The 53,461-nt window shown below is 32.0% G+C and carries 77 protein-coding genes, 1 tRNA gene and 1 other annotated feature (1 of these 79 cut by a window edge); of the genes, 69 read left to right on the top strand and 9 right to left on the bottom strand.

The features are described from left to right. From ACQRC6_RS06555 to ACQRC6_RS06530, 6 genes are all read left to right on the top strand, one after another. Positions 1-639: the 3' portion of a CPBP family intramembrane glutamic endopeptidase gene (locus ACQRC6_RS06555; RefSeq protein WP_427848250.1), read on the top strand. The gene continues 222 nt to the left of window position 1, outside the view; the window shows 639 of its 861 coding nt (coding positions 223-861); the start codon falls outside the window, past its left edge; it ends in the stop codon at positions 637-639. Continuing rightward, on the top strand, positions 632-1,624 hold the full coding sequence (gene trpS, locus ACQRC6_RS06550; RefSeq protein ID WP_427848249.1) for a tryptophan--tRNA ligase: 993 nt from the start codon (positions 632-634) through the stop codon (positions 1,622-1,624). Before ACQRC6_RS06555 ends, trpS begins: the two co-directional genes overlap by 8 nt. 118 nt (positions 1,625-1,742) lie before the next feature. Continuing rightward, positions 1,743-1,944, top strand: a binding site (T-box leader). Between the two features lie 59 nt (positions 1,945-2,003). Further along, complete coding sequence (locus ACQRC6_RS06545) at positions 2,004-4,655, top strand: valine--tRNA ligase (RefSeq protein WP_427848248.1); 2,652 nt, start codon at positions 2,004-2,006, stop codon at positions 4,653-4,655. Continuing rightward, a complete protein-coding gene (locus ACQRC6_RS06540) occupies positions 4,652-5,947 on the top strand; it encodes a bifunctional folylpolyglutamate synthase/dihydrofolate synthase (RefSeq protein ID WP_427848247.1) in 1,296 nt (431 codons plus the stop codon). The genes ACQRC6_RS06545 and ACQRC6_RS06540 overlap by 4 nt, the downstream gene beginning before the upstream one ends. Positions 5,948-6,642: 695 nt before the next feature. After that, positions 6,643-7,143, top strand: coding sequence for a hypothetical protein (locus tag ACQRC6_RS06535; RefSeq protein WP_427848246.1), 501 nt, complete (start codon positions 6,643-6,645; stop codon positions 7,141-7,143). Positions 7,144-7,577: 434 nt separating this feature from the next. Further along, entirely contained in the window at positions 7,578-8,411 is an 834-nt protein-coding gene (locus ACQRC6_RS06530; RefSeq protein ID WP_427848245.1) for a C39 family peptidase, read from the top strand. 221 nt (positions 8,412-8,632) lie between these two features. Here ACQRC6_RS06530 and ACQRC6_RS06525 read toward each other — a convergent pair whose 3' ends face one another. Together ACQRC6_RS06525 and ACQRC6_RS06520 are read right to left on the bottom strand one after the other, a co-directional pair. After that, positions 8,633-9,823, bottom strand: coding sequence for a hypothetical protein (locus ACQRC6_RS06525; protein WP_427848244.1), 1,191 nt, complete (start codon positions 9,821-9,823; stop codon positions 8,633-8,635). A gap of 254 nt (positions 9,824-10,077) precedes the next feature. Continuing rightward, a complete protein-coding gene (locus ACQRC6_RS06520; protein ID WP_427848243.1) occupies positions 10,078-10,971 on the bottom strand; it encodes a LysR family transcriptional regulator in 894 nt (297 codons plus the stop codon). Between the two features lie 173 nt (positions 10,972-11,144). On the opposite strand from ACQRC6_RS06520, the gene ACQRC6_RS06515 reads away from it, so the two are divergent. Next, positions 11,145-12,542 (top strand): YfcC family protein, encoded by a 1,398-nt coding sequence (locus tag ACQRC6_RS06515; RefSeq protein ID WP_427848242.1) that lies wholly within the window; start codon positions 11,145-11,147, stop codon positions 12,540-12,542. A gap of 9 nt (positions 12,543-12,551) precedes the next feature. After that, a complete protein-coding gene (locus tag ACQRC6_RS06510) occupies positions 12,552-13,715 on the top strand; it encodes a M20 family metallopeptidase (protein ID WP_427848241.1) in 1,164 nt (387 codons plus the stop codon). A gap of 32 nt (positions 13,716-13,747) precedes the next feature. On the opposite strand, the gene ACQRC6_RS06505 is transcribed toward ACQRC6_RS06510, so the two are convergent. Both ACQRC6_RS06505 and ACQRC6_RS06500 read right to left on the bottom strand, forming a co-directional pair. Beyond that, entirely contained in the window at positions 13,748-14,119 is a 372-nt protein-coding gene (locus ACQRC6_RS06505) for a hypothetical protein (protein ID WP_427848240.1), read from the bottom strand. A 48-nt stretch (positions 14,120-14,167) separates the two neighbouring features. Further along, positions 14,168-15,097 (bottom strand): L-lactate dehydrogenase, encoded by a 930-nt coding sequence (locus ACQRC6_RS06500; protein WP_427848239.1) that lies wholly within the window; start codon positions 15,095-15,097, stop codon positions 14,168-14,170. 237 nt (positions 15,098-15,334) lie between these two features. On the opposite strand from ACQRC6_RS06500, the gene ACQRC6_RS06495 reads away from it, so the two are divergent. Then, a tRNA-Leu gene (locus ACQRC6_RS06495) sits at positions 15,335-15,418 on the top strand. Here the strand turns inward: ACQRC6_RS06495 and ACQRC6_RS06490 are convergent. The 3 genes from ACQRC6_RS06490 to ACQRC6_RS06480 form a co-directional block, all read right to left on the bottom strand. Beyond that, positions 15,397-16,905, bottom strand: coding sequence for a recombinase family protein (locus ACQRC6_RS06490; protein ID WP_427848238.1), 1,509 nt, complete (start codon positions 16,903-16,905; stop codon positions 15,397-15,399). The two genes, ACQRC6_RS06495 and ACQRC6_RS06490, sit on opposite strands and share 22 nt — an antisense overlap. Positions 16,906-17,126: 221 nt before the next feature. Then, positions 17,127-17,324 (bottom strand): LexA family protein, encoded by a 198-nt coding sequence (locus ACQRC6_RS06485; protein ID WP_169969480.1) that lies wholly within the window; start codon positions 17,322-17,324, stop codon positions 17,127-17,129. After that, entirely contained in the window at positions 17,311-17,901 is a 591-nt protein-coding gene (locus tag ACQRC6_RS06480; protein ID WP_427848237.1) for a helix-turn-helix domain-containing protein, read from the bottom strand. Before ACQRC6_RS06480 ends, ACQRC6_RS06485 begins: the two co-directional genes overlap by 14 nt. Before the next feature lie 152 nt (positions 17,902-18,053). Between ACQRC6_RS06480 and ACQRC6_RS06475 the strand changes: the two genes are divergently transcribed. From ACQRC6_RS06475 to ACQRC6_RS06465, 3 genes are all read left to right on the top strand, one after another. Then, positions 18,054-18,263, top strand: coding sequence for a hypothetical protein (locus ACQRC6_RS06475; RefSeq protein ID WP_427848236.1), 210 nt, complete (start codon positions 18,054-18,056; stop codon positions 18,261-18,263). A gap of 211 nt (positions 18,264-18,474) precedes the next feature. Continuing rightward, the gene (locus tag ACQRC6_RS06470) at positions 18,475-18,660 is read left to right on the top strand and encodes a hypothetical protein (protein WP_169969485.1); all 186 of its coding nucleotides are present in this window, start codon (positions 18,475-18,477) and stop codon (positions 18,658-18,660) included. Between the two features lie 33 nt (positions 18,661-18,693). After that, a complete protein-coding gene (locus ACQRC6_RS06465; RefSeq protein ID WP_427848235.1) occupies positions 18,694-18,858 on the top strand; it encodes a hypothetical protein in 165 nt (54 codons plus the stop codon). Here ACQRC6_RS06465 and ACQRC6_RS06460 read toward each other — a convergent pair. Next, on the bottom strand, positions 18,833-19,486 hold the full coding sequence (locus ACQRC6_RS06460; protein WP_427848234.1) for a hypothetical protein: 654 nt from the start codon (positions 19,484-19,486) through the stop codon (positions 18,833-18,835). The two genes, ACQRC6_RS06465 and ACQRC6_RS06460, sit on opposite strands and share 26 nt — an antisense overlap. Before the next feature lie 78 nt (positions 19,487-19,564). Here ACQRC6_RS06460 and ACQRC6_RS06455 point away from each other — a divergent pair, with 78 nt between their 5' ends. Both ACQRC6_RS06455 and ACQRC6_RS06450 read left to right on the top strand, forming a co-directional pair. Continuing rightward, entirely contained in the window at positions 19,565-19,732 is a 168-nt protein-coding gene (locus ACQRC6_RS06455) for a helix-turn-helix domain-containing protein (RefSeq protein ID WP_427848233.1), read from the top strand. A gap of 16 nt (positions 19,733-19,748) precedes the next feature. Then, positions 19,749-19,988, top strand: coding sequence for a hypothetical protein (locus ACQRC6_RS06450; RefSeq protein ID WP_427848232.1), 240 nt, complete (start codon positions 19,749-19,751; stop codon positions 19,986-19,988). Here ACQRC6_RS06450 and ACQRC6_RS06445 read toward each other — a convergent pair. After that, positions 19,972-20,319: a hypothetical protein gene (locus tag ACQRC6_RS06445; RefSeq protein WP_427848231.1), complete on the bottom strand. Its 348-nt coding sequence runs from the start codon at positions 20,317-20,319 to the stop codon at positions 19,972-19,974. The genes ACQRC6_RS06450 and ACQRC6_RS06445 overlap by 17 nt on opposite strands. A 48-nt stretch (positions 20,320-20,367) precedes the next feature. Here ACQRC6_RS06445 and ACQRC6_RS06440 point away from each other — a divergent pair, with 48 nt between their 5' ends. The 55 genes from ACQRC6_RS06440 to ACQRC6_RS06170 all read left to right on the top strand — a co-directional run bounded on the left by ACQRC6_RS06440 (position 20,368) and on the right by ACQRC6_RS06170 (position 53,454). After that, a complete protein-coding gene (locus ACQRC6_RS06440) occupies positions 20,368-20,601 on the top strand; it encodes a hypothetical protein (protein ID WP_427848230.1) in 234 nt (77 codons plus the stop codon). 67 nt (positions 20,602-20,668) lie between these two features. Continuing rightward, positions 20,669-20,830, top strand: a complete 162-nt coding sequence (locus tag ACQRC6_RS06435) for a hypothetical protein (protein ID WP_427848229.1) — start codon at positions 20,669-20,671, stop codon at positions 20,828-20,830. Continuing rightward, a complete protein-coding gene (locus tag ACQRC6_RS06430) occupies positions 20,827-21,486 on the top strand; it encodes a GIY-YIG nuclease family protein (RefSeq protein ID WP_427848228.1) in 660 nt (219 codons plus the stop codon). The genes ACQRC6_RS06435 and ACQRC6_RS06430 overlap by 4 nt, the downstream gene beginning before the upstream one ends. Further along, a complete protein-coding gene (locus ACQRC6_RS06425; RefSeq protein WP_427848227.1) occupies positions 21,470-21,601 on the top strand; it encodes a hypothetical protein in 132 nt (43 codons plus the stop codon). The genes ACQRC6_RS06430 and ACQRC6_RS06425 overlap by 17 nt, the downstream gene beginning before the upstream one ends. Next, on the top strand, positions 21,588-21,764 hold the full coding sequence (locus ACQRC6_RS06420; protein WP_427848226.1) for a hypothetical protein: 177 nt from the start codon (positions 21,588-21,590) through the stop codon (positions 21,762-21,764). The genes ACQRC6_RS06425 and ACQRC6_RS06420 overlap by 14 nt, the downstream gene beginning before the upstream one ends. 47 nt (positions 21,765-21,811) lie before the next feature. Then, a complete protein-coding gene (locus ACQRC6_RS06415; protein ID WP_427848225.1) occupies positions 21,812-22,108 on the top strand; it encodes a hypothetical protein in 297 nt (98 codons plus the stop codon). Continuing rightward, entirely contained in the window at positions 22,105-23,064 is a 960-nt protein-coding gene (locus ACQRC6_RS06410) for an N-6 DNA methylase (RefSeq protein ID WP_427848224.1), read from the top strand. The genes ACQRC6_RS06415 and ACQRC6_RS06410 overlap by 4 nt, the downstream gene beginning before the upstream one ends. Before the next feature lie 58 nt (positions 23,065-23,122). After that, positions 23,123-23,416, top strand: a complete 294-nt coding sequence (locus ACQRC6_RS06405) for a hypothetical protein (RefSeq protein WP_427848223.1) — start codon at positions 23,123-23,125, stop codon at positions 23,414-23,416. Further along, entirely contained in the window at positions 23,407-25,209 is a 1,803-nt protein-coding gene (locus ACQRC6_RS06400; RefSeq protein WP_427848222.1) for a DUF2813 domain-containing protein, read from the top strand. The genes ACQRC6_RS06405 and ACQRC6_RS06400 overlap by 10 nt, the downstream gene beginning before the upstream one ends. Then, positions 25,202-25,384 (top strand): hypothetical protein, encoded by a 183-nt coding sequence (locus tag ACQRC6_RS06395; protein WP_427848221.1) that lies wholly within the window; start codon positions 25,202-25,204, stop codon positions 25,382-25,384. Before ACQRC6_RS06400 ends, ACQRC6_RS06395 begins: the two co-directional genes overlap by 8 nt. Next, on the top strand, positions 25,381-25,725 hold the full coding sequence (locus tag ACQRC6_RS06390) for a hypothetical protein (RefSeq protein ID WP_427848220.1): 345 nt from the start codon (positions 25,381-25,383) through the stop codon (positions 25,723-25,725). The genes ACQRC6_RS06395 and ACQRC6_RS06390 overlap by 4 nt, the downstream gene beginning before the upstream one ends. Further along, positions 25,722-25,868, top strand: coding sequence for a hypothetical protein (locus tag ACQRC6_RS06385; RefSeq protein ID WP_427848219.1), 147 nt, complete (start codon positions 25,722-25,724; stop codon positions 25,866-25,868). Before ACQRC6_RS06390 ends, ACQRC6_RS06385 begins: the two co-directional genes overlap by 4 nt. Next, positions 25,865-26,113, top strand: coding sequence for a hypothetical protein (locus tag ACQRC6_RS06380; RefSeq protein ID WP_427848218.1), 249 nt, complete (start codon positions 25,865-25,867; stop codon positions 26,111-26,113). The genes ACQRC6_RS06385 and ACQRC6_RS06380 overlap by 4 nt, the downstream gene beginning before the upstream one ends. Continuing rightward, on the top strand, positions 26,110-26,547 hold the full coding sequence (locus ACQRC6_RS06375; protein ID WP_427848217.1) for a single-stranded DNA-binding protein: 438 nt from the start codon (positions 26,110-26,112) through the stop codon (positions 26,545-26,547). The genes ACQRC6_RS06380 and ACQRC6_RS06375 overlap by 4 nt, the downstream gene beginning before the upstream one ends. Positions 26,548-26,647: 100 nt before the next feature. Then, a complete protein-coding gene (locus ACQRC6_RS06370; protein WP_427848216.1) occupies positions 26,648-27,466 on the top strand; it encodes a recombinase RecT in 819 nt (272 codons plus the stop codon). 2 nt (positions 27,467-27,468) lie between these two features. Beyond that, complete coding sequence (locus ACQRC6_RS06365) at positions 27,469-28,176, top strand: MBL fold metallo-hydrolase (protein ID WP_427848215.1); 708 nt, start codon at positions 27,469-27,471, stop codon at positions 28,174-28,176. A 12-nt stretch (positions 28,177-28,188) separates the two neighbouring features. Further along, positions 28,189-28,635, top strand: coding sequence for a hypothetical protein (locus ACQRC6_RS06360; protein WP_427848214.1), 447 nt, complete (start codon positions 28,189-28,191; stop codon positions 28,633-28,635). Beyond that, complete coding sequence (locus ACQRC6_RS06355) at positions 28,598-28,933, top strand: DnaD domain protein (protein ID WP_427848258.1); 336 nt, start codon at positions 28,598-28,600, stop codon at positions 28,931-28,933. Before ACQRC6_RS06360 ends, ACQRC6_RS06355 begins: the two co-directional genes overlap by 38 nt. Then, entirely contained in the window at positions 28,899-29,690 is a 792-nt protein-coding gene (locus ACQRC6_RS06350) for an ATP-binding protein (RefSeq protein WP_427848213.1), read from the top strand. The genes ACQRC6_RS06355 and ACQRC6_RS06350 overlap by 35 nt, the downstream gene beginning before the upstream one ends. A gap of 42 nt (positions 29,691-29,732) precedes the next feature. Beyond that, positions 29,733-30,086, top strand: coding sequence for a VRR-NUC domain-containing protein (locus tag ACQRC6_RS06345; RefSeq protein WP_169969527.1), 354 nt, complete (start codon positions 29,733-29,735; stop codon positions 30,084-30,086). Positions 30,087-30,096: 10 nt separating this feature from the next. Continuing rightward, the gene (locus ACQRC6_RS06340; RefSeq protein ID WP_427848212.1) at positions 30,097-30,516 is read left to right on the top strand and encodes a hypothetical protein; all 420 of its coding nucleotides are present in this window, start codon (positions 30,097-30,099) and stop codon (positions 30,514-30,516) included. Then, on the top strand, positions 30,513-30,698 hold the full coding sequence (locus ACQRC6_RS06335; protein WP_427848211.1) for a hypothetical protein: 186 nt from the start codon (positions 30,513-30,515) through the stop codon (positions 30,696-30,698). The genes ACQRC6_RS06340 and ACQRC6_RS06335 overlap by 4 nt, the downstream gene beginning before the upstream one ends. A 205-nt stretch (positions 30,699-30,903) precedes the next feature. Then, positions 30,904-31,314 (top strand): hypothetical protein, encoded by a 411-nt coding sequence (locus ACQRC6_RS06330; RefSeq protein WP_427848210.1) that lies wholly within the window; start codon positions 30,904-30,906, stop codon positions 31,312-31,314. 213 nt (positions 31,315-31,527) lie between these two features. Then, positions 31,528-32,304 carry a hypothetical protein gene (locus tag ACQRC6_RS06325; RefSeq protein ID WP_293559410.1) on the top strand — a complete coding sequence of 259 codons (777 nt, stop codon included), beginning with the start codon at positions 31,528-31,530 and terminating at the stop codon, positions 32,302-32,304. A gap of 37 nt (positions 32,305-32,341) precedes the next feature. Further along, a complete protein-coding gene (locus ACQRC6_RS06320) occupies positions 32,342-32,809 on the top strand; it encodes a phage terminase small subunit P27 family (protein WP_427848209.1) in 468 nt (155 codons plus the stop codon). Next, positions 32,802-34,550, top strand: a complete 1,749-nt coding sequence (locus ACQRC6_RS06315) for a terminase large subunit (protein ID WP_427848208.1) — start codon at positions 32,802-32,804, stop codon at positions 34,548-34,550. Before ACQRC6_RS06320 ends, ACQRC6_RS06315 begins: the two co-directional genes overlap by 8 nt. Further along, positions 34,537-35,760 carry a phage portal protein gene (locus tag ACQRC6_RS06310; RefSeq protein WP_427848207.1) on the top strand — a complete coding sequence of 408 codons (1,224 nt, stop codon included), beginning with the start codon at positions 34,537-34,539 and terminating at the stop codon, positions 35,758-35,760. The genes ACQRC6_RS06315 and ACQRC6_RS06310 overlap by 14 nt, the downstream gene beginning before the upstream one ends. Then, positions 35,760-36,434 (top strand): head maturation protease, ClpP-related, encoded by a 675-nt coding sequence (locus tag ACQRC6_RS06305; RefSeq protein WP_427848206.1) that lies wholly within the window; start codon positions 35,760-35,762, stop codon positions 36,432-36,434. The genes ACQRC6_RS06310 and ACQRC6_RS06305 overlap by 1 nt, the downstream gene beginning before the upstream one ends. Before the next feature lie 15 nt (positions 36,435-36,449). Next, positions 36,450-37,577 carry a phage major capsid protein gene (locus tag ACQRC6_RS06300; RefSeq protein WP_427848205.1) on the top strand — a complete coding sequence of 376 codons (1,128 nt, stop codon included), beginning with the start codon at positions 36,450-36,452 and terminating at the stop codon, positions 37,575-37,577. Positions 37,578-37,596: 19 nt separating this feature from the next. Continuing rightward, complete coding sequence (locus ACQRC6_RS06295) at positions 37,597-37,881, top strand: head-tail connector protein (RefSeq protein WP_427848204.1); 285 nt, start codon at positions 37,597-37,599, stop codon at positions 37,879-37,881. Beyond that, positions 37,868-38,212 (top strand): head-tail adaptor protein, encoded by a 345-nt coding sequence (locus ACQRC6_RS06290; RefSeq protein ID WP_427848203.1) that lies wholly within the window; start codon positions 37,868-37,870, stop codon positions 38,210-38,212. The genes ACQRC6_RS06295 and ACQRC6_RS06290 overlap by 14 nt, the downstream gene beginning before the upstream one ends. Next, the gene (locus ACQRC6_RS06285; RefSeq protein WP_427848202.1) at positions 38,200-38,661 is read left to right on the top strand and encodes an HK97 gp10 family phage protein; all 462 of its coding nucleotides are present in this window, start codon (positions 38,200-38,202) and stop codon (positions 38,659-38,661) included. Before ACQRC6_RS06290 ends, ACQRC6_RS06285 begins: the two co-directional genes overlap by 13 nt. After that, positions 38,662-39,093: a phage tail terminator family protein gene (locus ACQRC6_RS06280; protein WP_427848201.1), complete on the top strand. Its 432-nt coding sequence runs from the start codon at positions 38,662-38,664 to the stop codon at positions 39,091-39,093. After that, entirely contained in the window at positions 39,086-40,195 is a 1,110-nt protein-coding gene (locus ACQRC6_RS06275) for a phage tail sheath subtilisin-like domain-containing protein (RefSeq protein ID WP_427848200.1), read from the top strand. Before ACQRC6_RS06280 ends, ACQRC6_RS06275 begins: the two co-directional genes overlap by 8 nt. A gap of 11 nt (positions 40,196-40,206) precedes the next feature. Further along, a complete protein-coding gene (locus tag ACQRC6_RS06270; RefSeq protein ID WP_427848199.1) occupies positions 40,207-40,644 on the top strand; it encodes a phage tail tube protein in 438 nt (145 codons plus the stop codon). Between the two features lie 4 nt (positions 40,645-40,648). Beyond that, positions 40,649-41,056, top strand: coding sequence for a phage tail assembly chaperone (locus tag ACQRC6_RS06265; RefSeq protein WP_427848198.1), 408 nt, complete (start codon positions 40,649-40,651; stop codon positions 41,054-41,056). Between the two features lie 168 nt (positions 41,057-41,224). Next, on the top strand, positions 41,225-43,324 hold the full coding sequence (locus ACQRC6_RS06260) for a phage tail tape measure protein (protein ID WP_427848197.1): 2,100 nt from the start codon (positions 41,225-41,227) through the stop codon (positions 43,322-43,324). After that, positions 43,324-43,944: a hypothetical protein gene (locus tag ACQRC6_RS06255; RefSeq protein WP_427848196.1), complete on the top strand. Its 621-nt coding sequence runs from the start codon at positions 43,324-43,326 to the stop codon at positions 43,942-43,944. The genes ACQRC6_RS06260 and ACQRC6_RS06255 overlap by 1 nt, the downstream gene beginning before the upstream one ends. Further along, positions 43,941-45,317 carry an XkdQ/YqbQ family protein gene (locus tag ACQRC6_RS06250; RefSeq protein ID WP_427848195.1) on the top strand — a complete coding sequence of 459 codons (1,377 nt, stop codon included), beginning with the start codon at positions 43,941-43,943 and terminating at the stop codon, positions 45,315-45,317. Before ACQRC6_RS06255 ends, ACQRC6_RS06250 begins: the two co-directional genes overlap by 4 nt. A 1-nt stretch (position 45,318) precedes the next feature. After that, positions 45,319-45,699: a DUF2577 family protein gene (locus tag ACQRC6_RS06245; protein ID WP_427848194.1), complete on the top strand. Its 381-nt coding sequence runs from the start codon at positions 45,319-45,321 to the stop codon at positions 45,697-45,699. A 2-nt stretch (positions 45,700-45,701) separates the two neighbouring features. Next, positions 45,702-46,145: a DUF2634 domain-containing protein gene (locus ACQRC6_RS06240; RefSeq protein WP_427848193.1), complete on the top strand. Its 444-nt coding sequence runs from the start codon at positions 45,702-45,704 to the stop codon at positions 46,143-46,145. A 4-nt stretch (positions 46,146-46,149) separates the two neighbouring features. Then, positions 46,150-47,208: a baseplate J/gp47 family protein gene (locus ACQRC6_RS06235; RefSeq protein WP_427848192.1), complete on the top strand. Its 1,059-nt coding sequence runs from the start codon at positions 46,150-46,152 to the stop codon at positions 47,206-47,208. 1 nt (position 47,209) lies between these two features. Beyond that, complete coding sequence (locus tag ACQRC6_RS06230) at positions 47,210-47,545, top strand: phage tail fiber protein (protein WP_427848257.1); 336 nt, start codon at positions 47,210-47,212, stop codon at positions 47,543-47,545. A gap of 1 nt (position 47,546) precedes the next feature. Then, positions 47,547-48,374 carry a putative phage tail protein gene (locus tag ACQRC6_RS06225; protein ID WP_427848191.1) on the top strand — a complete coding sequence of 276 codons (828 nt, stop codon included), beginning with the start codon at positions 47,547-47,549 and terminating at the stop codon, positions 48,372-48,374. A gap of 6 nt (positions 48,375-48,380) precedes the next feature. Continuing rightward, complete coding sequence (locus ACQRC6_RS06220; protein WP_427848190.1) at positions 48,381-48,914, top strand: hypothetical protein; 534 nt, start codon at positions 48,381-48,383, stop codon at positions 48,912-48,914. Between the two features lie 11 nt (positions 48,915-48,925). Further along, complete coding sequence (locus tag ACQRC6_RS06215) at positions 48,926-49,186, top strand: hypothetical protein (protein ID WP_427848189.1); 261 nt, start codon at positions 48,926-48,928, stop codon at positions 49,184-49,186. 27 nt (positions 49,187-49,213) lie between these two features. Further along, entirely contained in the window at positions 49,214-49,672 is a 459-nt protein-coding gene (locus ACQRC6_RS06210) for a hypothetical protein (RefSeq protein ID WP_427848188.1), read from the top strand. Continuing rightward, positions 49,665-50,030: a hypothetical protein gene (locus ACQRC6_RS06205; RefSeq protein ID WP_427848187.1), complete on the top strand. Its 366-nt coding sequence runs from the start codon at positions 49,665-49,667 to the stop codon at positions 50,028-50,030. Before ACQRC6_RS06210 ends, ACQRC6_RS06205 begins: the two co-directional genes overlap by 8 nt. Next, positions 50,030-50,143 carry a CD1375 family protein gene (locus ACQRC6_RS06200; protein WP_427848186.1) on the top strand — a complete coding sequence of 38 codons (114 nt, stop codon included), beginning with the start codon at positions 50,030-50,032 and terminating at the stop codon, positions 50,141-50,143. The genes ACQRC6_RS06205 and ACQRC6_RS06200 overlap by 1 nt, the downstream gene beginning before the upstream one ends. After that, the gene (locus tag ACQRC6_RS06195) at positions 50,127-50,348 is read left to right on the top strand and encodes a hypothetical protein (protein ID WP_427848185.1); all 222 of its coding nucleotides are present in this window, start codon (positions 50,127-50,129) and stop codon (positions 50,346-50,348) included. The genes ACQRC6_RS06200 and ACQRC6_RS06195 overlap by 17 nt, the downstream gene beginning before the upstream one ends. Positions 50,349-50,822: 474 nt before the next feature. After that, positions 50,823-51,173 (top strand): hypothetical protein, encoded by a 351-nt coding sequence (locus tag ACQRC6_RS06190; protein ID WP_427848184.1) that lies wholly within the window; start codon positions 50,823-50,825, stop codon positions 51,171-51,173. An 11-nt stretch (positions 51,174-51,184) separates the two neighbouring features. Beyond that, positions 51,185-51,922, top strand: a complete 738-nt coding sequence (locus ACQRC6_RS06185; protein ID WP_427848183.1) for an N-acetylmuramoyl-L-alanine amidase — start codon at positions 51,185-51,187, stop codon at positions 51,920-51,922. An 89-nt stretch (positions 51,923-52,011) separates the two neighbouring features. Then, complete coding sequence (locus ACQRC6_RS06180) at positions 52,012-52,551, top strand: phosphodiester glycosidase family protein (RefSeq protein WP_427848182.1); 540 nt, start codon at positions 52,012-52,014, stop codon at positions 52,549-52,551. Positions 52,552-52,560: 9 nt separating this feature from the next. Next, entirely contained in the window at positions 52,561-52,800 is a 240-nt protein-coding gene (locus ACQRC6_RS06175; protein WP_427848181.1) for a hypothetical protein, read from the top strand. A gap of 459 nt (positions 52,801-53,259) precedes the next feature. Then, on the top strand, positions 53,260-53,454 hold the full coding sequence (locus ACQRC6_RS06170; RefSeq protein WP_427848180.1) for a hypothetical protein: 195 nt from the start codon (positions 53,260-53,262) through the stop codon (positions 53,452-53,454). The last annotated feature ends 7 nt before the right edge of the window (positions 53,455-53,461 follow it).

The following is a 53,461-nucleotide window of genomic DNA, read 5'->3' as shown; positions in this document are numbered from 1 at the left end:
TTAAAGAAGAAGATTGATTACATCTTTTTCAAGAAAGAAAAGCTTGCAAAAAATATTGTCATTGGATTATTCTTTGGGTTTTTACAAATTTCTATTTATTTATTAGTAGAAATAGCTAGAAGTGTACTCGAATATGGAGGAAGCAATTTAGGCAATATTAATTTTATTTTCTTAATATACTTCATTGGATTTTTTATTCAATCCACATCAGAAGAATTTTTAGTAAGAGGAATTTTTACAAGAGTTTTATTAGATAGATTGGGCAAAAATATAGCCATTATATTACCTTCAATTGTATTTGGACTCTTGCACCTTGGCAATGATGGTGCTACATTCTTATCAACTTTAAATACAATTTTGGTAGGAATATTTTTTGCAAAACTTCTATTTTATAAAAATAATATTATGCTAACTAGTGGAGTCCATGCGGGTTGGAACTTTTCTATGTCTATGATTTATGGTTTTCCTGTTAGTGGAGTTGCTGGATTCAATAGTTTACTTAATTTTAAAGTTTTAAATTTTGACATGTATGACAAAGTTTATGGTCCAGAAGGAAGTATAGTTGTAACTTTTATTGAAATAATAAGTATTTTCATTATATTTTATTTAGAAAGAAGAAAGGAAGTAAAAAATGGATGATAAAAAAATAGTTTACAGTGGGATTCAACCTTCTGGTTCTCTAACAATTGGAAATTATATTGGAGCTTTAAAAAATTTTATTGGACTTCAAGATGAATACAATTGTCTATATTGTATAGTTGATATGCACGCAATAACTGTGGCACAAGAGCCAAAGGACCTAAGGAAAAACACCTTGGATGTTCTTGCACTTTATCTTGCAGCAGGACTTGATCCTAAAAAGAGTATAATATATATTCAATCTCATGTGCCAGCTCATGCTGAACTTGGCTGGATACTAAACACAATGACTGGTCTTGGACAACTTCAAAGGATGACGCAATTTAAGGATAAAGCCAAAAAATACACTGATGTTCAAGCAGGACTTTTAAATTATCCTGTTCTTATGGCTGCAGATATTTTATTATACCAAACATCTTATGTGCCAGTGGGCGAAGACCAAAAGCAACATATTGAGATTACAAGAGATTTGGCGCAAAGATTTAACTCAAGATATTCTGAAACTTTCACTATTCCAGAAATTTTGACGCCAAAAGTAGGGGCGAGAATTATGTCCCTTAAAGATCCATCATCAAAAATGTCTAAGTCAGATACAAATAAAGATGCCTTTATTTTAATTTTAGATTCAGAAGAGGATACAAGAAAGAAAATAAAAAGGGCAGTTACAGATTCCTCTGGAGAATTTAGATATTCTGACGAGCAACCAGGTCTTAAAAATTTGATCAACATCCACGCATCCTTCTCTGGCATGAGTCCTGAAGAAATCGTAAAGAAATATGAAAATCTTGGATATGGAGAATTTAAAGAAGACCTTGGCGAAGTTGCAGTAGAGGGACTTAGACCACTTCGTGAAAGGTTTAAAGAGATAAGAGAGGACAAAGCTTATCTTGAATCTGTATACAAAGAAGGAGCAGAAAAGGCAAGCTATCTAGCTAATAAAACTCTAAGAAAAGTTTATAAAAAAGTTGGATTTATCCCTAGATAATCAAAATCTTTATTGATTTAAAGTTTTAATTGTGGTATTCTCTTTATAAGTTTTTGGTGAACAATAAAGAAAAAATCGGTGGGCAAAGGAGCTTACACTGATTTATATTGAAAAAATAAAACAAGCAATAAAAAAGAGGGTTGTAAAAATTTATATTTAGAGAGAGACTATTTGGTGAGAAGTCTTTATAAACTTTACGATTGTAGCTTTTTTGCTTCTTTGGTGAAAATAGTAGCCAGAGACGGTTTATCGCGTTAAAGATAATAGAGAGTTTATTGAAAAATAAAAATTAAGGTGGTACCGCGTCTTTCGTCCTTATGGATGGAAGGCGCTTTTATTATATAAAAATTAAATTCACAAATATAATTTAGGAGGAAAAATGAAAGAGTTAAACAAAACTTATGATCCAAAGGATTTTGAAGAAAAAATCTACGACTATTGGATGGAAAATAATTATTTTAGAGCAGAGGTAGACGAGAATAAAAAACCATATTCAATAGTAATGCCTCCTCCAAATGTAACGGGAAATCTTCACATGGGTCATGCACTAAACAATACAATTCAAGATGTTTTAATTAGAACAAAGAGAATGCAAGGTTACTCTACACTTTGGATTCCTGGAACTGACCACGCATCTATTTCCACAGAGGCAAAAGTTGTAGAAAAACTAAGGTCTGAAGGAATTAATAAGGAAGATATTGGAAGAGAAAAATTCTTAGAGAAAGCATGGGAATGGACTCACGAATACGGCGGAAACATTGTAAATCAACTTAAAAAGTTGGGGATTTCTTGCGACTGGTCTAGGCAAAGTTTTACCCTTGATGATAATTTGTCTCACGCAGTGGAAGAAGTTTTTATTGAACTTTACGAAAAGGGACTTATTTATCGAGGAAATAGAATTATAAACTGGTGTCCATCTTGTGAAACTTCAATTTCTGATGCAGAAGTGGAACACATTGAAACAGATTCAAATATTTGGTATTTCAAATATCCTTTTGCAGATAGAGAAGGCGGAATTGAAATTGCAACTACAAGGCCGGAGACAATCCCTGGAGACCTTGCCATTGCAGTAAATCCTAAGGACGAAAGATACACTGACTTAGTTGGTGAATATGTAATGATTCCAGTAATGGATAATAAAAAGATTCCAATAATTGCCGATGAATATGTTGAAATGGACTTTGGATCTGGTGCAGTAAAAATCACTCCATCTCACGATCCTAACGACTTCGAAGTTGGAGCTCGCCATAATCTTGGTCAATTAGTCATTATGGATGGAAAGGGACATCTAAATGAAAATGCAGGTGCTTATGCAGGCATGGAAAGGTATGAAGCGAGAAAGAAAATAATTGAAGATTTTGAAAAACTAGGCTTCTACATTGGCAAGAAACATCATCACAATGCTGTTGGTCATTGCGAAAGATGTAAAACTGTAATAGAACCACTTATATCAAAGCAATGGTTTGTAAAAATGGCACCACTTGCAAAGCCGGCTCTTGAAGAATATAGAAAGGGCAATTTAAATATTATTCCTGAAAGATTTGGAAAAATTTATGAAAATTGGCTAGAAAATATTCGCGACTGGAATATTTCAAGACAACTTTGGTGGGGACATAGACTTCCAGTTTGGTACTCTGACACCGATGATGAAATTGTAATTTCTAGAGAAGATCCATCAAATACTAAGGGACATGAAAATAAAACCTACACGCAAGACCAAGACACATTGGACACTTGGTTCTCCTCTGCACTATGGCCTTTCTCAACTATGGGTTGGCCAGAGAACACACCCGAATATAATTATTTTTATCCAACAAATGTACTTGTAACTGGTTACGACATAATTTTCTTTTGGGTAATTAGAATGGTATTTTCTGCACTTGAACAAACTGGCAAACTTCCATTTAAGGATGTACTTTTAAATGGACTTGTAAGAGATGATCAAGGAAGAAAAATGTCAAAATCTCTTGGAAATGGAATTGATCCACTTGATATCATAAGAGATTATGGTGCAGATGCCTTAAGATTTACACTTGTAACTGGAAATACTCCAGGTAATGACATGAGATTCTATACAAAGAGAGTTGAAGCAAATAGAAACTTTGCTAATAAATTATGGAATGCTACAAGATTTTTGATGATGAATATGTCTGATGAAATTGAGGATTCAAACTTTGATGTGGAAAAACTTCATTACGAAGACAAGTGGATAATTTCAAAATTACAAAAAGTTATAAAGCAAATTACTGATAAAATAGAGAGATATGATATTGGACTTGCTGCCGATGATATTTATGACTTTATTTGGTCTGACTTCTGCGACTGGTATATCGAAATTGTAAAGCCAGTTTTATATTCTGACGATGTTGAAGAAAAAACAAACACAATAAAAGTTCTCTTATATGTACTAGAGAATATTTTAAAACTTCTTCATCCATTTATGCCATACATCACAGAAGAAATTTGGCAAGCACTTCCTAATAGAAAGGATGCTTTAATTGTTTCTAGCTGGCCAGAATACAATGAAAAACTTGTATTTGAAGAGGAAGAAGCAGCAACAGAATACATTGAAAATGCAATTAGAGAAATTAGAAATGCAAGAAGTGAAATGAATATCGAAAATTCAAAGAAATCTAACACAATTGTCTACACAAAGGACGACGAAGTGAAGAAAATCTTTGAGGAAATGAAGGGAATTCTGCTAAATCTTGGTTATTCAAATTCTGTTGAAATAACTGACGATGAAGGAAGAAAAAATTCAGAAAATATTGCCATTGTTTTAGATAAAGCAGAAATTCAACTTCCGCTAAAGGAACTTGTTGACTTTGAAAAAGAATTAAAGAGACTTCAAAAAGATAAAAAAGAAGCAGAGGCTGAATTAAAAAGAGCAAAGGGCAAACTTTCAAATGAAGGATTTGTTTCAAAAGCTCCTGAAAAATTAATTGAGCAAGAAAAAGAAAAAGTTACAAAATACGAAGAAATTTTGAAAACAATAGAAGCACAAATCTCAAAGGTAGAAAAAAACCTATGACATATCTTGAAGTTGTAAAGAATATTGAGCATAGAATTGGCAAATTTAAGTCAAAGGGCAATGCTAGAATAAAAAAGTTTTTGGGAAAAAATGGGTCGCCTCATAAAAATCTAAAAGTAATTCACGTTGCAGGTACAAATGGCAAGGGTTCAACGGTTAATTTTATAAAGGACATTTTAAAAGAAGATTATAAAGTTGGTTCTTTTGTTTCGCCTCACTTGATAACCTATTGCGATAGAATAAAAATTGGCGACAAAGAAATTTCACAAGAAGATTTTGCAGAAATTGGCGAATTTATAATTGATAAAGAAGCAGAAATAATTGATGAATATGGCGAACTAAACCTGTTTGAATTTTTGACAATTATGGCGATAATTTATTTTGAAAGAGAAAAGGTTGATGTAGCAATCTTGGAAGTCGGAATGGGAGGTCGTGCCGACTCCACAAATATTTTCACAAGCCGTGAAAAATTAATTTCAATAATCACATCAATTTCCATGGACCACATGGAATATCTAGGAAATACAATTGAAGAAATTGCAAGTGCAAAGGCAGGTATAATTACAGAAAAGGGACTTGTAGTAACTACAAATAGAGATGAGAGAGTCCTCAAAGTGATAGATAAGGAAGCAAAAGAAAAATCTGCAGAAATTTATTATACAAAGGACCTTGAAAGTGAGGTTGTAAAATCTAATTTAACCAGCATTGACTTTAAATTAAAGTTAGATAATTGGGAAGAATTTTCCCTTACTCAGATTGGTGATTATCAAGTGGAAAATGCTATTGGAGCAATTTATTCGCTCTATCTTTTAAATAAAAAAGGGATTTTAAAAATTGATCTTAAAAAGATAAAGGAAAGAATAAAAAATTCAACTTGGAAGGGAAGAATGGAAATTGTATCAAAGGACCCACTAATTATTTTAGATGGTGCTCACAACTTTGACGGCATAAAAAAACTAGTAGAGGCAATTGACAATTTTAAATTCAAAAAACTTTTTCTCATAATGTCAATTTTATCTGACAAAGAGCATAAAAAAATGCTTGAGGAAATTTCAAGCTTTACAGATGAAGTTATTTTTGTAAATTTAGATTACAAGAGGGGAACAAATCCAGAAGAACTAAAAAAAGAGGCATCTGATTATGGACTAAAAGCAGAAGTCATGAAAGTGGAAGATGCAATAAATTATTACAAAGAAAAATATGAAGAGGGCGATTTAATTTTAATCACAGGGTCTCTTTACTTTGTAAGTGAGGCAAGAGCAAAAATTTTAAATTATGAATATAGCATTTAGAAAATTTGTAAGAACTTTGAAATAGATTTTTAAAAGTGATTTTATATAATGACTATGGTTATAATATGAAAAAGATTAGAATCATAGTCATTATTTTTTATTTCTTTTGCTATCACGAATATATGTATATGTAAAAACACATAAAACGAAAACATCAAGAAGATAATTAATAGCCTAGATATTATTAAGCTATTATATAAGATAGAAAAAAAGAGATAAGCAACACAAGACAATAAATATTTCCGAAAATCACTTTTAATAATAGCCTCCTTAGTAAAATTATTAATAAATATAAAAAAATAAAAACCTGTAAATTCAAGTAAAACAACTTGACTTACAGGTTTAATTATCCTATATATTTCGTCCAGAAATCCCATGATTTAATTTTCTATTATTTTATAATCTATCACTTTTGAGATAATATTCAAGTTTATGTTGGAACTACTATAAGAGTTTGTGCCGAATTTAATTATTATAAATTTAGGGGTTTGAGGATATTCAAAATAAGTAAAATGGATAAAAATAAGTGATATATTCGTGGTATTCTTATTCAATTTTTAGTAAATGCATATGCACTTACTGTGCTTGCTATAATAGTTATATAACAAAATATTTTCAAGTATTTGATTAAAATTGACAAGTTATTATATCTACGATATCATTTTCATATAAAAAAACAAAGGAGGGTTTTTAATATGAAAAAAAATATATTAATATTAATAGCCATTTGTTTTTTAGGTGTATTCATATATCTTTTAAATCAACCAAAAAAAATAAATGAAGTTAATGTGAGGGCAGTTTATACCTATATTAATGATGGAGAATCTGCGTTAAGTGTTGGAGTTATAGGAGGTAGTGATGGAGATGATAATAATACATCAGTACCGTTAGACATAGCAGAAGGAAGGATAATTCTTTTCAGTAATGGGACTGCTAAAATAAACTACAGTATAGTACTTGGAGAATCAAAAGTATTTACTTCGAGAGGATTATTAAAGTTTTATGATAATAGTTCTAACATAGTAGATGAAATACAATTAAATACAAGTAGTGACCAAATAGAAAACGCTCATAAACTTGAAAAACGAATAAAAATTAATCCAGAAGCACAAACTGTAGATTTAAGTGTAGAAGTTATAGATGAAAATACAAATTATGTGTTAGAAAGTTTAAGCGGACCACAGAAATTAAAATAAAAAGTAGGGAAAATTTAAATTCTTCCTATTTTTTTTATAGAATGAATGACTTAGGAAATAAGTTTTTTATGTGCTATAAGATTTATAATAATCTAAAAACATGAAAAATACACTAAAGTAAATAATATTTCATAGCATCTTGTATAAAAACAGCTATTATTGTGAGGCTAAATTTTCTTTTTAAATTCAGAGATTTCCATATAAAAAATTTAATAGTGAACATAGACATTTATTGAAACTTCTTGTGTCGAATTTAAATTTACAATCTATCATGAAGATAGACATTATAATTATTACATAGGTACAGAAACAAGAATTTTTGATGATATCATGTAAAATAAAGATAGTAGTGGATTTAAAATAAGAGCAAAAATTTTAAATTATGAATATAGCATTTAGAAAATTTGTAAGAACTTTGAAATAAAGTTGTATAAATGATTTTATATAATGATTATGGTGATGATATGAAAAAGATTAGAACTGTAATCATTATTTTTTTAATAATTTTTCTTGCAAGGGGAATTCATTTAAAAGAAAATAATTCAAATGAAGTGAATCTAAAGAGCGATGAAAATTTTGAAAGGTATGATGACCTTTCTAGCAGTATTAAAGTAATAAAAGATAGAGCAAGGGACAATAAAGATTATGCGTATATCTATGAAAATATAAATAAATTGCCAGACGATTTAGTCAAACTTGCAGCAAAAAGAGAAGAAGCACTGGGTTTTATTCTTGGATATTTAAAAGGCGACAAAAGTCTTGCAAAGAAAAGTGAAGAATTTGGCGTCAATAATCCTGTAAAGTTTTATCTTCAATATGATAAGCGTTGGGGCTATTCTAAATATGCAGGAGGATTAATCGCTACAAGAGGATGTATGCCAACTACTTTATCAATGGCTTTAAGTGGATGTGGAATAGATAAAAGTCCAAAAGAAATTGCAAAGTATGCGGAGAAAAATGGATATGTGGATGATGGAATGAGCTCGTGGAATCTTGTTTGTGATTACCTCAATGCTCAAGGTGTAAATGTACATGGAATTATGAAAAGTGAAATAACAAAGGAACTTAGGAAGGGGAATTATGTAATTTTATCTCTAGGTCCCGGATATTTTACAGATAAGGGACATATACTCTTGGCATGTGGCTTAGATGATAGAGGTAGACTCATTTTAAATGATCCAAATTCAGTTTATAATTCAATAAATAGATGGAATTATGAGAAAATAAAAAAACAAATAAAGGGAGCATGGGCTATTAGCAAAGAATAAATTAAAGGGAGTATGACTTTATTATTTTAATCGAGAATATAGTAGCAACTTTAAATTTTATGTCTATAATTTTTGAGACTTAGTTTTTATAATATAATTTTATTGAAGAAAATTAACATTACACATTTAGAAATTTAATAAAAATAGTATATAAAAAGCCATGAATTTTCTTTGAATCCATGGCTTTTTGACAAAATCATTAAAATATTTTGCAATGTTTCTTATTTAGTTTCTTCTTTAACAGCCTTAGTTTCTTCTTTATTAGCTTTAGTATCTTCCTTAGCTGCTTTAGTTTCTTCTACTTTTTTATCTGATTTAAAGCCAAGTTTTTCCTTTGCTTCTTTAAGATTAATAAGTTCGTTTTCGAATTGTTCTTTAGTTGCTTTACTGTCATCAAGAAGTGATTTTCCAGCAGCAATTGCATTATCGTAATTAGATTGAACTTTTAAATCTGATTTTTTGTATTCTTCAGATTCACGAACAGTTTTTTCTTGAGCAATCTCTTTTTTTATAGCTTCTTTTGTTTCTTCAAGTGTAGGAGTAGCTTTTTCTTCTTTAGTTTCAGAAGCTAATAAAACAGTGTTATTTGTTTTATCAAAATCAACAGCAAATCCAAGAGCTTCGCCAAGATCTCTCAATTTATAATAATTGTTATCGTCAATCTTGTAAGCAGTAGCAGTAAGAGCTTTATCTCCAACTAAAACTTTATCATTAGTAAGCATACCCTTAGATTCAGCTTTAACTTCTTTTTGGTCAGATTCAGCAACTTTGTAGTCGCTACCCTTAGTTAAAGTAACAACGCCATCTTTGTAAGTAACGCCGAATTTTGCTTTAGTATCTTTTAATACGCTAGCTAAATCTCTAAGTTTGAAATAATTGAAACCGTCGATATTGTATCCATATATAACAACATCCTTGCCGTCAAGTTTAACTTTTTGTGTAGTAGCTTTAACGTCAACAGTTTTAGTTTCTTCTACTTTTTTATCGGCTTTATAGCCAAGTTGTTTAACTGCATCTTTAAGATTGAAAAGTTCATTTTCGAATTGTTCTGGAGTAGCTTTATCGTCATCAAGAAGTGATTTTCCAGCAGCAATTGCATTTTCATAATTAGATTGAACTTTTAAATCTGATTTTTTGTATTCTTCAGATTCACGAACAGCCTTTTCTTGAGCGATTTCTTTTTTAATTGCTTCTTTTGTTTCTTCAAGTGTAAGAGCAACTTTTTCTTCTTTAACTTTTTCCTTAGCATTATCTTTAGTTTCAGTCATAGCTTCTTTTGCGTCTTTAACCATTTTTTCTACTTTTGTAGGTTCTTTAACTTCAGCCTTAGCTTCAGTAGTTGCAAAAACAGGACTAGCTGTAGATAAAAGCATAACTCCTGCTAAAGATAGTGATATAATTTTCTTATTCATTTTTATTCCTCCTAAAAATATAAGTTAAATTTATTATACAAGAAATCCCTTGGAAATCAATTACAAATCAATTACAATCAGGTAAATGTAGATTAATTTTTATAATCTTAATAAATTTGTAATATTAATTATTAGTAAAAGCCAAGGGAAAATAACAATAATAAACAGCACTAATTTCAAAAGTACATCTATTATTATCAGTAAAATAGCCGAATATTAGTTAGAGTTTTAATATTACTAAAAATTACATTTTTCTATTTTAGTTTGATGTATAATTTCGAGATATAATTTTTAATAATATTGCTTAAATTTTCTGCAATTGGTTTAAAAGACAAGTCTTTGTAGATTACATTTATAGTTGCATAATTTCCATTTATTTTTATGAAATTACAATAAGAAGTTGAATTTATCATTCTAATAGATGAGCCATAAATGAAGGTAACACCCTTATTTGCTCTTACAAAACTAACAGAATCCATAATGCTCGAAGTTAGTTTGACTTTTTGAGGATAGAAGTTAGTAACCTTAAAAATATCTTCAACAGATTTGCGTAAATTTTTTTGCGGTTTTAATAGGAAGAAAGTTTCATTAGAATAATCTTCTAGTTTATCTTTGCCCTTGCAGTAAATTGCTTTCGGTATCATGAGGTATATTTTGTCATTTAAAGAATGAATAGAATTTAACTTTTTATTATTTATATTTCTATTAGTTATAAATAAGTCAATTTCATTTTTTATTAGTGCATCTTCAAAGGAAGTAGAATCATATTTTGTAAGGCTTAACTCCAAATTTGGATAAAGCTCCATCAATTTTGGAACAATGTTTGGAATAATATATTGAGACATAAAAGTTAGTGCGCCTATGCGAATATAGCAATTTTTTAAATTATTTGATTTATTGATTTTTTCCTTCATTTCTATTGCAAGTTCTTCAAACTTTTCTATGTATTCAAATAATATTTTGCCTTCCTTTGTTAAATAAAGGGGAGATTTTGATCTTTCAAAAATTTTAAAGCCAAGTTCATCTTCGATTTGTTTTAAGGATCTACTTAAATTAGGTTGAGCAGTGTATAAACTTTCAGACGCTTTGCTTATGCTCTTGTATTTTTCTATGGTTTTCAAAATATTAATTTTTTTATTATCCAACATTATATCACCACAAACATTATATCATAAATTATATACTGGATATAGTATATTATGTATTTGCTGTATTAAAGCAAAACGTGATAATATCAATTTAAAGGTGATGAAAATGTTTACTTATCATTTTCACATCTAGTTATAATTGGTTTTATATTTTATTATTAATGAGGTGTTTTATGGAGAAAGTAAAGAAAAAGAAAGTTCCTCACACATTAGTAATTCTATTAGTAATTATATTGTGTGCAGTTGCATTAACTTGGATTATTCCAGCTGGTGCTTATGAAAGGGTAAAAAATGCTCAAGGTGTAAAGGTTATCGATCCTGAAACTTTTCACTATATAGAAAAAAGTCCAGTAAATCCTTTGAAGATTTTTAATATTGGATTAGACGGATTTAAAAAAACGTCAACTTTAATATTTGTAATATTGTTTTCGGGAGCGTCTTTTAACATCATTACAATGAGTGGAGCTTTGCAATCACTTATTGGTGTAGTATCAAAGAAGACTGGAAATAAAGAATATCTATTCATTCCAATTTTAACTTTAATTTTTGGACTTATATGTACTACTCAGGGCGTTAATACTTTTATAGGATTTGCTCCAATAATGGTTATGATTTCTTTAGCTATGGGATTTGATTCCATTGTGGGAGCCTCAGTAATTTTACTTGGTGGAGCAGTTGGATTTTCAACAGGAACATTAAATGTAAATACAACAATAGTTGCGCAAGAAATTGCAGGACTTCCACCTTATTCAGGATTAAGTTATAGAGCATTTTGTTTCCTAGTATTTTATATAGTAACAAATTTGTATTTAGTAAAATATGCTCTAAAAGTTAAAAAGAGTCCAGAACTAAGCCCTATGTATGAAATTGACAAAATAAGAATTCAGGACACTGATTCTCACGATGAATTTAACTCTCCAATGAATGCAAGAAAGTGGTTAGTTATTTTAACATTATTTGCAGCCTTAGGAGCTATAGTCTATGGTGGAGTAAAATTAAAATGGAAATTAGAAGAAACGGCAGTAGTATTTATTTGGTTATCTATTATCGCAGGGTTTGCAGCTGGATTTAGTCCATCACAAATAGCAAAATACTTTGTGGAAGGTGCTAAAAAAATGGTAGGAGCTGCTCTTATAATTGGGCTTGCAAGAACCGTTTCAGGAGTTCTTGATGCAGGGAAAATTATGGATACAAGTATTCATGCAATGACAGGTTGGCTTAACTTTTTCCCACATCTATTAAAGGGACCTGTTATGTTTATTGTAAATATAATAGTAAATATGTTTATAACATCAGGTAGTGGACAAGCGGCAGCGATTATGCCAATATTTGCGCCACTTGCAGATACAATTGGAATTACTAGACAATCTGCAGTTTTAGCTTTCAACTTTGGAGATGGATTCTGTAATTACATCCTTCCAACTTCAACGGCTTTAATGGGGATTTTAGGAGCAACAGATATTCCATACGACAAATGGATGATTTTTATGGGCAAATTATTTGGTATTTGGGTTTTAGTTGGATCACTATTAATGATTGGAGCTCAAGTCATTCATTTAGGACCTATGTAAAGGAGAAAAATGAAAAATTTAGTAGTAAAAGAAATAGATAAAATAAAAGAAAAATTATTTGAAATGTCAGATAAAATCTATGACAAGCCAGAATTGTGTTTTGAAGAACACTTTGCAAGCAATTTACTAGAAGACTATCTTGAAGAAAATGGATTTGTTGTAGAAAGAGGTTTGGGAAGTCTTGACACAGCTTTTAGAGCAAAGTATTCTAATGGTGATGCAAAATACAATATTGGACTTTTATGCGAATACGACGCACTTCCCATGGGCCATGGATGTGGACATCAAATGCAAGGACCTTCAATAATTGGTGCCGCAGTGGCAATAAAAAATGCTGTAAAAAATCTTCCCTTTAATCTAATTGTTTATGGAACTCCAGCCGAGGAAGGCGGCGGAGGAAAGATGATAATGTTAAAGGAAGGATATATAAAAGATATTGACATAGCCCTTATGATGCACGCTGGTCCAGCTACACAAGTGGATGTAAAATCAATGGCATTGTCATCAAGATTTGTAAAATTTTTTGGTAAAGCATCTCACGCAGCATTAAAACCAGAAGCAGGTAGATCAGCCTTTGATGCATTGCTTCTAACCTTTCAAGGACTAGAATTTTTAAGGGAGCACGTAAAAGAGGACACGAGAATGCACTACACAGTACAAACACTTCCAGGACCTGCAAATGTAGTTCCAAGTGAAGCGGAGGGGCACTTCTCTTTGAGATCTTATAACTCAAAATATTTAGATGAAGTTGTAGAAAGATTTGACAATATAGTAAAAGGGGCAGCCCTCATGACTGGAACAACTTATGAAATAAAAGAAGATAGAAGACTAGAATCAAAAATACCAGCTTACATTCTAAACGACTTGATAATGAAAAATGCAGAAGAACTTGGAGCACCAAGAATAAAAGGGGCAAGAGAAAAAACAGGATCAACAGATTTTGGAAATGTAACATATCTAATGCCTGGTTCCTGTGCGAGAATTGCTTTTGTACCAGAAGGCACATCTTCACATTCACAAGAATTTTTAGACTTAGGTAAGGCTAAAGAAGCACATGATTGTGTAGAATATGGTGCAAAAATCATTGCGACAACAGTTTATGATTTAATTGAAGATCCAAAGTTGATTGAAAAATCAATTAAAGATTTTGAAGAATACAAATCAAAAATGTAATAAAAAGCTTCCTAAGGAAATCTTGGGAAGCTTTAACTTTTTACAACAAATTTATTGCCACATTCTTTACAAGTAACTCTAATTTTACCCTTGCCTTTTGGGACTTTCATTTCTAATTTGCAGTTTGGACATTTTATGTACTTGTAAATTTTTCTATTGTCATATTTACTTTTTGAAGAAAATAATTTTCTTCTCAGAGGTTCAATGCTGTCTAAAAACTTTTTATTTTCAGAGTATCTTGCATTTATATCTCGCGAAAAAGTTCTATAATAGGAATAAGCTATTAAAATTAAAGCTGAAAAGGAAAGGGCAGCAGTTTTTGTGAATAAATTAATTATTAAAAGAATTAAAGATAGAGACAAAATGAATTTGCCCAACTCATCTTGTCCATATCTTCCAATCATAAAACTCCTAATTCTTTCTTTAAAATTCAAAAAATCACTCTTTCTAAATCATAAATTTAAACCTTCTATATGTTTTTTTATTACATCTGCTGTTTCTTTTAATCTACCCATTTCTTTATCAGTTAAACTTAATTCTAACTTTTCTTCGATTCCATCTTTTCCAATTTTTATTGGAGTTGAAATATAAAGATCATTTAGTCCATATTCACCACTTAGAAGACAAGAACCCTTTAGAATAATTTTCTCGTCATTTGCTATTGCTTGGATAATGTTATTAACTGTATTTGCTATACCGTATTGTGTTGAACCTTTTCCGTTAAAGATATCCCAACCACGACGACGAGTTTCATCTTCTATTTCATCTCTATTGAAATTTTTAAAAAGTTCTGGATGTATTTCTTCGTACTTATCAATAGTAAGGGAATCTATTTTTACTTGAGACCATGGGACAAACTGACTTTCACCATGTTCGCCTAAGACAGTTGCATTTACAGATTTTGGAGAGATACCAAGTTTATTTGCAATTACAACTTCTAATCTTGCGCTGTCAAGAGCAGTACCAGATCCAATTACTCTTTTTTCATCAAAACCGGAAACTTTATAAATTTCATAAGTAATAATATCGACGGGATTTGTAACAACTACAAAAATTCCTTTGAAACCTGCATTAACAATCCTCTTTGTAAAATTTGCAACTTCCTTTTTATTTCCATCAAGTTCTAGGAGTCTGTCTTTTTCTGGAATTTTGCCAGAACATACTACAACAACATCCCTGTCTTTCATATCTTCATATTCTCCAGCTCTAAATTTCACATCCTTTGGGTAAAAAGGTCTTCCGTCATTAAGGTCAATTGCCTGAGAAATGGCTTTTTCTTTTATTACATCATTTAAAATAATATCAGTTGCTATTCCTCTTAAAGCAGAAGTATAAGCAACAATTTCTCCAACAGATCCTGCTCCTATTATTCCCAGTTTCATCTTTTTCCTCCTTATATAGTCCCTATGTGGATTATAGATTGTATATTTTAAAAATCATACAAAATTTATCTAAATTAAAAAAAACATTTATCTTTTGATTTAATATTATAATACATTAAAATTAAAAATAAAATTAAATTTTATGTAAATTGTAAAAAGCTTTATAAAGTTTTTGTAAAAAAGTATTGACAAATTTTTATTTGGTGCGTATAATGTATTTTGTTATTAAAACTTCATGCGGGAATGGCGGAATTGGCAGACGCGCTAGACTTAGGATCTAGTTCCAACGGAGTGGGGGTTCAAGTCCTCTTTCCCGCACCATAGATATCCGCACGGTCTAACATTTTTAGTTGGACTGTGATTTTTTTGTCCTTATAAGTGATTTTGTCGATAAAATTCTTTAGAATTACTGACTGTTCTTGTGGTGTAAAATCGTAGATGGAGTTATTTTTATTTAAAAACTCTTTGATCTCGTCGATTAAATTTGAGGACTTGTAAGATATAATATTACATCTTGAGATACTAGCTTTGAGTGTCTCTTTTTTTGTTTCCAATTCTTTTAATTTTTCATTTACACTTGGAGATGATATACCACTTATAATTGCATCTAAAATATTTTCTATTTGCTTTTCTACTGTTGTCAATTCTTTTTCTAGGCTTTTTTTGTGATCTGTTGTATCAGTTTCTTTATCTAAAAATTTAAGCATAGATTTTATAACTGCATCTTTATTAGTTTGTGTAAAAATCACATCGTCAAAGCAGTCTAATACTTCTTTTTCAATTTTTTCTGCTCTTACTACTGGAGCGTGACATTTGTGTGTCCTTGACTTCCTATTGCACTTATAATAATAATATCTGTTGCCTTGGTTATTGCTCTGCATATTACCACTCATAGGAGAGCCACACTCACCACAGAAAATTAGTCCAGTAAGTAGATAAAATCTACCATTTTTATTTATGCGATTTAAGTTTTTATTATTTTTTATTTTTTCTTGTGCCTTTGCCCATGTATCTTTATCAATTATTGCTGGCACACCATTTTCAATTCTAATCATTTTACTTTTATCCCTTTTCTTATGATAATTTCTTTTTCCTCTAAATCCATCGTAGTCCTCTTTTGAGTAGAAATAGGTACCAATATACCTCTCATTGTTTAAAATCTCGTAGAAACTATTCCTGGTAAACTCACGGCCTCTTTTAGTCTTATACCCTAAGCTATTCAATTTTCTCATCATCTCAGAATAACTATAATTTTTTGTAAACATATCAAATATTAATTTTATAGCCTCTGCCTCGTGGGCATTTATTACATAATTTTTATCATCATCTATATCATAGCCTAGTGGGGGAATGCCGCCATTAAACTTGCATTTTAAAGCATTTTCCCTCATGCCTTTTTTAACTTCCCTTGATAAGTTCCTGGAGTAATACTCACTCATACCCTCTAAGACTGATTCCAAGATTAAGGACTCTGGAGATCCGTCTAAGTTTTCTAAGACTGACAGTAACTGGACATCAAGTAGTTTTAATTTTCTTTTATAAATCGCACTATCGTATTTACTACGGGAAAATCTGTCTAGTTTATGGACTATGACATAGTCAAATGCTCCCAACTCAGCATCTTTTATCATTCTCTGAAACTCAGGTCTATTATCTGTAGTCCCAGAGATACCCTCATCTGCATAAGTGCTTACTAATTCAATTTTGTTTCTATCGCAGTAATCTCTAATTGCTCTAAATTGAGCATCGATACTTTCTTCTCTCTGCATATCAGTCGAGTATCTGCCATAAGCGACTGCTTTTTTCAATGTTTTATACCTCCTTATTTTGTGGTATAATATAAGTGATTGGAACTGGTTTTTATACCACTTTATTAGGGGATGTGTTTTGCACGTCCTCTATTTTTTTTATTTATTTTTCTTTGCTACTTTTAAATAATTACATTTTAATATTCCCTTAAATTTCTAAAAAAATTCCTGTAACACTTTTCTTGATTAAAGTTAAGAGAGTGCTTGCGCACTGCACTCTCTTATTCTTTTTTACTATATACACCTACTAATTTTCCTAAAACCCGTATATTGCCACTTGTATAAATTCTTGGCCAATCTGTCATGCTTGGATTTTCAGCCTGAAGTATTACACTATCATTTGTTTTGCTAAATCTTTTTAAAGTTGCCTTATCATCAATAAGAACCGCAGCTATTGTTGTTTGATTATAAATCATCATAATAAATTCTTCTCCAGGTAGGAAGTGATTGTATTTTGTTACAAATGTTATTAATTTCTAAAGAAAGTTCATTTTGAAAATACTTGGATATAATTTCATCTTCGTTAATATTAGGATATTTTTCTTTGTATTCTTTTATAATAATTTCAGAACTTTTATTCCAAAGGAGATTTGCTTGCAGATATCTTTCAATAAGTTTTTTATAACCCAAAAGAAGTTCATCAAAATGTTTTGTTAATAGGATTGTATCCTTAGGACTTTGAAGCTTATCAGTTATCCAACGTAATACACCATTAAGATGGGTTTTCATCATTTCATTAGCCTTTGTGTAAGGAGCTCCAAACTCAGTTCCTATAATTTTATTTAGATTACTATTATCTTCCCAACCCATTAAATAGGCTGGTGTTACATCAAGTGCTTTAGCAAATGCTATTATTTGAGATTGTGAAATATCCCTTTGACCACTTTCAATTTTTTGAATGGTTGATCTGCTTTTATATCCTAATTTATCTGCCAAGTCTTGCATTGACATTTGTAATTCTTCTCTTCGTTGTTTTATTTTGCCATAAATATTCATACTGAATTCTCCTTGTAAATTAATTCTAGTTTATTTGTACCCATTTTGTCAATAAAAATAAACTTTTTTGAAAATAAATGTTGACAATTTGGAAACTGAACAATACAATATAAGTGTAGACAAAAAAGAAACAAAACTAAGGGGGTGCTATAATGACTGATTCAGAAAAATTAAAAAATAAGATACGTGAAAAAGGGCTAAAAATAGCCTTTATATCAGAAAAGTTAGATCTATCTCGAACTGCATTTTATAATAAAATTAATAATATCTCAGAGTTTACAGTTAAAGAAATGGAAATACTATGCAAAATACTTGAAATTAAAGAAGAAAATGAGAGAAAATCAATTTTTTTCACCCAATAAGTAGACAAAAAGGAAACAAAAATAAAGAAGTAATAAGTATTAATTTAAGCATTAAGAAGCAAAAAACAAAGAAAGGAGCAGTAATGAAAATAAAGATAAATAAATTTTTAATTATCTAAAATATTTGAATATTCTTGGTATGTTGTAAAAAATAAATGATTTGATAAAAAACGAAATAATGGAAGGTTAAATAAAAAATGGAGGTTTAAAAATGAAAGATGAAAAATTGATTTTAAAAATTGAGAAGAATTATAAACCATGCACTGATGTTATAAGAGTTAATCCAGCTGTTGCTGAAAGAGTAAGGGCTATCGCTAGTGAAGTTAATAAGGATTATTCAACTATTGCATGTGAATTATTGGAATTTGCACTTGATAGAGTTGAAATAATTGATTGATGTAAAAGGAAGGTTTGATTTATGAACTTAAATATGGGTGGCTTAAAAGCCGATTTAACGATTGATGGACTTGATGATTCATTAGAAAAATTGAATCGATATTTGGAATTATTAAAAGAGGCAAGGTCAATCGCTTATGAACTTGCCAACATAGAATTGAATATGAAATTTACTAAAGACGGCTCACAGGAGGATTAAGTATTTTATACTGCGTGTCAATTTGTCCTATGAAGATTTCTAAATAATTTTTTAATTTTGGAAAATCTATATCTTTATATTTTCTAAGATAGTGAGTGTTGTCATTACCTAGAATTCTTACAACATCAGCTGTGTTTAGAAGATCCTTAGGCAGATAATCTTCAATTGCTTTAAAAAGTGATTTTTTAACTACTTCTTCAGGGTTTTCTTTAAGAACTTTGATTGCATAGTCTTTTATAAGGATTTCTATTGAATTTCTGTATCCACAGGCGGCTAATTCAAAGTGATTATTTCTTTCTGATGCTAAAGCTTGTGAATACATTGAAACAAATCTTGGAGATATATTAGCAATATTTTCAGGAAGTGGGTTTGGATTTTGGCTAGGATAAAAATTCAAAAAAGTAAATTGTTGGGTTTTATATTCAAATAAATAGCTAGCTATATAAATTTTATCACAGCAATTAGATTGTAAAGCTATTATAAAATATTTGGAATTTTGGTCAAATTCAAGGCTTGCATTACTTATGTAAGATGAATGGGCAATTTGACCACAATATGGGCAGTTTGATGGAACTAAGAGCTTATGCTCATGATTATTATAGAAAAACTTAGTTTGGGTTGTTTTCACAAAATTACCTCCTTGATTTAAGTATACCATCAAAAATGATTTAAAGGATTATGAAAGATAAAAAGGTGAGAGGAAAATTTGACTACAGAAGAAAAAATTAAAATTGCAATGAAAAGAAAGGGCTACACATACAGAAAGTTAGCTGATGAAATGGGAATTAGTGGGGGTTATGTTTTTGACATAGTTAAAGGTAATAGAACTAATTCTGAAAGATTAGAACAAATTTTAAAGATTTTAGAGATTTAAAAGGAAGGAGTAAGTAATGAAGAAAAAAATAAAACTCGTTTTCAGAGATAATTCAAGTCTATTTAGTCTTTTACAAAATGAAACATTTAAAAACCTATTAAATGAATCTAATTTTGATGAAATTGAATTAATAGGAGACGACAGAAAAAATAGTTTTAATTATATTTATGAAAAAAACAAGTCTGATCTGTCTTGGTTGCCCGTGAGTATTTCGCTTATAGCAATTACCATAGCTGTTATTACCATGATTTTATAAAAGCTGCTACAGATATTATCAGTGCAAATATTGATATCGCTAAAGGAGCGTAGAATCTCAATCTATCTTTTCGCAAAAATTGGAGATACATTTCACCTTTTTCAGTAAGAGAAAAAATTTGAGGTTGTACTTCAAGTGATCTATGTCCAAACGCATTTATATATGTATCAATGTCGATTTCTCTTTGGTTAGGAATTGTTAATAATTCTAGAGATATTAATTTTTCTATATCTTTGATTGAGTGATCGGAAATTGGAGAGTTAGGATTTTTAAGATAGTATTTTAAAATTTTAATTTCTTTAACAGATAGATCTATTTGTTGATGGTTCATTAAATTACCCCCTTTAAGCATTATATCAAATAAAAAGGAAGGTGAATTATGGAAAAAGAAAAAATAAAAGAACTTTATCTTCAGGAATTTAAAAAAGAAAATGATCCCGCTGAAAATTGTTTTGATGTTGATGTTAAAAATATTTCTGAAGAAGTCATCTCAATCATGAGAAAAAAAGGACTGACATATGAAGAAGCATACGCAGTCCTACAGTATAGTTACAATAAATTAAAATTTGAGTCAAACTTTATTCATTTGGAAGAACTAAACTTAGAAGTTTAAAAAGGAAGGGATGAATTTGGAATTGTTAATAAGCGTAGTAACATCGATATGCGTTTGTAGCATATTCATGTACTGGTATGAGAAAAAGCTGGACAATGATATTCGAGATTTGATTGAAGAAATGGAAAAGATTTCTATTGAGGCTATTGAAGAAGTTAGATCACTCAGTATTAATGAGGTCATTAATGAATGGGCAAAACTTATGAAAAAAATAAAGGAGCAGAAATGAATGATTTAAGAATTTTTGAAAATAAAAATTCGGGTGGATACGTCTATATTATTAATTTTGGATCAATGGTAAAAATTGGCTCTTCGAACAATCCCAAGGAAAGAATTTCAAGGATAACAACATATTTAAAAAACTACGCGAATATAAATTCGTTTGGATTCAAAATAAGTGTTAAACATGTAAATTTTAGGGAGAATGAATTTATTTTGCACGATGTATTTTCAAAATATAGAGTTAGTGGAACTGAATTATTCAATATAAAGTTTGATAAAGCAGTATCTGGTCTAAATAAACTTGTTTATGACACAAATTTTGAAGCAGCTTATGCTGAAAAGGAGAAGTTAGCTGACGAATTAATTAAATTTTGTAAATCACAATTTTACTTAGAAACTAGGTTGCCAAAGGAGTATTTTGAAAAAGAAAATTTACAAGTTGAAATTCAAAAGTATGAAAGAATTTTAAATATTTTAAAATTAGTAGATTTATATGTTAATGAACTTGCTATATCAGATGATGAATTTAAAAAACAATATTACAAGATAATTAATAATCCAGATGGTAGTACAAGGACGACGACAACAACTAAGATGACTGGTAAAGGACAAATTTACTTTACCAACAAGTTTTTAGGGGGATCTTATGGACAAAAATTTTGATGTTGCCATTGAGTATAGTGATGCACAAGCTGACTGGGACGATTTTATAAGTCTTATGGTAGGCAAGTTTAAACAGTGGCAAAAAGAAAGAGAGGATAGCGATGAAGACTTTTAACTGGTACAAGATACCTATAAATATACGAAGGTTTATAGGGATTACTATTCTATTTATTCTTGGTTACTTGGCTGTTAGCTTTGGAATTAAATTAATATTTTACATTTTATATGCAGGAACAACAGTAATTGACAAGTTTTTTAAATTTTTAGTTAGTTTGTAAGAAAGGATTTTGAGGGCGAAGATCTAATTGAGGAGAGATAAATAATGTTGATTATTGGTGGGGATGGAGAAGTTATTGTAAATGTTGATAATTGCACAAATATATACATCCATAAAGAATACGGCAGGATTTTGTGCGAGAAAACTGTAAATAGCCCACATTGCGAACTTGGCAGGTATGACACAAAAGAAAAAGCAAGAAGAGCCTTCGGGATATTAGTAAATGCAATGCTTGACGGCAAACAGGTCTTTAAATTACCAGGTAATGACGATGAAAGGCTAAATACAAGTTTGAGAGGTACTGGAGGATTTAGGACCACTCAAACAAATGGTAAGACGAAATGAAGAAAGATTTTAGTGCTAAGGCATATAGAAATGACCTTAAAGAAAAAGGTGTCTTTCACACAGATTCAAAACTTGCTGAGATTATTAAGTCTTATGGCAAGGAAAGACCCAAGAATGTTTATGACCCTACATGTGGGGTGGGGACTCTATTAAGTGTCTTTGATGAGGATATACCAAAGTATGGGCAAGAACTTACAGAGGAATATTTGAAAGTAGCAGAAAAGACTTTAAAAAACTTTACTGGCGAAGTTGGAGATACTTTAAAAAATCCAGCCTTCATGGATATGAAATTTGACTTAATTGTAGCAAATTATCCTTTCTCCATAAAGTGGGAGCCAGACAAAGAAGATGTGAGGTTTAAGGACTGGGTAGATGTACCGCCACCATCAAAAGCAGACTATGCTTTTATAATGCATATGATATACCTCTTAGCTGACGACGGAGTGTGTGTAAGTCTTAACTTCCCAGGAATCTTGTATAGGAAAGCAAGAGAAGGGAAGATAAGAAAAGAACTTGTCGAAAGAGGTTATGTAAAGAAAGTTATCCAAGTACCAAGTGGATATTTTGAGGACACAAATATCGAAACGACAATCTTAGTTTTATCCAAAGAAAAATTTAAGGGGTCAATCAAATTTGTAAACTTGAAAGATGACCTAGAAAGAGATGTCCAATTAGAAGAGATAGCAGAAAATGACTACAACTTATCAGTTTCATCCTATGTACAGAAAGAAATTGAAGTTGAGGAGATAGATCCAATTGAGTTAAGGGAGACTATAAGAAATAAATTTATCCAACATGTCGATGATAACTTAGGGATTGAACTATTCCTGACAGAGACATTTGAGGATAAAAAAGCAAGACTAGATTTGTTGAAATTTTACAAAAAAGTTTTAGAAGTCGTAGAAAAACACATTTTAAATTTAAAAGAGCAAATAAAAAAGTCCCTGGCCGACTAAAACTCAAGGACTAAAATATATAAATATTTGCTCTTAGTATATCACAAAGGAGTTAAAAATGAAAAAAATTGAATGTTACGAAACTAAAGATGGCAAGTTGTTTACAACTTATGAAGAAGCCTTAATGCATGAGAAAGAAGAAGAGATAAAGAATGATTTAGGCTCAATCTTAAATACCTGCATCAAGAACTTTGAATTAATGGAAAAGAGAATTAGAAACAAAAAACTTTGCGAAAATTATGAGGATGCACAAGTTTTTAAAGAATTCCTAGTAGGTTATATGTCAGAAATTATGTTAAAAGATTTTACAGCCTTTAAGTCCCTATTTGACGGAGGTTTATCATGCAAATAAAAATTAAAACATTAAAATTAGAGAACTTCAAAGGAATCAAGAACTTAACAATAGATTTCAAAGACACAACTAATATTTATGGGGACAATGCAGTAGGCAAGACAACAATATTTGATGCTTATTCCTGGTTACTTTGGGACAAGGACAGTTTAAATCGTAAGGACTTTGCTATAAAGCCTTATGACAAAAATGGCGATGAAGTCCACAACTTAGAATCTGTAGTTGAAGGAGATTTTTCTTTTGATGACACAGAACTTAACCTTAAAAAAATCTATAAAGAAGTCTGGACTAAAAAGCGTGGATCCACACAGGCAGAATTTACTGGTCACACAACAGACTACTATATAAATTCCGTACCTTGCAAGAAAAAAGAGTACAACGAAAGAATTGAAAGTGTCTTGTCTGAAGATAACTTCAACCTGCTTTCAAACCCACTATATTTTAACCAATTTTTAGTAAAGACAGAAAGAAGAGAAATACTTTTAAGCCTTATAGAAGATGTAAAGCCAGAGGATATTATCGCAAAAAATAAAGATTTAGAAGAATTAGATCTTAAAAATTATACAGTTGATGAACTAAAGAAAATAGCAAAGGATAGTGCAAGAAAAATTAATAAAGACATTGAGTCCATACCAGCAAGGATTGATGAGTTAAATAAATCAAAAATACATGATATAGATTTTGATGCCTTGGAGTTTAGAAAGAGAGGTACAATTCCAGCCATAAGAGAGATAGATGAAAAGCTTGCCGATGCATCAAAAATGGCAGAGGGAATGACTGAGATAACAGAAAAAATTACTGCATTACAGAAAGAAAAGTCTGAACTTGCAGAAAATTATCAAAATAAATGTTTTGAAATAAATCTAAAAAATAAAAATGTGTTGCTAGAAAAAGAACAAGACACAATAGCATTAGACGAAGCGAAAAAGAATATAGAAAAGCTTAAAGATCTAGTTGAAAAGGCTAGGGAAGAATGGCAAGAAGTCCACAAAGAACAATATCAAGGTGACTTTAAGTGCCCAACTTGTGGACAGGATTTATTACCAGACCAAATAGAAAAGACAATGGCTAACTTTAATAAGAAAAAGTCTGAAAAGCTATCAAGCATCGAAGAAAAAGCAAAAGATCTAAAGTTAAAAATAGAAGAATGCGAAAAACTAATAGCAATTTATGAGGTTAAGGAATATAAGGAAGAAGACCTGCCAATTGAACCTATTAGACTACAAGAAATTGACAAGGAGATTAACGAGGCTAGGTCAAAATTAAGAGATTTTTCTTTAGACAATAAAAAGGATTTACTTGAAAAGAAAAGCTCTTTAAACGCAGATTTGGAAGAAATAAATAAAAAATTATCTCTACAAGGACAAAATGAAAAAATTGATGAAAGAATTAAAGCGTTAGAGTCTCGAGAAAAAGAGCTTGCCAAAGCATATGAAGAGCAACAAAGAATTATTTATCTTTGCGAGGAATACACAAAGGCTTATGTGGACCTAGTAAGCGACAAGATAAATGACAGTTTTGACCTGGTAAAATTTAAACTTTTTGAAAATCAAATAAACGGCGGAATTACTGAAACCTGCGAAGCTACTTTTGAGGGAGTACCTTACAGCGACTTAAACAATGCGGCAAAAATAAATGCAGGTCTTGATGTAATTAACAGCTTATCAGACAAGCTTGATTTAAAAGTACCAATATTTATAGACAACGCAGAGAGTGTAAATGAATTAATTAAGACAGATACACAATTAGTAAGGTTAGTAGTTAGCAAGGATAAGGAGCTTAAAATTGATTAAAGTTTTAGATGCATGGTGGTACGGCGGTAACATCGGAATTGTAAAAGTTTACACAGGCTTCGAAGTTAAATATTACATCGGCACGGGTTACGGTCAAGATGAGAAAGAAGACATAGACAAAATTTTAAAGTATGGAAGTAGGTTTTACCCAGAGGTTTTTGAGGTGGAAGAATGAGAATATTTAGTTTACAAGATGAAAAATTTGAAGAAATGCAAATGAGTTTAAACGCATCAATTGTCCATGTTGCAAAGAAGATAGCTGCTGGAGAATTTGAGCAAGGCGATATAACCTTGAAGTTAAAAATAGGAACAGTTTACGAGCACAAAGAAGAAACGGTTTATAAAATGCCAGCTTTTAACTACAAGATAGGCACTAACCTACAAAAGAAATCGAGCCTAGATGGTGGAGATGCTTATGATGGCATGGAATTTAAGCTTGATGATGGTGTAGTGGTTTTAGAAAAAGTAAAGAGTGATCAAATAGATATGTTAGATGAGGAGGATGAGGACGAATGAGAGTTGGAATCACAGCACATTTAGATATAGAAAAGGATACCTTAGAAATTGAGGATGGAATGACTGAAGATGAAATAGATAACTACTTGTTTGACTATATTTTAGACTTTTTAGATTGGGGTTGGAAAGAGGTGTCGGAATGAGTGGAAAAGACATTCACGAAATAGACGAGGAATTATCGGAAGAATACCTTAAAGGATTCTTTGATGGGAAAGAATTTGAAAAAACTAAGCAGATAAAACAGAGAGCATTTTTTGCAAGTGTTTGTGTACTTGCAGATAAGTCAAAGGAAGTTGAAACACTAGCAGGCGATAAGTATAAGCAAGTTGTTTTGAACTTACCTAAAGAAGTTTTAGAAGAATTAGAAGAATGGAGTAAAGAAGAATGAACAGCGTAAATTTAATTGGAAGATTAGTAAGAGACCCAGAAGTTAGATATAGTCAGTCAGGAATGGCGATTTTGAGGTTTACAGTAGCAGTTGACAGAAAGCTAAGCAAGGATAAGAGGGAAGAAGCACAAGCTAATAATCAGCCTACAGCTGACTTTATCTCATGTACTGCCTTTGGAAAGACTGCCGAAGTAATTGGAAATTACCACAGTAAAGGAAGTCAAATAGCAGTTGAAGGAAGAATCCAAACTGGATCTTATGAAAAAGATGGGAGAACTATTTATACAACTGATGTCTTAGTCAATAGCATCACTTTTGTTGGATCTAAAAATAATAATTCTAGTGGAGGAAATTACCAAAATAGTAATAATCAACAAGATGATTATAGCGATGAGGGATTTTTCCCAGTGAATAATGACGACATCCCATTTTAAGAGGTGGAAGGATGAGTGATTTTAACATTCTAGTGATAGGAGTAGCGGCTATGTATTTAATATATAAAGCTTTAGTTAATAGAATATAAGGAGATTTAAAATGACAAATATACAAAAACAAGAAAACAGGACATTAAGTCCAGTAAACCAAATGAAGAATTTACTAGCAAACCAAGGTATTCAAAATTTATTTGCTGATGCCTTAAAGGAAAATAAAGACAGATTTTTAGCATCAATTATAGACCTATACAATGGCGATACCACTTTGCAAGATTGTAACCCTAAAGAGGTTGTTATGGAGGCACTAAAGGCAGCTACTCTTAATTTGCCTATCAATAAAAATCTTGGATACGCTTATATAGTGCCTTATAACAGTAAAGGAACAACAAGGCCTCAATTTCAAATCGGCTATAAGGGATATATTCAAATGGCACAAAGAAGCGGACAATATAAGGCTTTAAATGCTGGCATTATGTATGAGGGGATGGAAGTCAAAAGAGATTACCTAAAAGGAACTTTTGAAATTGTAGGAGAACCTAAGTCTGATAAGGTTATCGGCTACTTTGCTTACTTCCAACTTTTAAATGGTTATGAAAAGGCAATTTATATGACAAAGGATGAAGTTATAGAACACGCTGAAAGATATTCTCAATCTTACGGAGGCAAATATAGTCCATGGAAACATCAATTCGACGAAATGGCACAAAAAACTGTAATTAAAAGACTTTTAAGCAAGTATGGAGTTTTGACAACAGAGTTTCAAGATGCAATTAAAGAAGATGAGGACAGAGAAGTTTTAAGAGCCACAGAAAACAATGCTATGCTTGAAATGACGAGTCCAGACGAGGAAGAAGAAACTATTGAAGTAAATCCAGATACTGGAGAAATCATCGAAGAAGATATAAAGGCACCGTTTTAATTATGGATATTAAGATTATAGCCAGTGGTAGCACTGGTAACTGCTACAAGATAAGTAACGAGGATACTACGCTCTTAATTGAGTGTGGTATTCCTTATAAAAAAATACAGCAAGCACTTAATTTTAAGACTACGGACATTGACGGGGTCTTAGTAAGTCATGAGCATGGAGACCACTCAAAAGCTTGTAAGGATTTAATCAAGGCTGGAGTGGATCTATATATGACGGAAGGCACTAAAGAGGCTTTGGAGCTTGAAAGTCATAGGGTTAAAACTTTTGAAAAAAATGGTTATTTCACTTACAGATGGGTTGATATAGGATCTTTTAAAATAAAGATTTTTGAAACAGTACACGATGCCAAAGAACCAGTCGGCTTTTATATTTTAAACGCAAAGACTGATGAGAGGTTACTTTTTATCACAGACACTATGTATGTTGAGGGTCGTTTTAATAACATTGATTATCTGATGATAGAAGTTAATTATGTCAAAGAAACGATAAATAACAATCTCAATCTAGATCCAATTTTAAGAAAAAGAATCAAAGAAAATCATATGTCTTTGGAAACTGCTTTGGATTTTTTAAAGAAGTGTAATCTCTCAAGGCTTAAAAAGGTTTATGTTTTGCATTTATCAGATGCCAACTCCGACTATAAGGTCATCAAGGAGAGCCTGCAAGAACTTACAGGTGTAGCTATAGAAATTTGCTAGGTGGTGATAAGTATGGCAGATTATAAAGGCTGGGTTTGTATATATAGAAAAATTGAAGATGACTGGCTCTGGAATGATAAACCTTTTTCAAAGGGGCAAGCTTGGATAGATTTACTTTTGATGGCAAATCATGAAGATAAAAAAATTTTATTTAACGGAAATTTAATTGAAGTCAAGAGAGGACAGAGAATAACATCAATTAAAACGCTATGTGATAGATGGGGTTGGTCAAATACAAAGGTTAAAAATTTTCTAAAATTATTGGAAGAAGATAATAAAATAAAGTTAGAAATAACACCACGAAAAAAGTCAGTTATAACCATTGAAAATTACAGTAAATACCAAGATGTAGACGTCAGGAAAAACGTCACAGAAGCATCAGAGGAGCATCAGAGGAGCATCACGGTAGCATCAGAGGAGCATCACGGTAGCATCAGAGGAGCATATAAACAACAATGATAACAATGATAACAATGATAACAATGATAACAATGATAACAACTACTACAGAAAAAAATTTGAAGAAGAAAAAGTATTAAAAAGATTTAAGGAATGTGGTGGTAATTGTAGTAAATATAATTTTTATAGATTAAAAGATTTAGAAAAGGAATATGGAGAAGAACAACTAATAAAAGCAATAGAGACATCTGCAGATAACAACAAGGTAACTACAGCTTATATAAAAGGTATATTAAATAATTGGAATAAGAAGGAGGTAGTAGATGGATACGAGAACCTCAACATTATTAAACTCTGAAAGAAAAGAGATTGTATTTTCCTTTGGAGGGAGAACATTCAGAATAAATGCAATGAGCGAAGCGGAACAAGCAGAATATGAAAGAGCAAAGGCAAAAGAAAAAGCTGAAGAAAAGAAACGAAGCTTAGAGAGATTGAAAGTAAATTCTTTGATTGATGAAAGGTTTAAGACATGTAAATTTGATAACTTTATAATCACCAATGAGAATAAAAAACTATTTAAATTTGCCAGGTACTATGTAGATAATTTTCAGGAAATGAAAGCTAATAATTGTGGATTGTTATTCTTTGGAAGACCAGGAAGCGGTAAATCATATTTAAGCTTTTGTATAGCTAACGCACTCCTAGAAAAATATATTTCAGTAATTGCAATAACGAGCAATGGACTTCTACAGAAGATAAGAGAGCTATCCACATTTGGAAGCACTGAACTTAATAGCTTATATAGGAATTTAAACCGGGTATCGCTTTTAATTATTGATGACTTAGGAGCAGAAGCATCAAGCGAATATAATAAGTCAAAAATATATGAGGTCATAGATGGTAGGTACAGAGCCAATAAGCCAATAATCATTACAACAAATTTAAATCCAAATGATTTTAAAAGGAAACTAACTTCACAAGATGAAGTAGCAAGAACCTTTGATAGAATAGCAGAAATGTGTGAAGTGATAGAAATGAATTATAAATCTTTCAGAGAGAAGAAAAAGGAAAATAAATCTAAGGCGTTTGAAAATATACTGAAGGATTTGAAGTAAGGGAATTAAGAAGGAAGGTTTTAAAAGATTGGGGGTTGAGATATGAGCAAGAACTTGTTTGGCGAGGAACAATCTGAAAAGGAAGTACAAGACTTAATTAGGTCTGCTCTTGCTCCTTATGCTAAGGTATGGAATGTGACTACTGGAGTTTTTAAGGTTAAAGAAGGTCCAGTTACTAGATGGATAAGGACTTTTCCAAAGGGGACTCCAGACCTAATGGGTTTTAGATATTCCGATGGCAAAATGTTTTTTATTGAGGTTAAAAATTCTAAAGGGCGATTGAGTGAAGAGCAAAAAGAATTTATGAAGTGGGCGGGAGGTCATCCTATTTTATGTGGGGTGGCAAAATCTGTTGAGGATGCCTTTAATATTTTAGAGATACCTCTTTGGGGTTAGGAGTTGGAAGATGAGACCAAAAGACTACTTATTGCAGGTTAGACATATTGATAATGAGATAGACAGCAAAATTAAATTATTGGAAGATTTGAGGGCTCGTGCTATGAGTATTGGAAGCTTGGAGGTTAAGGACAAGGTTCAAAGTTCTGCAGGTCTCGATTTTTCTGACTGGATGGATAGGTATGTGGACTTACAAAAAGAAGTGACTGACAAGGTTGATGAGCTAATTGTTTTAAAGCAAAGGATAATTTCTCAGATTGATAGAATGGAAAATCCTCTTTATAGGCTTATTTTAGTCAGCCGTTATTTAAGGGATATGAGGTTGAGAGAGATTGCTGCTAGATATAATTACAATTATAGCTATATCAAAAATGCGCATGGTAATGCTCTCTTGGAGTTTAAGGCTAAGAATCCTGAGGTGTTTAAATGATTGAGTATCCAGACTTATTAGTTTCTGCAATTATTAAAAGGGCAGTCTACGATTATTTAAACTATCCTAAGACAAGGGCAGAGGTAAGGAGATTTATTAGGTCTGATTATTTTAGTTCTATTACTGATTTAGACCCCGATGCTCTTTTGGAAGAGCTTGAAAGGCAGTGTAAAAAGATGTGACCTTTTTGACCGTCAAGTTGTGATATAGTTTAAAGTGGAGATAGAAAGATAAGTAATCACCTCCTTATTATTTATAATTGCACGAACAAAAGATTACCATTTACTATATTTCATTCTTATCTTTCTAAGGTTAGCATGTAGATCTTACGAGACTATGTGTTGGGTAACTACATACACTTGATTAGGCTAGGGGTGGGAAGCGAGTATGTTAAAAAAATTATGTAAGTGTGGGAAAGCAATTCCTATCACTGATAAAATGTGCAAAGAATGTGCTAGTAAATATCACAAGTCTTATGATAAGTATAAGCGTGAAAATCACAATGTTTACACTGATAGCAGGTGGGCAAAGGTTAAGAATATTTGTAGGTCGAGAGCTTGCGGTATAGATCTGTGGCACTATTACAAGACGGGAAGAATAGTTCAAGGTAGGCTGGCTCATCATATCGTTGAAGTGTCTGATGATATTTCAAAGGCTTATGATGTTGATAATCTTTTTTGGCTGACAGATAAAAGCCATCAAGAGATACACAGCCTATATAATAAGAATCCCGAGAGCAAACTTAAGACACAGGCATTTCTATTAAAGTTAAATAAAAATGGCATGGGGGTAGGTTAGAATGTTTTTAGCGAAGTGTAAATGACCAGCCGCCGTTTATTTCGGCGGGAAAATGCCAAAAATGAAAATTTCAGAAAAATTTCAGCACCTATTAAAAGGTGCTTTTTTTGATGATTTTAGTGTTAGATAATGATAAAATAAAGAGGTTTTGAGTTTTGAAATTGAAAGAATAGTATCTTTTGTTTCTAGGACTAGGCATGTGGGGGTTAAGTTTTGATTAGTAGTATAAGCAAAGAAAAATTTGAAAATTATGGGGGATTTGTAGAAAAGTTTAAGACTAAAAAAACTACAGATGATTGTTATACTCCTCCTGAAGTTTATAAAATTATAAAAGATTGGGTAGTTAAAGAATATGAAATTGATGAAAAGAAAATAGTAAGACCTTTTTATCCAGGTGGAGATTATAAGAATTTTGATTATAGAGGGGATAAAATAGTTATAGATAACCCTCCCTTTTCAATACTTAGTAAAATTAAGAACTTTTATTGTGAAAACAATATTAAGTTCTTTTTATTTGCTCCACATTTGACATTATTTTCAGGAAAAGATGATAAATGTGTTTGCTATATAGTTGCAAATGCTAATATCAAATATAATAACAAAGCTAAAATTCCAACATCTTTTGTAACTAATTTAGACAAGTATAGAATCAGATTAATACCTAAAATAAAAAAAATGGTTGAAAAGATACAAACTGAAAATAAAAAGCCATCGTTTAAATACGTATATCCTAAAAATGTAATTAGTGCTGCCCTTCTATGCAAATATATTGATTGGGGTATTGAATTAAACTTCAAGAATGAAGAGTTATTTTTTATAAGAAGATTGGATGCTCAGAAAAAACATAAAAAACAACTCTTTGGATCGGGATATTTAATAAGTGATGAAAAAGCTAATTTTTTAGAAAGTTTAGCTGTTTCTAAAAGACTTGAAGATGAAATTGTATGGGAGTTATCAGAAAGGGAAGAAGAGATAGTTAAAGGTTTGTAAATAATCGTGAGTTAATCTTGTGAAAGGTGATGATAGAATGGCGAGACCAAGAAAGACAATGGAAACAGCAACTGGGAAGATTGGAAAAGAGAATATTAAAGAGAGACAAGAGCAGGAAGAAAAAATAAAGATAGACAATAAAAATTTAAAAGCACCTGCTTATCTTCAAGAAACTGCAAAAATTGAATTTAGTAGAGTAGTTGAGGAAGCTAAAAAGATTGGAATACTAGATAATCTTGACTTGTCAATTCTTGTTATATATTCAAATGCCTATTCACAGTATTTGGAAATTACGCAAGAGATAGAGAAAATGGAGCAGCCTTATAGATATGTTACTGAAGATTATAAAATATCTCCACTGATAAATGCACAAGATAAGGTTATAAAACAAATAATGTCCTGCTCTTCAAAGCTTGGGCTTGCAACAACTGACAGATTAAAATTAATTGTCCCTAAAAAAGAAGAAAGCAGAACTAATAAATATTTGAGATACATTGATGGATAGAGTTACAGAGTATGCAAAATTAGTAGCTGAAGGTAAAATCTTAAAGGGACAAACAGAAATAAGTTGTTGTAAAAGACATTTAGATGATTTAAAAAGAAAAGATTTTGAATTTATCTGGGACGTAAAACTATCTGAAAGAGCGATAGATATTGCAAATGAGCTTACGATTTTAGAGGGTACAGAACCTAAGAAGTTAAGAACAAGGGGCTTCCAAAACTTTATAATTGGATCTTTGCATGGTTGGAGAAAAAAGCGAAGTAAGAAGTTAAGATTTAGGGAAGCATATATCCAAGTAGGGCGACAGAATGGAAAATCCTTTTTGTCGGGAACTGAAATAAATAATCGTGCTACATTCTCTGATTATAAAAAGGGAAAAATCTATTGTGCGGCAACAAAGCAAGAACAGGCAAATATTGTTTGGGACGAGGTAGAAAAATTCATCCTTGCTGATGAGGAACTTGCTGAATTATATAGAATTAGGCGACATGAGAGAACAATAACAAGTAAGGTTACGGGTACGGAAATTAAATCTGTTGGCAGAGATACAAAGTCAGCAGATGGCTTCCGCAGTATTTTAGCTATAATTGACGAACTACATGCTCATCCTAATAATCAAATGTATAAGCTTATGCTAGATGGTCAAATAAGTGTGGACAGTGCTTTAACTTTAGCAATAACGACAGCAGGGTTTAATATTAATAGTTTTTGTTATGAACAATATGAGTTCTGTAAAAAAATTCTATCTGGAGTGATAGAAAAGGAATCACAATTTATTTATATTGCTGAAATGGACAAAGACGATGACATCTGGGACTACAAGAACTGGGCAAAGGCAAATCCGCTCCTATTATGGAATGAGGACAATTCCTATAATATGGAGAAAGTAAAGGTTATGTCTGAAAAAGCCATAGATGCTAAAGAAAAAGGCGGTCAAGAGCTTATTAACTTTTTGACAAAATCTTTAAATAAATGGGTTAAGTATTCTGGTGCAGGTTATGTCGACCTAGATAAATTTAAGGAATGCGAATCTGATTTAACTTTAGAAGATTTTAAAGGTCAAGAGTGTATCCTTGGGATTGACTTATCTTCTGGTGGCGACTTGACAAGTATTGCCCTGGTCTTTAAGTTTGGCGATTATTTTTATATTTATTCTCATTCTTTTATGCCGATTTTAAGGCTGGAAGAACATGAGAAGACAGATGAGGCACCTTATAGAGTTTGGGCAAAACAAGGTTATTTAACTTTGACAGAGGGTGTATTTGGACTAAAAACCGACTACAAGTATATAATTGAGCATTTAAAAAGATTAATCGAAGAATACAACCTCATAATAATTGCTTGTGGATATGATGGACATAATGCGAATGCCTTTTTGGCTGATTTAGACTTTTTAAATTGCGATTTAATAGAAATAGTTCAATCTGCAAAAAGTCTTAATGATGCTACTGTGGATTTGCAATTGTCGATTCAAGCATTGCAGGTTAAATATGATAAAAGGAACGAGCTTTTAAAATGGTCTTTTGCTAATGCTAAAACTACACAAAATAGTTTTGGCGAAATAAAGGTCATGAAAGAAACTAATACGGCAAGAATTGACGTAGTAGATGCTGTAATAGATGCTTGGAAATTAGCAATGGCTAATAATTCAGAAATAAAATACGATGCACAAAAAGATATAGAGGAGTGGTTAGAGATTATGAAAATAGATGAGAAAGATGGTGAAAAGGATGGGGATAATTAAAAAGATAGGTCAAGCTGTAAAAAATAGTTTTACATGGTCTAATGAAAATGATAGCTGGGAAGTAATAAGTTTAAGCGACCCTAAAGGTTGGGAAATACCTAGAAACAATATGTCAGAAATAACATATTATATCTGTTTAAAAATATTGAGTGAATCAATTGGTAAACTATCAATTCATTTAAAAGACGGTGAAGGGATAAAAATTACAAATAGCGACATAAATTATTTATTAAAAGTAAGACCTAATCCCTATATGTCGCCTACGGACTTTAAGACCTTAATGGAGTTTAACAGAAACCACTACGGAAATTCCTATGCTCTTATAGAAACTAAGGGCAATAAAAGAGTTGCACTACATCCTTTAGATCCAAGGAAAGTAAAAATAATTGTAGATGATGGGAAGCTTTTAAAGCACGATGCTACTTATGTCTATGAGTATGAAGAAAATAATAGGAAATACTTTTTTGAAGACAAAGAAATAATACATTTAAAGGGTGGTTTGAGTAGAAATGGTATTGTCGGAAAGTCAGTAGCGGAAGAACTTGCAGGAACAATAAAGGGAGCAGTAGAGGCACAGAAGTATTTAAACGACTTGTACAGTCGTGGGCTTACTGCTAATGCTATATTGGAGTATACTGGAGAACTTAACAAGGAAAAAAAGAAAGAGCTTGTGAGGACAATTACAGAGTTTGTAAGGGACAGAGATAATGGGAATATAGTTCCAATTCCTCTGGGAATGAAGCTTATACCGCTTGATATTAAACTCACGGATGCACAGTTTTTTGAACTTAGAAAATTCACAAGTTTACAAATAGCAGCTGCTTTTGGTCTAAAACCTAATCACTTAAATAATTATGATAAATCTTCTTACAGCAATTCAGAAATGCAGAACTTAACTTTTTTAATTGATACATTGCTTTATATTTTGAAAAAATATGAGGAAGAGTTTGACTACAAATTATTATTTAAAGACGAAGTAGAAAAGGGGTTGCATACAGAATTTAATGTTGCAACAATTTTAAGAGGCGATTTAAAATCGCAAGCTGAAGCTTTACAAAAGTATGTAAGCACTGGAATTTATACACCAAATGAGGCAAGAAGTTATGCTGGAATGCCAAAGTTTGATGGTGGCGATGTTCTTATGGTTAATGGTACTTATGTGCCAATTGATGATATAGGAAAAGCTTATGAGAAGGGTGGTGAGAAATAGTGATAAAAGTAGAAAATAAAGCTGATAAAACCACAATATATGTCAGTGGAGATATATTAGACGACGCTTGGAAAGGTTGGTCTTGGGGTGAAACTATTGAAACCTATCCTGAAGATATAAGAAATCTTTTAAAAGATGCAAATAAAAATGTAGAAGTAATTATTTCATCTGGTGGCGGAGATCTTTTTGCAGGAATGGCAATTTGCAATATGCTGCAAAGATTTAACGGACATACAAAAGCTATAATAGATGGTTTAGCAGCAAGTGCAGCTTCAATAGTTGCCTTTGGATGTGATGAAATTGAAATGCCATCTAATGCTTATCTTATGATACACAAGCCTAGTATTGGTGTGTTTGGCAATGCTGATGATTTATTGAAGTGGGCTGATACTTTAGATGAACTTCAAAAGGGACTTTTAGAAACTTATATGTCAAAGGCGGTAGAAGGGAAAACTGAAGAAGAAATTAACAATTTAATTAATAAAGAAACCTGGCTCACTGGTAAATCTGCAAGTGAGTTTTTTAATGTAAAAATTACAGAGGCAACAAGCGTAAAAAATGACTTTGGAACTTTGGTCTTAAATTACAAGCATACTCCAAGGGAATTAATTAATAATGCAGATGACGAAGATAGAAAGAAAAAAGAAATTGAAATCGCAATGGCGATAAATTAAGAAAAGAGGTAAAAAATGTTAAAAAGCGTAGAAATTAAAAACAAGATAGCAACTATTAAAAACGATATGAAAGCCCTACAAGAACAAGGGAAAGTAGATGAAGCATATGCAAAAATCGAAGTTTTAAATCAATTGAGAAAAGAACTTGGAATTGCTGAAGAAGTAGAGAAAAAAGAAGTAGAAAATACAGTGAATAATGGCACTGCTCTAGGAAATAAAAAAGAGATTGACGCAAATAAAGTATTTAACAAACTTGTAATGGGAAAATCTGTTACAGCTGAAGAAATGGAAGTCTATAATTTAGCTACTACTGGACAAATTGAACATACTGGAGAAAAGGGCGGTTATTTAGTTCCTGAAGAACAAGGTAAAACTCTAAAAGAACTTAGAAGAGCAAAGGTTGCTTTAAAGGAATTATGTAATGTGGTGCCCGTAACTACAATGTCTGGAAAGTTCCCAGTTGCTAACCAACAAAAGGGTAAGTTAATTGAATTTGATGAGTTGTCAGAAATTGGGCAAACAGATATTACTTTTAAACAACAAGATTGGGCAGTAAAGGACTATGGTGATATTATACCTGTGTCTAATACTCTACTTGAAGATACAGAATTGCCATTAATTAATATTGTTGGTTCTAATTTTACAGATAAGTCTGTTAATACTGAAAATGCTAAGATTTTAGGGGTTTTAAAGAATGCTAAAACTAAGATTGAGGGCAAGGATTACAAAGATATTATTACAGTTTTAAATACTAAGCTTGACCCTGATATTGCAAATAATGCTGTAATTATCACTAATCAATCTGGCTTTGATTATCTTGATAAGTTGGAAGATGGCAACAAGAGACCTATTTTATCAGTTGATTTAACAGATGCAACAAAGAAAGTTTTTAAAGGAAAAAGAATAATTGTATTAACTGATGAATTATTGCCAATGGATACTAAGAAATATCCTTATTATGTTGGAGATGTTAAGGAATTTGTTAACTTCTACGACAGAAAAGGTGTTGAAATTGCACGTTCAACAGAAGCAGGATTTACTAAAAACGCAACTCTTTTAAGATGTATTGAAAGATTTGATGTTAAGTCTGTTGATGAAGAGGCTGTAGTATATCTTACAATTCCAGAAACTGTTGGTGCTTAATTTGAAAGGGGGTACAATTATGACCCTTGATGATGTTAAAAAGTATCTTAGAGTAACTTATGATGATGATGACGGCTACCTTGAAAGTTTGATTAAGGTAGCTGAAGATTATCTCATAGATGGTGTTACCGATTATAAGAAAAAAATGGAGAAGGAACATTTTAGAGCAAGAGCTGAAATAGTGAAATTAGTAATTATACAAAATCTTTATGATGAAAGATACATGATGGGACAGCCTTTAGAAATGAATTACATTGTAAGGAGTATGATTACACAGCTAGAGTATGGTGATGCAAATGTTTAATCCAGGGAGAAATAAGGTCAAAGTACAATTTTTTGATAGGTCTGAAACTGTGGATACTGTTAATGATGTTGGAGAATACGACCAAAAGCCTAAGCTTATATGTACTGATTGGGTGGAACTCATTCCCACAACTGGTAGGGAGTTTTTGCAAAATCGAAAAGATGAACACGAAATGACTTATAAGTTCAAGATGAGGAGTAGAAAGGACATTGAAGTAAATGATTATGTGGAATTTAATGGCATAAAAGCTGAAATAATTTACATTGCACCATTTATTGACCCAAAAATCCAAAATAGATACATGGAAGTGGTGGTATTATGGCAGAGTTAACAGAAATTAAGGGCTTTGATAATTTTTCTGAAAAGTTAAGACTAGCAGAGAAAAAAGCTCCAGGCTTCATTATTGACAAATACGATAATGCGGCAAAAGACTTAAAGAAAAGAATAAAGAAGGTTACTCCTTATAACCCTAAGGGCAGGTATAATAGAAAGTTAAAAACAGCCAGCCAACATTTAAGGGGAAGATGGAAAGCTAACAAGACGAGAAAGGATAGGGGAGTATATCACACAGAGATATATTCAACTGCTCCACACTATCATTTAGTTGAAAGAGGACATAAAGTAGTTGGCAAGGGTAGAAAAGCAACTAAGAATGGACAAAGTTATGTTCATGGAAATTTCTTTTTTAAAAAGGAAATAGATGAACTAGCTCCTGAACTTAACGAATTGCCAGAAAAGATACTAGATGAAATATTTAATGATTTGTTTGAGGGGAAATAAATGATTAGGGGAAAAGACCTTAAAAAAGGAATTACGGCAAAGATCCACGAGAATTTTAAGGAAAAAGTAATAAATAGCGAGGCGAAACAAGACTTTAAAGAGCCTTATTTTTTTGTTTATTTTGAAACGTTTGAAAGGGAATCCTATTCAAATACTAATGACTATTTAAGTTATGGAGTAGTAGTCCAGTATCAAAAGGCGGATAAAAATGAACTTATGGAAATAGGGGACAAATTATCTGAAATTTTTAATTATAGTTTAAAAATTAATGATTTATATATTTTAATCACAAGAAATAGCTGGGAAATTGAAGAAAATACATTATTTTTTAATTTTGATTTAGGTTTCTATGTGGATAAATTGAAAAATGAAGTTGATTTTGAATTAATGAAAGATATTTTTGTTGAATATGAAAGGAGACAAAATGGCTAAATTAGGTTTACCATATCTACACATACGCTTTACGGAGCAAGGAATTGCAAGAATTGGCAGAAGTATTAGAGGAATTGTAGCTTTAGTGTTGCAGGAAAGAGAATTAAAAGGAAAGTTTGAAATATATACATCTTCTGACATACCAAAGGGACTGTCTGAAAGGAATAAGGAACAAGTTGAATTGGCACTTATAGGATACCAAAAGACACCTAAAAAAGTAATTTTAGTTGTTGAACAGTCTGAAAATGCTGATAAACCAAAATTTGATGTTACAACAGAAGCCTTTAAACTTTTGGAAACTCTTAGATGGGATTATCTAGCTGTACCCTTTGCTGATGAGGTAGACAGTGAAAAAATTGCAACTTGGATAAAGACACTTAATGACAATAAGGACAAAAGATGTAAATTTGTTGCTGCAAATGTCAATGCTGACAATAAAAAAATCATTAACTACACAATGCCAAGTGTAAGCACAGAGGAAAAAGAATACAAAACAAATGAATATACGTCAAGGATTGCAGGTCTTATTGCAGGCACACCAATGCAAATAGCTTGTACTTATGCACCATTGCCAGAATTAAAGGCTTGTACTCATTATACACAAGAGGAAATTAACCAAAAAATCGGTAAGGGCGAATTTGTATTATTAAACGATGGCGAGAAAATCAAGGTAGCAAGAGGTATTAACTCTCTTGTAACTACTAGTCAATTAGAGGGTGAATCCTTTAGAAAAATTAAGATAGTCGACATTATGGATGCAATGGCTGACGACATCCAATGGGCTGCACAAGATTCATATATTGGTAAATATGCTAACTCTTACGATAACAAGGTGCTTTTAATGTCTGCGATTTTGGGATATATGGAAATCCTTGAAAATGATGGGCTACTTGCTAAGGGTTCATCTCATGTGGAAATTAATACTGAGGCACAAAAAGCATTTTTAAAGTCTATGGGCTATCAAACAATTGACAAAAGAACAGTTGATGAAATGGATCTAAAGGAAATTAAAGAAGCTGATACAAAGGACAAGGTATTTTTAAGAGCTTATTGTAAAATTCTTGATGCTATTGAAGAAATTGAACTTGATGTAGTTATTTAAGAGGTGAGAAGATGAAAAGAGATATACAAGACGAACAAATAATTAATGGTACTTTCGGAGAGATATGGGTGGAGGACATCTATTTAGCTACTCTTACAAAATTCGAGGCTAAAGTAGCTATGACTAATGGCGATGTTTTAAGACCTAGAGACCTTTGGAAAGGGAAAAAACTCCTTGAATTAGAAGGCTCTGGCTCTTTGACAATGGGGAAATATTCTTCTATAGGGATACGACTTATGCACGATAAAATATCACAAGGAAGAACGCCAGTTGTTAAAATTATGGGTAAATTAGATGACCCTACTGCTCTTGGTGCAGAAAGAATAATGCTTAAAAATGTTACTTTTTCTGATTTAACGCTTTTTGATTTTGAACACGCAAAGGCACTAGAGGAGACTATATCTTTTAATTTTAGACATTATGAACTGTATGATTATATTGAGGAGTGAGAAAATGAACGCAGTAGAAAAACTTATGCAATTTGATGCTGGCAAATTAAAAATGCCAAAGGGAGAAGTAAAGATTAAATTAAATAAATTAGGCGGGGAAGAATTTATTTTCCCTATTCAAGCTTTAGACCCTGCAATGTCTGGAGAAATTGCTGAAGAATCCCTAGACATTACAATGAGAAAGGGCAACAGTGCTAAGGTAAATCTTATTAGATACAGAACACAATTAAGAACTATTGTGGAAGGCTGCCCTGATGTATTTAAAAATAAAGAATTACAAAAGAAATTTGGTGCAAAGACACCAAACGAGTTAGTAGAAAAGTTGATGTTATCAGGCGAGATGGACATTTTATCATCTGCTATTGAGGACTTATCTGGATATGAAGATGAGGAAAGTAAAGTAAAAAACTAATTGACTCCGACCACCATGTGCAAACTGCGTATTGGTTATATAGAAAAAAAGGTTGGAGTCCTTATAAATATCTTAAAATGCCCTATGGAGAAAAAGTAATCACTAGGGCATTTTTTTTAAAAGAAATTGAAGATTTAGAGGAAGAACAAAGAGAAATGGAGGCTTTATATGGCGAAAAGTAAAATATTTGATGCTACTTTGCGACTTGTAGACAAGTTTTCCAAACCTCTTGAAGTGATAGATAATCGTTTGACACGCTTTCAGAGCAATTATAAGCGAACTGCTGATGGTCTTTGGGCAACAGGTAAAAACCTTAATGGAATAGGAAAAACACTGACAAAAGGACTTACTGCTCCCATAGCTGCCATTGGTGCATTTAGCACTAAAGCTTGGAAGGAAGTTGATGAAGCACTTGACACCATAGCAACAAAAACTGGTGCAACTGGCAAAGACATGGATGCTTTTAAGGAGACTTTTAGTAACTTAGTGGATAAAGTGCCAGCTGACTTGCAACAAATTGGCGATGCAGTGGGAGAAGTCAACACACAATTTGGTTTAACTGGAAAAGCCTTAGAGGATGCTTCTGAACAAGTTATTAAATTTGCAGAAATCAACGGGCAGGATATATCTCAAGCATCTATACAGGCAAAACAAGCGATGGATGCAATGGGTGTAGAAGGTAAAGACCTGGATAAAGTGCTTGATGCTGTAACTAAAACTGCACAAGACACAGGGCAGGGAACTGATAAACTCTTTGATGCTCTAATTAGAGGGGCGCCGCAACTTAAAAGCTTGAAACTAGACTTTGCACAAGCGACTGCTTTAATGGGTAGTTTAGAAAAGTCTGGTATCGATACAAGCAGGACAATGTCCTATATGTCGAAGGCACAAGTCGCCTTTGCTAAAGAAGGAAAGGGAATGAGTGAAGGTCTTAAATCTTTACAAAAAGAGTTAGACGGGGCAAGTTCTGAAGCTGATAAGTTAAATATTGCAAGTAAATACTTCGGCTCAAGGGGTGCTACATTTATGCTTGATGCTATAAATCGTGGTGCTTTGGACTTTAAAGCCTTTGCTAATGCGGCGGATTTAGCCAAGGGGTCTGTAACGGCTACTTTTGATGAGACGCGGGATCCAATAGATAATTTTAAAAGATTATTTAATAGTTTAAAAGTGGCAGGTTCAGAACTCTTTGATGCATCTTCAGGAATTTGGGGTCCACTCTTAGAAAAAGCCATAGGAAAAGTGCAGCGACTTACTAAGTGGTTTAGCGGTCTATCTGACAAACAAAAACAAAACATTGTTAAATGGCTGGGTATGGCGGCGGCTATGGGCCCAATGATTATAGGATTTAGTAAAATCTTTTTTATTCTAGGTAAAGTCAATTATAAGATTTCTGATTTTTCTAAAGCCTTAAAAGATGCTGGAAGTTTTAGCAAGTTGGTAGGTAACAGTGGCTTTGGCATATTGTTTAAAAGCTTTGGAAAGCTAAATAAATCCATAGGCAAGGGTGCTAAGTCTTTAGTTAAATGGGTTGCGGGGTTTGGTCCAATGGGTTTTGTAATAATGGGAGTTGTAGCGGCAATTGTTCTTTTAATTATTAACTGGAAAAAAATAAAGCCCGTTGTAACAAGAGTAATTGCATCTGTAACAAATAGTTTTCACCACTTCAAAGAAGTATCTGGTAATGTAATTAAGAGTATCATTAAAAAAATCACTGGATTTATAGACGGTGTGAAAAACTTATTTAACAGTATTATTTCTTTTATTAAAGGTACTTTTATAAACTCTTGGAATTCCGCTTGGAATGGTGTTGTAGGAATTTTTAAAACTGTTTTTGGTGGAATAAAGAACTTTGCAAAATCCATAATGAACGGTGTTATTGACTTTATCAATCGTGGTATTGGTGGGCTTAATAATATACAAGTTCCCGATTGGGTGCCTTTAGTAGGTGGAAAAGGAATAAATATTCCGCTTATACCGAAACTTGCAAAGGGTACTAATTTTTGGAAGGGTGGTATTGTACAAATCCACGAAAAAGGTGGAGAAATTGTCGATTTGCCGAGAGGTTCTAGAGTTATGCCACATGATAAATCAGTGGCAGAAGCCTACAAGATGGGACATACTAAAAACAACAATGTTACAATTACAATTCCAAAAATAGCAGACCAAATTGTAGTAAGAGAAGAAGCTGATATTGACAAAATTATAAACGGTGTAGCAAATAAATTAAAAATTGCTAAAGAAAATAGGATTGGGGGCTTAACTTAATGGAAGTATGGTTGACACATAATGGAGATAGGTTGAGGCTCCCAATCACTCCTTTTTATAATATTGAGGAGCCACAAAATAATAATACAGAGACTTTAAACGAGGTTGGAACTATAAACTTAAAAGGGAAAAAGGGGTTAAAAACTCTTACAATTGAAAGTTTTTTCCCAAGTAAAGATTATTATTTTTTAGAATCAAGTGATGTAATTTTAGATCCTTTTTACTACGATAATAAAATTAGAAATTGGGCAAATGCCAAGGAGCCAATAAGACTGATAATAACAGAGACACCACATAATTTTGAGGTGCTGATTGATAGTTACACAAGTGGAGAGCAAGACGGAACTGGCGATTTATATTATAGTTTGGCATTAAGTGAGTATGTGAGAATAGAAGCCACAGAGTATGAGCCACCAGTAATTAATAGAACTATAAAGGCAAAGGATATTAAAAGATTTGCAGGTGTTGTATTGCCAACAATGGCTCTTTTAACTGTGGGCAAATACGATACTGTTTGGAGCATAGGTAAAAAATTAACTGGGAATGGAAAAAACGGAAAACAGCTTTTGAAACAAAGTGGTCTTAAAAAGCCTATTAGTGGAAAGGTGATAAAGCTATGAAACTAATAGCAAATAACAAGGACATTTCCCAATTTTACAATGAGATAACTTGGAGTGGCGATAAGGGACAAGCGGCTAGGCAAATGGACTTTGGTGTAGTTGTAAGTGGGACTGATAAAAATCTTCCACAAATCACAATTCCAATGAATGCAAAAACCCAGCTTATAAATGATGATGGGAAAATTCTTTTTGATGGCTTTGTTTTTTCTAAGGAAAAGTCAATAGACAATAATATAATGTCAATCACTTGCTTGGATAAATTAATTTTAGCAAATAAGAGCAAGGGAACTTTTAATTTTGAAAAGAAGACTCCAGATGCTATTGCAAAGGAAGCTTTTGGTAGCATTGCTTTAAGTGTGGGTAAAGCTGAAAGTGGAAGTCCTATTGATAGAAAATTCGACCTAGAAACAATTTATAATGTCGTTTTTACTGCCTATAAAATGGAAAATGAAAAGACAGGCAAGCCTTATATAATACGAATGAATAATGGGAATGTTGACATTGTAGAACAAGGCAAAATTGTTGCTAAGTATGTCCTTGATGGCAAGAGCAATCTTTATAATGCAACTTATGGAGAAAATTCTGAAAATGTAGTAAGCAAGGTAAAAATGTTTGATACTGAAGGTAAAGAAATAGGCGAAGTATCTAATGGTGTTGATGGTGGAATTACAGAAATCTATCGTCAAGAGAAAGACGAGGATCCACAGGCAAGGGCAAAGGGTATGTTAAAAGATATTGAAAGGACTGCAAGTGTAAGAGTTAAGGGAGATTTTGACCTAATAACTGGTAATGCAGTAATTATCAAGGAACCTTTTACTGGTTTAAATGGTAAATTTTATATTGTATCTGACAAACATACTTTTGCTAATAATTATCATGTGGTGGATTTGGAGCTTTCTTATGATAATGTCATGGAAGATATTGACACTTCTACTGATACAGAAACTGATAAGGATGATAATTCTACAAGTTTAAAAGCATCTGGAAGCACGGCACAAAAAGCGATACAAATTGGAGAAAGTGCTAAGGGTGCTAAATACAAGTGGGGCGGTACTGACCCTAAAACTGGTGTTGACTGTTCTGGATTTGTAACTTGGGCATATAAGCAAGCAGGGGGCAAAATATCAGGCAGGATAACATCGGCAGGGATAAGGAGCAATCCGCAGGCACTGGGATTTAAAGAGATACCTTTTAACGAGAGACAGCCTGGGGATGTATTATGGCAAAAGGGACATGTTGCCATGCAATATGATGCTACTAGAATTATTGAATCTGGTGGAGTTAGTAAAAGGATACTGGGATATAGCGGTGTTTGTATTAGTAATCAAAATGGCAGAACCTTTTCTAAAGCTTATAGGTATGTAGGGGGTTAAGATGCAAGAGAAAAATAATGGAGCAGCTGAAATTGTAAAACTTTTTGACCCATCACCAGAAATAGAGGTTTTACCTTACTGTGAGACTGGAGAGGTTATAAGTCCGTTGCCAAATCTAGTTATTAAAATGAGAGACATCAAGTATAAGAAAGAAAATATAAAGCTTGATGAATACTGGGTTAAAGGTCATGAAAGGGAAATAGAAATCCCAAGGGCACAATTAACAGGTAATGACAGCAGGGGGGATTCTCATGTTGAAGGTGGTTTCCCAAAGGCAAAAATTATATTTAAAGATGAGTTAAAAGCTGGCGATTTAGTGGCTTGTTTACAATCTAAAGATAAACAGACAATTTATGTAATGTTTAAAATAGCGAGGTGGTAAAGGTGGCTGAATTTTATCCTTTTATGGATCCTCAATTAGTTAAAGAAAACTTTATAGAGATACCACCTGCTAAGGAGTACGCTTATGATATGGATACTGCTAGATTTAAGACAAAAGACGGAAAAATGTATTTTGTATATGAGAATGAAGCTTTAAAAGTTAAACTCTGGAAACTATTTATGTCTGAACGTTATAGGTGGGTTGTCTTCCCTTGGTCTTATGGTCATGAATTGGAAACGTTAATAGGAAAGGCATACACGCAGGGATACGTAAACTCTGAAGCTGAAAGATATGTAAAGGAAGCTATAAAAAGAGCTTTGAAAGATTACATTATAAGGTTAGAAGAATTTAAAGTTGATTTTGATGAGGGTTTACTCTATGTAAAATTTAAGGCTATTACAATTTATGGAACTTTGGAAATGAATAATATAACAATTAGGAGGTGAGATAATGCAAGAAAAAACGCAAGAGGAATTTTTGCAAGAAATGTTGATTAATCTTAGTAATACAGAGGATAAAACTCCTAATAGTTTTAGTTATGATATATTGTCGGCAGCGGCAATAGTTTTTGAGGACTTCCAAAGAGTAATATTAGAGCTTTTTAAAAAATTTGATGTTATGAACTTAGAAGATGAAGAACTTGATGCGAGAGTTTTACAAATTGCAGGTTTAAGGAGAAAACAAGCTACACAGTCAACGGGAGAAATTACAGTTACTGGTATTCCTAAGACTGTAATACTTAAAGAAACTACTTTTTTAGCTGGTAGTGTTGAGTTTGCAATTGATAAGGATTATGTAATCCCTGAAGCTGGAAACATTAATATAAAAGTGAAATCCACTGAATACGGGGGCAGTGCTAATGTCTTGCCAAATGCTATAAACAAGTCTAATCCACAGATAGTTGGTATTAACAATATTTCTAATGCAAGGGAAATCATGAATGGTTATGACAAAGAAACAGATGATGACCTAAGGGAAAGGTATTTTGAAAAGTTATTAAATCCACCAAAGGCTGGCAATCCTGCACATTATAAATTATGGGCTACTGAAGTTGATGGGATATGGAATGCTAAGGTTTTTAGAACTTGGAAAGGCGGCGGAACTGTTAAAGTCGTTGTAATTGGATTAAACAGAAAAGCTGTTGGGTCTGAACTTATAGAAAAAGTTAGAAAACATATCTTGGAAGAAGCTCCTATAAGGTACGAAGATTTAACAGTGGAAAGTGCAACAACTAAAAAAATTAAAGTTGATGTAAAGATAAAACTTTCTCAAAATGCAAATTTAATTGAAGTTAAGCAAGCAATTAAAGAGAGAATAGAAAAATATTTTTATAGCATATCTTTTAAAGAAAATATTGTTTCCTATGCGAAAGTGGGAGCGGAAATATTAAAGGTCAATGGTGTAAGTGATTATGACGAGTTAAAGCTTAATGGAAGTATAGGAAATGTAAGTATGAAAGAAACGGAAGTGCCAGAACTTGAAAGCTTGGGGGTGATTACAAGTGAATAATATGCAAGTGGTAGAAAAAAACCGAGTGTTAAAAGAAAGTTTAATATCTAGGCAAGTTTATTGTGCTTTGGAAAACACAAAAGAGGTTGTAGCTTTTTCTTATAAAAGAATCCCAGTATATTTTACAGAGCCAATGAATGGGCAAGTGCAAAATAGCATGGATATTGAATTTCCCATTGCAAAAGAGGACTGGGGTAATATTACAAAAATTAGCTTATATGATTCTTTGACTGGTGGGAATAAGATTTGGGAAGGAACTCCAGAGGTTGTAAAAAGTATAGGGGTAGCAAGCCAATATAAAATCCCAAGAGGATATATGATAATAAGGTTGAGATAGTATGGGAAAATTAATTTTTGAATCCAGCTATGGCACAGTCAGTAAAAGAACTTGGTCTAGTCTAAGAAATAACCAGTGGCAAGATTTTGCCCTAGTATTAATGGAGATGGACCATGAATTACAAGCCAAGGGTGTAAAAGTTGATAGGGGTAAGGCTATTATGGAAACGGACACGGAATTTGAAGACGTGTCTATTTTAGTTTCTGAAATTATGGAAAAAACTTTATTGCTTGAAGATGAAACAGATATGCAAGTTGCAATCTTCGTGTCTGCTATTAACTTTTTTGAAATGCTCATGTACTTTTTACCTTGGTATGACAAGATAAATCCAACTTTTGAGCATTTATGTAGAGTGCTTGATATTAGTTTTAGGTATATCGAGGAGCAGACGGCAAGAGTTGAAAGAAATTTAAACCTTGATACTGCCATAGAGTTGTTGCCTTATTTTGAAAAAAGACTGGGAATTAAGACGGACAATGACCTTGGTTATAGACAGAGAAGAAATCAAATCCAAGCGGTTTTAAATCTTATGCACAAGCAAACTGATGAAGAAACTATAAAAGATTTATGCAAGGCTTTTTCTAATAATGATGCTGGAGTGGAAATTTACCGCACTATTAATCCCTATGTTTTTGAAATAAGATTTGTGGCAAATGGTCTACCTAACAATCTTGATGAGTTTGAGCGTATGCTTGAAATTAATATGCCAGCTGATTTGGAATGGAAATTCACTTATACTCAAAACACTTGGAAAGAGGCTACAAAAGATGTAAGATGGCGAGATTTAGAGCCTAAATCTTGGAAAGAATTTAATGAATATAAGGGGTGATGATGAGTGCAAAAAACAAAAAATTATAGTTTAAATAAGCCAGAACCTGATGATTATGTCATCGTGGGAGATTTAAACTATAACATGGATGAGATTGACAAGCTGATAAAATCTATTAACGATGCCTTAAAAGTGTTGAGCACTAATGGGGTAAGTCTTTTAGATTTGCTTAAAAAGAAAGCTGACCTAGATGATAAGAATAAGGTTTTAGTTAGCCAATTACCGGACCTTGATGTTTACAAAGATGTGTTAATGTTTGAGGCAAGGGGAAATTTTCCAAGTTCGGGAGATGTCAAAAAGTTATATATAGATAAATCTGGAGCAAAGATTTATAGATGGAATGGGTCTTCTTATATAGAGTTGTCTCCTCAACTTAAAATTGGCGAGGTAAAAAACACTGCTTTTGACGGTGCTAGGGGTAAAGCCTTAGAAGATGCTATGGCTAAGATATACACTAAACACGAAGTTGATGAGAAGTTAGCAAAATTAAAAGAAGAAATAAGTAATGACGTTATAGAGCAAATACTTATTTATAGTTAAGGAGTGATAATATGGCAAAATTAAAGTTTGATAGGGTTATTAATATAACATTGACAAATGAAGAGAGTGCTTATGTGCCTAGAGATGAAGTTTGGAAAGGCACCCTTGTTATTGAAAAAGGTTCAGAGATAAATGGTTTAATCATTCTTCCTGATAATACATCTAATCTTTGCCTGCAAGGTTCAATAACACTTGGGGGGGGGTGTTCCATTAGAAGATTTAGTAGTGGGAAAATATCTTTTACAGGAGTTGCATTTAAAGTTATTTCATAATATTTTTGTTAAGGCGGTGTCCTTAGCATGAAATTAATAAGGTTATTGAATATTCAATTACAAAAATATGAAGAAATTCAAATTCCAAGAGGAGAAATATGGAAAGTCAGTGGAGACGAAATAAATGCTGATTATGTTGGGGTGGGGAGTGTTGTAGAACGTTATCCATTACTTTTTTCTGGCGGAATGAAACTCAGAGGGATGAGTAGTGGCAGAATAACGGGATTAGCTTTTTCAAAAAATGGCACTGAACTTAAAATAAATAAAGTGCAAGATTTGACTGTATATTTGAAAAAAGACGAAACATTTACCATTCCTAAAGGAAAATTTTTTAAAGGATTGATATATGGTATGGATTTTGTCAGTGGTAATAATTTGTTAGCTTATGCTGCTGATGGATTTGTTTTAAAAACCCAAGAAAAAAATAGTAGTGGCATTATTTCAGGGATTTTATGTGAAATAAAAAGGGAGGTAGAGAATGTATAAAATTATACAATGTGGTTGTGAAATTATATGGGAGCCACTAGATAAAAATTTAGGTTTTGCAGTTGTGGAAGAAGTTACTGGTAAGAAAGGCACTGCTGAAAATCCAGTAATTGTTACGGAAGAAGAAAGAGATAAAATCATTAAACTATATGCAGAAAGAAATCACGACCCAGTCGAGAAACCAAAGGAAGAGATTAATCCAGATATAGCAAAAAAAATAGAAAAAGATTTAGAGGATTTTAAGGTGCAAACTGCTTTGGCACAAGCTGAAACCTTTGAAAAGGTTGAAAATGATAAGCTAACTTTAATGTCAGCACTTGCTGAAACTTATGAAGCTAATTTAGGAGGTAATAAATAATGGTAGCAGTATATGTATATTTAATTAAAATGGGAAAGAGAACTATTGAGACAGTTCCAACAATTTTAAGGGAAGAAGTTAAAAAGGCTTTGGAAAATGAAAAACAAAATTAGTTTAGTAGCAGCACTCTTTGTGGGTGTTTTTTTGATACTAAAAATTTTAAGGAAAGGGGATATAGATATGGATGTAGTATATGCAACACTTATCATTCATGGCAAAAGAACTTTTGCACAAGTGCCACTCTGTTTAAGAGAAAGAACTAAGAAATGTCTTGAAGATTTAGGTATGAGCGAACTTGCAACTTTGGAGAATAATTAATGGGAGGCTTAGGCTTCCCTTAATTTTTACAAAAAATGAGTTGACCTAATGGAAAATGAAAATAATTCTATGATATAATAATTTTGAGGACATACAGATGGTTCGCCCAATAATTTTATTGGGAGGTGTTACAATGGGCTTATATGAAAAAATATCTTTATTGATAGCTTTCATTAGCTTAATTGAAACCATCCTATCACTTTTTAAAAAAGATTAGGAAATAAAAAAAGAACCTACCTGTATTCGACTATGGTGTAGGTTCAATTCTATATCTGTAGGACGAACCGTCTTAAACGGTGTCCTCATTTATTAATATTATACCACAATTAAAAAAATTTAAACAGATAGTCTTCAGGCTATCTTTTTTATACTCAAAAGAAGTATTGATAAATTATGTGAAACTCATAGAACAAATTTAAAATTAATGCAAAAACACTCTTTTTAAGGGTGTTTTTTTAATGGAAGGGTGAACCAATGGAAAATGAAAAAATAACTGACCATGAGATAAGAATTGCCAAGCTTGAAGAGAATGACAAGGCACAAGACAAGCGAATTGAAATGCACGGAAAGCAAATTGATGAACAGAAGGAATTGAGCAGAAGGCAAGACTTAAATATAGAAATTATAAAAAAGGACTTGTCTAACATAGATAGGACAACAAAAAAGACTGATGACAAGTTGGATAAGCTATATAATGAAAGACTTTCAGACCAATACATTAAACCAAATGAGAGAACAAAGAGTTTTATAGATGCAATAGTAAAGGTAGCTATTGGTATTTTTATAGGTGCCTTTATATATTTTCTATTTCCGATGCTTAAATAGGAGGTGTTGACATGAGATTTTTATTTAAGCCTATATCAAATTCAAGACAGATAGGCAAAAAAAGACCTTATAGTGATATTAAGTGGATAGTAATACATTATACGGGCAATTATTCAAAGGGAGCAGATGCTATGGCTCACTTTAGATATTTGCAAAGTGCTACAAGGTATGGTTCAGCTCATTATTATGTAGATGATAAAGAGATTATACAAACTATAGGAGATAGTTTTGTGGCTTGGTCTGTGGGAGATAATCAAGGATATGGCAGGTATCTTAATGGCTGCACAAACTCAAATTCAATTAATATTGAAATGTGTGTAAATTCAGATAGCAACCAAGATAAAGTTTATAAAAACACAGTAGAGCTTACTAAAAACTTGATGGCAAAATTTAAAGTGCCTGCAAGTAAAGTATGCAGACATTATGACGTAAGCCGTAAAGATTGCCCTCACAATTTCCGTGAAAATAACTGGGCTAAGTGGTGGCAATTTAAAAAAGACATTGAAAAACCTATAGAATGGAAAATTGATTTATCTAAAGATTCAGAATTTGGAGAAATAGTATCTAAAGAAAAAGAGGAAAAAGTTATGAAAAAAGATTATAAAAATCACTGGGCAGAAAAAGAAATAGACGAAGTAAAAGAAGCTGGAATAATGAAAGGTTATGAAGATGGAAGCTTTAAACCAGATGAAAAAATTACAAGGGCTGAAGTTGCAGTAATTATTTCAAAACTTCTAAAAAAAAATTAAAAAATACGAGATATTACCAAAAGGGTAATTTTCACGTAATAGAAACAGATCCTGAAAGTATAAGAATAGAATTTGTAGCAGGAAGAGAAATGAGAGAACTGCGAAGAGAGTTTGCAATAAATGGAACTTTCTTTGACATGAAAGATCCAGGCAGTAAAAAAGGAATTTGGAAGATAGCCGTACAAGACAATCTACCGCTAGGACAAAACTCTTTTACTAACTCTTACCAAGGGACAAAAACAGGAACAATGGTATATTTAGAAAAGGGCAATGTAATTATGGATAGATTTAACAATCTTAGCGAGATACAAAAGCTAGGCAAAATAAAATGGGCAATAGGCGGTAATGCCTTATATCCAGATTATAACCTAAAACTAGAAAAAGCATTGCCAGACATATCAAGGCTTGCACCACACACAATGATGGCTTATACAAGAGATAATAAAATCTTATTGCTTATAACAAAGGAAAATAGGACACTTACAGATGCAAGAAAGGATTTACTAAAAGAATTTAACTTATATAGTGCTATAAATCTTGACGGTGGTGGTTCTACTGCTATGGTGGCAAATGGAAAAATAATTAAAGACCAAGGAAGAAAGTTAAATACAATTATTAATGTGATTTGAGGCGATAAAATGAAAAAAGAAGACTTATTAAGAAAATTAGGTAGTAGAAAATTTTGGGCTTGTGTAAGTGCAGTTATAATTGCACTAATAGCTTTTACAAATGCAGCTCCAGAAACAACAGAAAGAGTAGTTGCTTTAGTGTCAGCTATCGGTGGTCTATGCATCTATATGCTTTCAGAGGGTATTGCAGATAGCAAACCAAGTGATGTGACAAATTATATTGAGACAAAAGATTATAGAGAAGAATGAAATTTTTAAGCCTGGAGAAAAAATCTCTGGGCTTTTTTTAGTGAAAAAATTTTGGAAAAGTGTTGCTTTTACCTAATACCCGTAGTATAATATAATCAGGAGGTGAGGAAATGAGCAATAAAAAACCTAAAAAAGGTAACAAAAAAGAGCTACTAGAATTAACAATACTTTTACTCAATCTGCTAATCGCCATTATCGGATTAATAAAAGAATGTTTAAAATAGTAACTCTAAGAGAGGGAATTATCCCTCTCACCCTTTAAGGGTATTATATTACAAAATGCTCATTGAGTCAAAATGAAAAAAATAGATACGAATATAATTTTGTTAAGCTTAATTACAGGGATAAATGTGTTAAACATTTTTAAAGACTTAGGGGTTGTAGTCAACATATTAGTTATTATTTTATGTTTACTATTAATAATTAAAATTAAGGTAAAGTAAGAAGGAGTTGATAACATTGAAAGAATTAAAAACATCAGAGGCACAAAGACGGGCTACAAGGAAGTGGGAGCAAAATAATCCAGAGGCTAAGAGGTATAGCAGGAATAAAGGAAATGCAAGAACTTTTGCTAGGAAGTATGCAAAGAATTTGGAAGAGGTAGAAGAATTGGTTGATATCTTCAAGAACGAAAACCCTAATTATAAAAAATAAAAAAATA

It is taken from the genome of Peptoniphilus sp. SGI.035 (assembly GCF_050315115.1).
Classification (GTDB): Bacteria; Bacillota; Clostridia; order Tissierellales; family Peptoniphilaceae; genus Peptoniphilus_A.
The sequence above is the reverse complement of the archived record's forward strand: the minus strand, read 5'-3'. Positions and strand labels throughout refer to the sequence as shown.

What these genes read in the sequence shown, in the direction of transcription:
- ACQRC6_RS06300 (WP_427848205.1), top strand. Translation starts at nt 36,450, where the DNA reads ATGTTAAAAAGCGTAGAAATTAAAAACAAGATAGCAACTATTAAAAAC.
- ACQRC6_RS06365 (WP_427848215.1), top strand. Translation starts at nt 27,469, where the DNA reads ATGGATATTAAGATTATAGCCAGTGGTAGCACTGGTAACTGCTACAAG.
- ACQRC6_RS06270 (WP_427848199.1), top strand. Translation starts at nt 40,207, where the DNA reads ATGAAAAGAGATATACAAGACGAACAAATAATTAATGGTACTTTCGGA.
- ACQRC6_RS06280 (WP_427848201.1), top strand. Translation starts at nt 38,662, where the DNA reads ATGATTAGGGGAAAAGACCTTAAAAAAGGAATTACGGCAAAGATCCAC.
- ACQRC6_RS06210 (WP_427848188.1), top strand. Translation starts at nt 49,214, where the DNA reads ATGAAATTAATAAGGTTATTGAATATTCAATTACAAAAATATGAAGAA.
- ACQRC6_RS06520 (WP_427848243.1), bottom strand. Translation starts at nt 10,971, where the DNA reads ATGTTGGATAATAAAAAAATTAATATTTTGAAAACCATAGAAAAATAC.
- ACQRC6_RS06195 (WP_427848185.1), top strand. Translation starts at nt 50,127, where the DNA reads ATGAAAAACAAAATTAGTTTAGTAGCAGCACTCTTTGTGGGTGTTTTT.
- ACQRC6_RS06410 (WP_427848224.1), top strand. Translation starts at nt 22,105, where the DNA reads ATGAAGAAAGATTTTAGTGCTAAGGCATATAGAAATGACCTTAAAGAA.
- ACQRC6_RS06205 (WP_427848187.1), top strand. Translation starts at nt 49,665, where the DNA reads ATGTATAAAATTATACAATGTGGTTGTGAAATTATATGGGAGCCACTA.
- ACQRC6_RS06480 (WP_427848237.1), bottom strand. Translation starts at nt 17,901, where the DNA reads ATGAATATTTATGGCAAAATAAAACAACGAAGAGAAGAATTACAAATG.
- ACQRC6_RS06185 (WP_427848183.1), top strand. Translation starts at nt 51,185, where the DNA reads ATGAGATTTTTATTTAAGCCTATATCAAATTCAAGACAGATAGGCAAA.
- ACQRC6_RS06345 (WP_169969527.1), top strand. Translation starts at nt 29,733, where the DNA reads ATGAGCAAGAACTTGTTTGGCGAGGAACAATCTGAAAAGGAAGTACAA.
- ACQRC6_RS06340 (WP_427848212.1), top strand. Translation starts at nt 30,097, where the DNA reads ATGAGACCAAAAGACTACTTATTGCAGGTTAGACATATTGATAATGAG.
- ACQRC6_RS06380 (WP_427848218.1), top strand. Translation starts at nt 25,865, where the DNA reads ATGAGTGGAAAAGACATTCACGAAATAGACGAGGAATTATCGGAAGAA.
- ACQRC6_RS06215 (WP_427848189.1), top strand. Translation starts at nt 48,926, where the DNA reads ATGGCAAAATTAAAGTTTGATAGGGTTATTAATATAACATTGACAAAT.
- ACQRC6_RS06445 (WP_427848231.1), bottom strand. Translation starts at nt 20,319, where the DNA reads ATGAACCATCAACAAATAGATCTATCTGTTAAAGAAATTAAAATTTTA.
- ACQRC6_RS06540 (WP_427848247.1), top strand. Translation starts at nt 4,652, where the DNA reads ATGACATATCTTGAAGTTGTAAAGAATATTGAGCATAGAATTGGCAAA.
- ACQRC6_RS06535 (WP_427848246.1), top strand. Translation starts at nt 6,643, where the DNA reads ATGAAAAAAAATATATTAATATTAATAGCCATTTGTTTTTTAGGTGTA.
- ACQRC6_RS06420 (WP_427848226.1), top strand. Translation starts at nt 21,588, where the DNA reads ATGAAGACTTTTAACTGGTACAAGATACCTATAAATATACGAAGGTTT.
- ACQRC6_RS06525 (WP_427848244.1), bottom strand. Translation starts at nt 9,823, where the DNA reads ATGAATAAGAAAATTATATCACTATCTTTAGCAGGAGTTATGCTTTTA.
- ACQRC6_RS06350 (WP_427848213.1), top strand. Translation starts at nt 28,899, where the DNA reads ATGGATACGAGAACCTCAACATTATTAAACTCTGAAAGAAAAGAGATT.
- ACQRC6_RS06430 (WP_427848228.1), top strand. Translation starts at nt 20,827, where the DNA reads ATGAATGATTTAAGAATTTTTGAAAATAAAAATTCGGGTGGATACGTC.
- ACQRC6_RS06390 (WP_427848220.1), top strand. Translation starts at nt 25,381, where the DNA reads ATGAGAATATTTAGTTTACAAGATGAAAAATTTGAAGAAATGCAAATG.
- ACQRC6_RS06475 (WP_427848236.1), top strand. Translation starts at nt 18,054, where the DNA reads ATGACTGATTCAGAAAAATTAAAAAATAAGATACGTGAAAAAGGGCTA.
- ACQRC6_RS06290 (WP_427848203.1), top strand. Translation starts at nt 37,868, where the DNA reads ATGCAAATGTTTAATCCAGGGAGAAATAAGGTCAAAGTACAATTTTTT.
- ACQRC6_RS06510 (WP_427848241.1), top strand. Translation starts at nt 12,552, where the DNA reads ATGAAAAATTTAGTAGTAAAAGAAATAGATAAAATAAAAGAAAAATTA.
- ACQRC6_RS06530 (WP_427848245.1), top strand. Translation starts at nt 7,578, where the DNA reads ATGATTTTATATAATGATTATGGTGATGATATGAAAAAGATTAGAACT.
- ACQRC6_RS06385 (WP_427848219.1), top strand. Translation starts at nt 25,722, where the DNA reads ATGAGAGTTGGAATCACAGCACATTTAGATATAGAAAAGGATACCTTA.
- ACQRC6_RS06310 (WP_427848207.1), top strand. Translation starts at nt 34,537, where the DNA reads ATGGGGATAATTAAAAAGATAGGTCAAGCTGTAAAAAATAGTTTTACA.
- ACQRC6_RS06190 (WP_427848184.1), top strand. Translation starts at nt 50,823, where the DNA reads ATGGAAAATGAAAAAATAACTGACCATGAGATAAGAATTGCCAAGCTT.
- ACQRC6_RS06175 (WP_427848181.1), top strand. Translation starts at nt 52,561, where the DNA reads ATGAAAAAAGAAGACTTATTAAGAAAATTAGGTAGTAGAAAATTTTGG.
- trpS (WP_427848249.1), top strand. Translation starts at nt 632, where the DNA reads ATGGATGATAAAAAAATAGTTTACAGTGGGATTCAACCTTCTGGTTCT.
- ACQRC6_RS06400 (WP_427848222.1), top strand. Translation starts at nt 23,407, where the DNA reads ATGCAAATAAAAATTAAAACATTAAAATTAGAGAACTTCAAAGGAATC.
- ACQRC6_RS06500 (WP_427848239.1), bottom strand. Translation starts at nt 15,097, where the DNA reads ATGAAACTGGGAATAATAGGAGCAGGATCTGTTGGAGAAATTGTTGCT.
- ACQRC6_RS06275 (WP_427848200.1), top strand. Translation starts at nt 39,086, where the DNA reads ATGGCTAAATTAGGTTTACCATATCTACACATACGCTTTACGGAGCAA.
- ACQRC6_RS06450 (WP_427848232.1), top strand. Translation starts at nt 19,749, where the DNA reads ATGAAGAAAAAAATAAAACTCGTTTTCAGAGATAATTCAAGTCTATTT.
- ACQRC6_RS06265 (WP_427848198.1), top strand. Translation starts at nt 40,649, where the DNA reads ATGAACGCAGTAGAAAAACTTATGCAATTTGATGCTGGCAAATTAAAA.
- ACQRC6_RS06255 (WP_427848196.1), top strand. Translation starts at nt 43,324, where the DNA reads ATGGAAGTATGGTTGACACATAATGGAGATAGGTTGAGGCTCCCAATC.
- ACQRC6_RS06335 (WP_427848211.1), top strand. Translation starts at nt 30,513, where the DNA reads ATGATTGAGTATCCAGACTTATTAGTTTCTGCAATTATTAAAAGGGCA.
- ACQRC6_RS06405 (WP_427848223.1), top strand. Translation starts at nt 23,123, where the DNA reads ATGAAAAAAATTGAATGTTACGAAACTAAAGATGGCAAGTTGTTTACA.
- ACQRC6_RS06315 (WP_427848208.1), top strand. Translation starts at nt 32,802, where the DNA reads ATGGATAGAGTTACAGAGTATGCAAAATTAGTAGCTGAAGGTAAAATC.
- ACQRC6_RS06250 (WP_427848195.1), top strand. Translation starts at nt 43,941, where the DNA reads ATGAAACTAATAGCAAATAACAAGGACATTTCCCAATTTTACAATGAG.
- ACQRC6_RS06225 (WP_427848191.1), top strand. Translation starts at nt 47,547, where the DNA reads ATGGGAAAATTAATTTTTGAATCCAGCTATGGCACAGTCAGTAAAAGA.
- ACQRC6_RS06285 (WP_427848202.1), top strand. Translation starts at nt 38,200, where the DNA reads ATGGCAGAGTTAACAGAAATTAAGGGCTTTGATAATTTTTCTGAAAAG.
- ACQRC6_RS06295 (WP_427848204.1), top strand. Translation starts at nt 37,597, where the DNA reads ATGACCCTTGATGATGTTAAAAAGTATCTTAGAGTAACTTATGATGAT.
- ACQRC6_RS06360 (WP_427848214.1), top strand. Translation starts at nt 28,189, where the DNA reads ATGGCAGATTATAAAGGCTGGGTTTGTATATATAGAAAAATTGAAGAT.
- ACQRC6_RS06330 (WP_427848210.1), top strand. Translation starts at nt 30,904, where the DNA reads ATGTTAAAAAAATTATGTAAGTGTGGGAAAGCAATTCCTATCACTGAT.
- ACQRC6_RS06245 (WP_427848194.1), top strand. Translation starts at nt 45,319, where the DNA reads ATGCAAGAGAAAAATAATGGAGCAGCTGAAATTGTAAAACTTTTTGAC.
- ACQRC6_RS06545 (WP_427848248.1), top strand. Translation starts at nt 2,004, where the DNA reads ATGAAAGAGTTAAACAAAACTTATGATCCAAAGGATTTTGAAGAAAAA.
- ACQRC6_RS06425 (WP_427848227.1), top strand. Translation starts at nt 21,470, where the DNA reads ATGGACAAAAATTTTGATGTTGCCATTGAGTATAGTGATGCACAAGCT.
- ACQRC6_RS06465 (WP_427848235.1), top strand. Translation starts at nt 18,694, where the DNA reads ATGGGTGGCTTAAAAGCCGATTTAACGATTGATGGACTTGATGATTCA.
- ACQRC6_RS06435 (WP_427848229.1), top strand. Translation starts at nt 20,669, where the DNA reads ATGTACTGGTATGAGAAAAAGCTGGACAATGATATTCGAGATTTGATT.
- ACQRC6_RS06370 (WP_427848216.1), top strand. Translation starts at nt 26,648, where the DNA reads ATGACAAATATACAAAAACAAGAAAACAGGACATTAAGTCCAGTAAAC.
- ACQRC6_RS06505 (WP_427848240.1), bottom strand. Translation starts at nt 14,119, where the DNA reads ATGATTGGAAGATATGGACAAGATGAGTTGGGCAAATTCATTTTGTCT.
- ACQRC6_RS06485 (WP_169969480.1), bottom strand. Translation starts at nt 17,324, where the DNA reads ATGATGATTTATAATCAAACAACAATAGCTGCGGTTCTTATTGATGAT.
- ACQRC6_RS06200 (WP_427848186.1), top strand. Translation starts at nt 50,030, where the DNA reads ATGGTAGCAGTATATGTATATTTAATTAAAATGGGAAAGAGAACTATT.
- ACQRC6_RS06230 (WP_427848257.1), top strand. Translation starts at nt 47,210, where the DNA reads ATGCAAGTGGTAGAAAAAAACCGAGTGTTAAAAGAAAGTTTAATATCT.
- ACQRC6_RS06260 (WP_427848197.1), top strand. Translation starts at nt 41,225, where the DNA reads ATGGCGAAAAGTAAAATATTTGATGCTACTTTGCGACTTGTAGACAAG.
- ACQRC6_RS06515 (WP_427848242.1), top strand. Translation starts at nt 11,145, where the DNA reads ATGGAGAAAGTAAAGAAAAAGAAAGTTCCTCACACATTAGTAATTCTA.
- ACQRC6_RS06235 (WP_427848192.1), top strand. Translation starts at nt 46,150, where the DNA reads ATGCAAGAAAAAACGCAAGAGGAATTTTTGCAAGAAATGTTGATTAAT.
- ACQRC6_RS06320 (WP_427848209.1), top strand. Translation starts at nt 32,342, where the DNA reads ATGGCGAGACCAAGAAAGACAATGGAAACAGCAACTGGGAAGATTGGA.
- ACQRC6_RS06440 (WP_427848230.1), top strand. Translation starts at nt 20,368, where the DNA reads ATGGAAAAAGAAAAAATAAAAGAACTTTATCTTCAGGAATTTAAAAAA.
- ACQRC6_RS06375 (WP_427848217.1), top strand. Translation starts at nt 26,110, where the DNA reads ATGAACAGCGTAAATTTAATTGGAAGATTAGTAAGAGACCCAGAAGTT.
- ACQRC6_RS06180 (WP_427848182.1), top strand. Translation starts at nt 52,012, where the DNA reads ATGAGAGAACTGCGAAGAGAGTTTGCAATAAATGGAACTTTCTTTGAC.
- ACQRC6_RS06470 (WP_169969485.1), top strand. Translation starts at nt 18,475, where the DNA reads ATGAAAGATGAAAAATTGATTTTAAAAATTGAGAAGAATTATAAACCA.